Origin of the sequence: Chungangia koreensis, assembly GCF_042651785.1 — a bacterium.
GTDB lineage: Bacteria > Bacillota > Bacilli > Bacillales_A > Planococcaceae > Chungangia > Chungangia koreensis.
The window spans coordinates 1-57,671 of sequence record NZ_JBHSEC010000022.1 but is presented as its reverse complement, the minus strand read 5'-3'; the positions used below and the strand labels follow the sequence as shown (position 1 = coordinate 57,671).

The following is a 57,671-nucleotide window of genomic DNA, read 5'->3' as shown; positions in this document are numbered from 1 at the left end:
TTCCAGTTGCCGTACTCTCTGTAACTGTAGGTGCTAATGTACAAGCTGCAACGATTACCGTTCAACAGGGCGATACACTATGGAACCTGTCACGTGAAAATAACACAACCGTTGAGAATATCCAATCGCTGAATCAGCTTACTTCAGATTTAATTCATCCTGGGGATGTATTAACCGTTTCCGAAGAAAAAAACTATACTGTTAAACAAGGTGACACGTTATGGAACATTGCACGTGATCATGCCGTGACGGTTTCGCAAATAAAAGAATGGAATCAGTTACAGTCTGATCTCATTCATCCTAATTTAAATCTGGTAATCTTTGAAGGTACTCCTGGTGATAAAACTGTGCCTTCTGTTCCAGTTGCGTCAAAAGAAAGTGCAGTACCAGCTGCTAAAGCACCAACAGATAATACATCTGCTGTACCAGCTGTTTCAGAAACGAAAGAGAAAAAGAATTCTTCAGAGCAACAAGCAAAAACAACAAATGTTGCTGGCGCAAAAGAAATTACAGTAGAAGCTACAGCTTACACAGCTTCATGTGAAGGATGCTCAGGTATTACAGCAACGGGAATTAACCTAAAAGAAAACCCAAATGCAAGGGTGATCTCAGTTGACCCATCAGTTATACCTCTTGGCAGTAAAGTTCATGTAGAAGGCTACGGAGAAGCAATTGCCGGTGATACGGGTGGAGCTATTAAAGGAAATAGAATTGACGTATTTATTCCCAACAGACAAGATGCTATCAATTTTGGTAGAAAACAATTGAAGGTAACCATCTTGGACTGACACAAATCCAAGATTAGGAACCTAATAAAAACTAGCAGGGACAACCATTTGAGTTCTCCCTGCTTTCTTATTAGTTGATTTTTACATAGTCGCTGCTGACGAAGCAGCTTGATCTGCTTTTACGCAGTCAATGGCGACAACCAGGGCAATTACAATAGTCTCCATGGCATCGTCTAAGACCTGCACCTTGTAGCTATCGCCCCAAGTGAACCACTCTTTACTAACGCGACCGACGACTTCACCATCTTGCAGTAGGTTAAAATCCATATCCCACCAGTTGCCGTGAACTTCAATGCCTACCGCATCAATTGTGTATTTTGGTTTAAAGAAGGAAAACTCCTTCTTAATCGTCAAGACTTCCCGCCCATTGACTTCAACAAAAAAAGTAGGCAAAAAACTTAACACTTTTTTCGTAATCAGGGCGACCTCTTCTCTCGCTGTATTCATAATCGAAAACGTCTTAGGAATCTGCATGAAACTACCTTCTACGACATACACATCGTTTTCCTGCTGATCCTTAACTGTGAACTTACCACTTAGACTAAACACCTTTTGTTTGATATAAAGCTCTTTCATAACACTGCCTCCCTCTCTGCTATCCTTATTTAAATGTATACGATTGTGTATCATTATAAGTTTCAGAGAAAAGCTGTATGGAAGATTAACGTATTCCCGCAATAATTCTTATAATTACTTACTGAAAGATTTCTTTTATATATCCTCCACCAGTTCGTTAAGTTCTTCCCGAAGGACATGGACTACTCTCTTAAAGAGCAGTCGTCTCGTATGGTTTTGAGATTATAAAAGGCTATTGGATTAAACATAAACAATTAACTTATGAGAGCAACGATAGCTATGGCTATGATCCGGTAAGTAACAAGCACCTTATACTGCCTTATAAGCCGGAATCTGTACTGTCTGCAATCACTGGTGAATTGTATAATTCATCCTTCTCAGATTGGTTGAGCGCAGCAGTTTCCACTTTTTCTTTCAGATAATCTGCGAACTTATTAAGGGCATTCCGTACTGCCGGCCCACTGCCTGAATCTATTTCCTCCAGCGCCTTAAAAATTGCCTTCATGACTGAAAAATCATCTTTTCCATAATGGCTAATCTGTCTGAAGGAAGTATACAAAAGGTCCTCGAATGGACGTTGCGGTATGAGAACTTGAATCTTTCCATCGTTATCTGAAATAGTTTTAACCTTCCCATTTAAATGTGCAGCTGCAGACAGGCATACACTTAAGGACTTTATGCACTGGATGGCGGTATTAGGGTCATTGATCCCCGGGGATACCGCTCTTAATGCAACTTCAGCAATTTTTTGTAGACCAAATTCCACATCTTTATAGGTGGTCCTCTCTACTCCAATAATTACAGCATCCTCAATGCCTTCTGGAACTTTTTCCTGATTGACGATACAAAGCAGATTTTGCTTTTCTGTCACAAAATGTCCGATTGGCTTTAGGACCTCAATGGTACTGCCCTGTTCAGCAGCAAGCTGTATCAGCTTTTCTTCATTAATATCCTGAATATATCCAAACTGTTTGGCCTTTACAGTCTTTTCTTCAAATAAAATCGACGGCCGGACTTCCATCAGAGATACACTTTCATTTTCCTCAATCATTTCTTTTTCTTTCCTTATCAGACCCAGTACATCATCCGTAAGCCTCTCGATTAGCTTTCCGACCTGAATGGATGTGGCGACATGATAGATGAAGAAGGCGAAGAAGGCAAGACACACAAATGCAATCAAAACGCCAATTGTAGCCGATGCAACCGTATTTCCGAAAGATTCCCTTATAAATAGCAACGTGAAAATGCAATAAACGAATCCCCCAATGAAGACACCAAGCACCCTCATCGTCACCGGGTCCTGAATAAAATTCTGCAGGGTCCTTGGTGAAAATTGAGAGGAGTATGTAGTTAAAACAACCATTGTGGTAGAAAATGTAATGGTAGTCATGGTCAGTAACGAACCAGCAATTGTTCCAAGAATAGTTTTGCTTAAGTCCAGATCTACAAGAAATATCTCAGGGTAAAATGCGTTCAAAGAATAATCTACGTATACGACAGTGATGGCTAAAATTAACGCCACTGTTGTGTAGACTGCAGGAATGAACCATGTACCCTCCTTAATTTTCAAGAAGAATTGTTTAAACATACCCTCTCCCTTTCTTTATCACTTTATTATGCTTTTGCCCTAAAACTCCTTCAGCAAAACAAACCTTACTCTGAAAGAAATGAAATGCCTTAATTGCGGTTAAAAGAATGCACTAAAGGGGCTGACACCCAAAATCATTTTTCAATGACTTTTTTGGTGCAGCCCTTTAATCGTGAACTTATAACAGATGGATGCATATTGATAAAAACAAGGACATTTTCGTATGAAGAAAAAATTAAGAAAGGAACGTGATTACTTGAGTACATTTAATCCAGAAAAACTATCCGTAACATACACGGAAGGGATTACTTCATCCAGCCCCGTTATTCCACGGCGTTACACCCTTACTCACTCTGATTCTACAGGAGAACTATTTTTAAATGTAGGAATCAATTATGCTTGGGGAAAAATCAATGCCTTACGTGATGAAGTTTTAGGGGAATGGAAGGAGTGTGGAAACTCTCTCTGTTTTTGCATTTATCTCTATATAGACCAAGGTGATTTTACCCAAGCTGTATCAGCAAAACGCTATGAAATTTTTAGACGTGAATTGCCACTTGCTCTAACTGCAATAAGATACGGTGATCGAATTCTCTTCAATACCCTTCCTTATTTAGATCAAGCTCCGATTATTGTTAACTTTATGTCCTCTTACCCTCAGTTTGCAAGACAGGAAAATTGGGGAACTTTTCAAGGGTTCTGGACGGAAAACGGTTCAATTTAGAAATTCACATTAGGCGAATAATTTAACGTTAAAAAGTCTTTGAGATCTTCGATCCTGAGAAATATACATACCACATACAGAAAATATTAAAGTATGTGGCATGGTTCCTTGCGTTTTATTTATGCTAATTCACTCTACTTCGGATGCTTTCTCGCTATTTCAACGTCTTCGGTCACCTTCAACTCAGCCCCGTTAATATCTTCAATGATATTTTCTACTATACCAATGTCCTTTCCTGCATCGACCCTGATACCATTGGAGGCAAGTCGAATGACGTTATGCTCTAAGTTGATGCCTGAGGGAATTCCTTTACCCCGTCCTTCAGTACCTTGATCTTCGCTGAGCCGTATCGCCCAGAATCCATCTGTCCCACCAGTGATATGGTTACGATGCAGCTCCGTACCTGGCGCATTACGGACCTCAATGCCGGTCTTCGAATCTTCGTCGCCGGTAATCCTGTTGTCCTCGATGAGGGTGTCGGGAGTTCCCAGAATGACCAGGATTCCTTGACGGTTTCCAATCAGATTGTTCGAATGCACCCAGTTTCCATGACCCGAGGCATCATGCTTGTTCTTGGATCCGCCAGAATTGCCCAGCGCGATACCAGCCTTCTTTCCTCCGATGACCGTATTGTTTCGTATTTCGTTCAAATATTCTCCCTCGCCGTGCAAGTCAATTGCGTCGAGATGGCTGCCGACGATAGTATTTTCCGCCACGAGATTGTTGTGGGTGGGAAACTGCAGTAGAATGGCGTGCCGCAGATTTCTACCATCGAAAGTGTTGCCGATGACAATGTTATGTCGAGAATCGTTCGAAGCATCCGGATTGTGCTGGTCCGCTAAGCCCTCTATCGCGATGCCGTATCCCTGTCCACCAGGACCGACAGCCGTTGCCTCACTAACGTGGTTTCTAATGAGGGTCACTTCACGGCTGGCCTTGACGGAGATGCCGTGGCGCTCGAACCTACGGATACTCAGATTTTCTACAAGGACTTGAGAACTGGCTTTCCCTTTGTGTGCCCCGATGTAGATTCCGTACATCGGGCCGCCACCAGCTTCACCGATGTCGGGGTCGTCACCAAGTGGGCCATCATAACGGGAGGTAATGGTGAAATCAGCAACGATAATATCGTGTACACCAGAGCCACGGATTACCCGGCTGTTATCCTCTCGATCAAGTGAAGTCAGCAGCACGGTCCTCTCCTGACCCTCGCCTCGCAGGTCCACGCCGCTATGCAACACAATGTTCGCCGATTCGTCGTCTGGGTCAGTGGTCCGCAGGTCATACGTGCCTGCCGGCAGCAAAACCTCATCACCGGGCTCTGCCGCGTTCAGTGCCGCCCGGATGGCCACAGCATCGTCGTGTGAATCCGGATCCGGATCTGCCCCGAAATCCGTTACGTCCAAGGTCTTTCCAGTGGCCGGACCCGGCGTCGGCACCTCGATCGGTTCCCCTGACCGGTCTACCAAGCCAGGTACCTCCCAGTCCCGAGACTCGGATGGAGCTGGTTGCACGGTGTCCTCTTTCCCATTCGGTCCATCGGCTTCCTCCTCGATTGTATGATCCTTCTCAACCGGCTCCTTGGATTTCTCGTCGGTGCATATGATTAAGACGAGCAACAGGCCAAGGGCCACCAACCCTGAATACATCAGATTTCGTCGTTTCTTTCGAACAGATTCCTTCATCAGACTTCTCACGTCCTTCCTTGTCTTTGTCCCTCTAATCCTGAAAAGCTCGAGAAAAAGGTAAGCCCGCGGAGCTCGACAATTCATGCCGAAGCCCGCGGGCTCACTATATTCGGAATAATTGACGCCCACTACCGGAGCGCAAAGGTTATCCCTTAGGTAGGGGCTTACTTACTGGATTTCCCTTTGCCCTTACCTTTATTGTTGTCCTTACCTTTTTTGAAGTTCATTGAGACATCTTTTTCCAAAGGAGTGTCTGCAGAGGATCCACCGATATGAACGCGGTATTTTCCGTCAGCAGTTGCCCACTCGCCATCAGCCCAGTTCGCCAAGTTGTCCGGTTCTTCCGGAACGAAATAGGAGAACGGATGGTTAGAGTCGTCATGGTTAATACGAACAGTCACACGTTCACTCTCACCAGGTTCAAGGTCAACCTTCTCGAAGTTGACAAGACGTTTTGTAGGTTGTCCTGCCTCATCCGGAAGAGTTAGATAGACTTGTGCCGCTTCTTTACCGGCAACATCGCCAGTGTTAGTGATTGTGAAGGATACGTCAATTCCAGCTAACGCTCCTTTGCCTTCTTTTCCTGTATTGCGGACTTTCTTGACTTTAAGATCGTCATATTCGAAAGTCGTGTATGACAAGCCGTATCCGAATGGGAATAGTGGCTTCACTTTGTTTGCTTCGTACCAGCGGTAACCCATCTCAAGACCTTCTGTGTATTGAGCGATTAGCTGATCAGACTTACCATCACCGTAAGGGCCTGGGCCACCAATCTTACCAGTGTCTTGACGAGTTCCAGGGTATTGTTCTTCAGTCGCAAAAGCTGCTTCACGTTCAGTGGCACCGAACGTCGTAGGAAGCTTACCAGAAGGATTTACCTTACCATAGAGAATGTTAGCAACGGCATTGCCATCCTCCATACCTGGGTACCACGCTTGAAGTACTGCAGGTACCTTATCCAACCACGGCATAAGCACCGTACCGGAAGTCTTCAGTACTACAACAGTATTCTCCGGGTTGGCTTCCATAACTGCGTCGATTACCGGCTCCTGCTCAGCCACACCCGATTTGAGGTTCAAGGCTGGGAATCCGAGAGTATCACGGTCCACTGTCTCATGTGGGTTGTCGCCGACCATAAGAAGCACGACATCGGACTCAGCAGCTAACTTAGCAGCAGCTTCCGGGTCACTGCCATTGTTATACGTCACTTTAGTGTCGTAGCCCAACTCTTTGATAACCTTCTCTAAGCCTTCTTGTGGTGTAACCGTATATGGAGTGTTTACATAGTCATTATCGTCACGAACAGAACGTGGGGACATCCTTGCATCACCAGCGAATGTCTCAATGCCGATCAACGCGATCGACTTTGGCTCGCCATCTAGTGGCAGGAAGTCGTTGTCGTTCTTCAAGAGCACGGATCCTTCCTCGGCCATCTTCCGTGCGCTAGCACCGTTAAGCATTGGATCAACGATTTCAGGCATGAATTTATCGAAAGGCTCGTCCATGTGGCCGAACTCGATCATCTTGATGTAACGCGGACGAAGTAGATTGTCGATGTCGTCCTCTGTTACCAAACCTGCGTCAAGAACTTCTTGAATCTTCTCTTGAGTGTAGTACTGTGGTGTCCAGTCTAACTCGACATTCGTACCAGCTTTGATAGCTTTCACTGTGTCGTGAATCGCACGACGGTCGCTCATAACGTATCCGTCAAAGCCCCAGTTTCTCCTAAGGGCATCTTGAAGCAGTTCAGAACTATCACATGCATAAGTACCGTTAACATCCGGGAATGAACACATTACGGAAGCAGGATCTGCATCCCTAACGGTCATCTCGAATGGCAACATGTACAACTCGTTCATTGCCTTTGATGGTACTTGTACGCCCATCGTCCAACGCTCGGTTTCCTGTTCGTTGCCTGCCATGTGTTTAAGTTGTACTTGGACCCCTTGGTCCTGAATGCCCTTTGATTGTTCAGTTGCCAGAATACCTGTTAAATATGGATCCTCACTGAAATACTCATAATTCCGACCACCGTATGGGTGACGGATAAGGTTTAGACCTGGTCCAAGCAATACGTGATGCGCAAAAGCTCGTGTTTCCTCACCGAGGATACGACCAGCCTCATAGTTCAACTCGCGGTCGAATGTCGCAGCCAAAGCTGGGGTGGACGGCAATCCAGTCGCTACCGGGTCATTACCGCATGAACCGCCTTTAACGCCTGTACCACCGTTGGTCATCCGGATTGTAGGGATACCCAACTCTTCGATACCACGGATTTGTCGGCCAGTGTCTTGCCATTCACACCCAGGCAAGGTACCTTGTGGTGCGAATTCGCCGTTCATATATTTACTATTTTTTCCGCCTCTATTGATGACAACGGTCGCACCTTTGTCATTCTCATTGAAGCGCGAGATAGCGATTTGTTGGATTTTCTGTTCCATCGTCATCGCATCGAGAAGAAGCTCGGCACGCTCCTCAGCAGATAGCTTAGTGTTCATCCAGGGTTTAGCCCCTTCTGTTCCAACTGCCATCGCATTTGCTGGAATTAATGTAGACAGTAACATGATTGCTGTCATTAAGATTAGATTAATACGTTTCTTCAACTAATGGTCACTCCTTTTCTAACTTAATAATTATATTAGTATAGTGAAGTCACTCTACTAAGTGTCTTAGTATAAAGAAGAACTATTACAGTGGTATGACCACTTAATTACAGAAATATAACAGGAAATACGATATAAGTAGTGATTCCAAAGTCCTTATATCGAGCAATCCATTGGTATATCTGCGTTTTAGATGTTAACAAAAGTTTGAGAAACAAACATTTTTCTATAATTATTGGAAGGGAAAGAAAGAACTTCTATTCATTAAAAGGTATTTTTTTAATAATAATTAGTAATTTATTGAACTAAATAAAGAAAATAAAGAAGACTGATGGGAAGAATAATCTTTCCATCAGTCCGTTAGTTGATTTCGTTTTCCCTTTTTCTTTTTGATATATACTTTCGAAGTAGAAAACTTAAGTATTTGGATTAGTTGTTCAGACATATAAGTAGATGATTTTGTAAAATCATTTTCAACCCATTCAAGGATCAATCCTATAATTCCATGAATACGATACGTGCTAAAAAGTTGAACATCAATATAATCGTTATCCGTTACTATGAATTCAAAGTCTTCACGGAATAACTCATTTAATTTTCTTATCAGCTTTTCATGAAAATTGAAATTTGTATTAGGGTTCAACATTAGCTTATAGAATCTTTTGTTTTCCAAGAAATGATCAAATAGAATAATGGAACTTGACGAGATTTTATCGAAATCAATCATGGTTAGATTTCGATATGGTTTCCGGTAGGCTTCCATCATTTTTTCAAACATCTCTTCAATGATCTCTTCTAATAGATCTTTCTTCTGTTCATAATGTGCGTAAAAGGTTCCACGATTAAAATCCGCTGCTTTTACGATTTCTGTAATCGTAATTTCATCAAAGCCTTTCTCTTCCATTAACGATAATAGTACTTCCCTAAACTTCTCTTTCGTTCTCCTTACACGTTTGTCAGGGTGCTGTATAGACATAGTAAAGCTCCTTCTTACACTTTTTAACGAACAGATGCAGTCAAAATGTTGGGTAACATACATTTACTACATTATTGCATGTTGAAGCGCTTTCACTCACGCTTTATGCTTGTAGTATGAAAGTTATCTTGATTTCGAAATAACTTTCATTGTTTTAAAATTTACCTTTATTAATAAAGAAAAGGAGAGATTTTAAATGAATTTTGAAAACAAGGTAGTCATCGTTACAGGTGCGGCTGGCGGGATCGGGAAAGAAGTCGTAAGAAAATTAGCGAATGGAAATGCAAAAGTAGTGTTAGTTGACTTAAATGAGGATGCAATTAAATCCGTACAAAGTGAACTCGGCTTAACAGAAGCAAACAGCTTGGTCGTTAAAGCGGATGTGTCTAATGAAGAAAATGTTAAAAACTATGTAGACCAAACAATTTCTAAATTCGGCCGTATTGACGGTTTTGTAAATAACGCAGGTGTAGAAGGACCAGCTAAACCACTTGAAGAAATAACAGAAAAAGAATTTGATTTCGTTTATGGCATTAACGTAAAAGGCGTATTATTCGGCCTTAAATACGTACTGCCAGTAATGAAAGAACAAAAATCAGGATCAATTGTTAATACTTCATCTGTAGCAGGTTTAATCGGCTCGCCAAGCATGGTATTGTACAACTCTTCAAAACATGCAGTAATGGGCATTAACAAAGTTGCCGCTGCAGAAGCAGCAGCATATAACGTACGCGTAAACACTGTAAACCCGGGCGTCATCAATACACAAATGATGCGTAAAATTGAAGCCAACGTTGCCCCAGATGCTGCAGAAGCTGCAAGAACAGCATACAACGATGCAGTACCAATGAAACGCTATGGTGAACCAGAGGAAGTAGCAAACGTCATTGCCTTCTTACTTTCAGACGAAGCTTCCTACGTAAGTTCATCTTCCTATACTGTTGATGGTGGTTTATATAACGTGTAAGGTTTGATTGAAACTAATAGCTTTTTAACCAATATGCAAATAAGAACTCCCTTCCGTTATAGAGGAAGGGAGTTTTTGTTCAACATATGCAACATAGATGAATTAGTGTTTTTGGATAAATACTACTTTTAAATAGTTTCCTTCTTTATATTGTTTTATTGTTGCAAAGTCTGAAGGAAGTGAGAATTCCTCTTTAATACTATACTTTACGTTTGATTCCTTAAATGCCTGGTCAATAAATCCTTTAAATTTTTTCATATCGAAATTCGCACCATTTGTAGAAGCGACAATTATTCCCTCTTTTTCAGTGATAAGAATTGCTTCTTTTAATAAGTCTTTATAGTCTTTAGCAGCACTAAAGGTGCGTTTTTTTGATCTGGCAAAACTAGGGGGATCAAGAATGACCATATCAAACATTTTCTTTTTCCTTACAGCATATTTAAAATATTGAAATACATCCTCTACGATAATATCTTGTGTCTCAGTATCAATTCCATTGATACTAAACTGTTCCTTTGTCTTGTCAAGACTACGATTCGCGAGATCTACACTGGTTGTCTTAGTCGCTCCACCTAATGCAGCGAAAACCGAAAATACGCCAGTATATGAGAAAGTGTTTAATACTGTTTTACCTTTTGCATACTGATCCCGAATGGTTTTTCTCACATCGCGCTGGTCAAGAAATACGCCAACCATCGCTCCCTCATTTAAGTATACGGCTATGTTAACATCATTTTCTTTTACGATTAACGGGAACTGGCCTCTTTTTCCATCTACGAATCCATCTTCCTCGATATATTTTCCACCAGTATCATAGCGCTTTTTCTGGTAAATGCCTTCATACTCTACTAAATTTCTTAGAGAATCTATGACATAATCATAAAATGCAAAGATTCCTTCACTATACCAATTGATTAAATAATACCCATTAAAATAATCGATCGTTAATCCGCCAATTCCGTCTCCTTCAGCGTTAAAAACCCGAAAGGCAGTAGTTTGTGTACTATTAAATAAATCTTTTCTTTTTGCTAAAGCCTTTTTTATTTTTCCTTCGAAAAATGACTGATCGATCTTTTCCTTTTTGTTTTGAGTAAGAATCCAGCCATAGCCTTTATTTTGCTTCCCATAGTAACCTTTTCCGATAAATTGACTCTTTTCATCTACAAGCTGAACGATCATTCCTTCTTTTGTTAAGCTCTCAATGTTAAGAATTGCATCTTTAAGAATAAGTGGGAACCCGGCTTGATAGGATTTCACAAATTTCGACTTCACTTTTACTATACTTTCTGTCTGCATATACACCATCCATTTTAAAAAACATTTTTTATATGTTTCCAATTCAACAATATATAGTAGTTAACTTACTTCATCTTATATAATCATATCTTAGACAAGTCTACAATGAACGATACTCAATACCGTTTCAATTGGTGCAGTTTCTACTATCAATCAAACAGCGAACATTAAGAATTCTTTATATTAATACGAAATATTGATAATTTGATTAAGACAGAGTATTTAATACAAGGGCGAACACAAAATGGAGGATCCTATATACTTTAAATAGAGGAAGTTGCAGGCATTCCGTTCATCGGACGACACGTGGAGAAAAAGTGGTTCAATCGCAATTGGCTTAAACGGATTTTTCCGTTCGAGTTTGGCACCGGGGGAGTTGGCAAAATCTCAATCCTTGAGCATTACCAGTCGGTGAACTTCCCGCTCCCGCTTTTCAATCCTCATGGAAGAGGCATCATCCGGATCTTTTACAAGGAAAGTTGGGACAACACGCTCTAAATGCCCATCAATCCTGACTATTTCGACCGTCTGATAGCATTGGGCACACCACTCCTAACCTAAGTATAAAACATTCTTTCCTTATTCCGCTTTACCACTCAACATGACGAGCATTTCAACACCAGTCATTTTCGGTAGTTTTTTCAGAAAATCGTGCGCAGTACCATAGCTTTCGAATGCAAATGCTTCGAGTTCCTTTTGGACGTTAAATTTTTCATCTTGTTTCTCAACTAAATAAAGGCGAATAAGTGGTCTTTTCGAAACAGGGTTCACATTCTCTCCCATTACTAACACGCCGATATCACTTTTTTCCAGATTCATATATTTTTCAAGTACATCGGATTGTTCTAACTCTTTTGTCATTTCATTTATTTTAAACAATGCATTTTTGCTTCTGCTTCGTCCCATTGTACCGTGTACCCCGCTCCTTTTGCACAGAAAACGGACGATGATGTATACAATGGATCCGCATTTTTGTTATAACTTAATCTTTCAATCACTTCGACTTCATTGTGACATCTCTCGTACCCTGCGATGGATAACGTCATCGTCCCTCTTCCACCAGTGAAGGAAGCAAGTTGACTACTATAATCCATAAAGGTTGCAACTGGCGCTATACCTGTAATAAATACTTTCTCTCCTTCTGTTTGAGGCGTATCGAAAGTACCGTGGGCTTTTTGAATATCTGACAAGACATGCCCCATTTGATCGACATCTACTTTTATTTTAAATTGATAGATAGGTTCCAATAAAATATTGGTCGCTTTTTCGAGTCCTTGACGCAATGCACGGAAAGTAGCTTCACGAAAATCACCACCATGTGTATGTTTTTCATGAGCTCTACCAGTAATTAACGTAATATTGACATCCGTTAATGGTGAACCGGTTAATAAACCATGATGTTCTCGCTCGAATAAATGATGACGAATTAAATTTTGATTACCAACAGTTAAATCATCGGCATGGCAAGCACTTTTAAAGGTGATGCCCCTATTTCGCTCATTTGGCTCTATCTTTAAATGAACTTCCGCATAATGTTTTAACGGCTCAAAATGACCATAACCAATAACCGGAGATACAATTGTTTCTTTATAAAGAATTTCCGGTTCCTCAAATGTTACAGTTAAGCCAAAACGGTCTTCCACAACAATTTGCAACACTTCTAATTGTATTTTCCCCATTACATGAAGATGAATTTCTTGCAATGCTTCTTCCCATGTAACATTCAAAGAAGGATCTTCTGCGTCTAATATGTTGAAATAGTTAAGTGCCTCTTTTACATGGACCTTCTCTTCGAACGTCACTTTAGATTTCAATGTTGGTTGCATTTCATATGTTGCTTTTTCAATTAATTGACCAATACCATCGCCTACTTGCGCATTCGTTAATCCAGCGACGGCAAATAACTCTCCTGCACATACTTCTGTGACCGGCTTATATTGATTTCCGTTATATTTTCGAATTTGTGTTACTTTTTCTACCAAGTCTCCATATGGCAATTCATCACGCACTTTTAACTGCCCACTTAATGCTTTGATGAACGTCAATCTCGTCCCCTTTTCATCGTATCGAATTTTATAAACCCTTCCAGAAAATGGGGCGTCGTTTGTATAGTTCGTCTCCGTTAATTGCTCGAGCAGCTGTAAGAAGCTTTCAATTCCAATGTCTTGTAGGGCTGAACCACTTGTACATGGAAATAATTGATTTTCGTTAATTAATCTCCGCATAGTGGCTAACCAAGTCTTTTCCTCATACCCATGGTCAAGGTAGTCGTTTAATAACTCTTCATCTCGTTCTGCGATAAATTCCGCTACTTCCTCATAGTTGCCCTTTGTTAAATCAAGTACATCTTTTGTAAATTGTAACCGAATATCTTCGATAACCTGCTCAACATTTGCTCCGACTCGATCCGTTTTATTTATAAAGAAAAATGTAGGAATATGATGTTTTCTTAATAGTTCCCATACCGTTTCCGTATGCCCTTCTATTCCTTCTACCGCGCTAATAATGATAATGGCATAATCCATTGCTTGGACTCCACGTTCCATTTCAGGGGAAAAGTCGACGTGACCGGGTGTATCGATAATTGTGTAGTGAGAGTTTCCGAATGTAAACATTCCTTGATCAGCAAAGACTGTAATTCCACGTGCTCGCTCAATTCCGTGACTATCAAGGAAAGCATCTTGGTGATCGACTCGCCCTCGATGTTTGACACTATTTGTATGATATAAAAGCTGTTCAGAAAAGGTTGTTTTACCCGCATCTACATGCGCTAAGATCCCGATGGTTTTATTCAAGTTCTCACCCACTCTCTTTTAAGAAAAGCGCAAGCGACCTTGACTGGGGTGGCTTACGCTTTACACTGTTCAATATTATACACCTGAAATATTCATAGTTCACAAAGTTAGTTAAGTTCAATGAAGAATAACTCACATTTCAAACCTTTTAGTAAAAAGAAGTAGTTTATCAGCCTAACGTATTTTTTACTATATTAAATTCATTTTTCAAGCAGACTATCCCTTGACTGAAAAATCGATTTTGTTAGAACAAATTACCACTTCAACTTTCTGCTTTACCACTATTTGTGGTACGGTTCCCCCTTCATAATCCGAAAAGCCCGATACACCTGCTCCAGCAAAATCAGTTTCATCATCTGATGAGGAAACGTCATCTTCGAAAAGCTCAGCTTTTCATCCGAACGCTTCATGACATCCTCATACAATCCCAATGATCCGCCAATGACAAATACAATCTTACTTCGTCCATATGTCATTAACGATTCCATATCCGCTGCCAGCTGCTCCGATGTTTTCATCTTTCCTTCGATAGCCAACGCAATGACATATGCATCCGCTCCGACTTTCGACAGGATGCGTTCGCCTTCTTTCTTCTTCACGATTTCCATTTCTGCCTCGCTCAGCTGCTCCGGCGCTTTTTCATCGGGCACTTCGACCAAGTCAATCTTCGCATAGGCTCCCAGACGTTTTGCAAATTCCTCGATGCCCATTTTTAAATATTTCTCTTTCAGTTTTCCGACTGTAATAATTGTAATATTCACAGGTTGTCCACCTTTACAAACAAGTTATTAACAAGAGTTATGCACATATCCACAAAAGTTATCTACATCTTGTATGCGATTATTCGTTCGCCACAAGATATGTTGCAGCCTCTTCACAGTAATCACACTTTGTGGATAACTTTTTTTCCTCTTCAATTTCGTTCATCATCGGAAACGTTTTTTGCTCAGCTACAAAAATGTCTAACGCATGATTTATATGGGTTTCACAGCTTTTAATCTCCACTTTTATCACTCCTTTCAAACTATTCACTTATTCACAAAGTTATCAACACTCAACTTTACCTTTTCCACAGCTCATCATATCAAATGAAAAGCAGATAGGAAAGAAGGGCTTTTCTTTCTCTATCTGCTTGTGGATAAGTTTGTTATGAAATTGTAAGTTTTATTACAGAGCTTTGTCTGCAACTAACGTCATTGTGATTTCTTTTCGCTCTCCTTGACGATATATAACGATCGTCATTTCATCACCAATTTTCTTTTCACTATATAGGTGTTTACGCAATTCGAGTACATTATTGATTTTCTCTCCATCCATCTCGACAATTACATCATATCTCTCTAGACCTGCTTTAGCAGCCGGCGTATTCGGATAGACTTCATCAATGATTACTCCAGTTGTCACATCATCCGGCAATTTCAATGTTTCCTTCTGATGGTATTGTGGAACAGCTGTTAAGTCCAATAAAGTAATACCCATTTGTGGACGTTTGACTTCACCCGTTTGTTCTAAACTTTCAATGACTGGAATCGCTGTATTAATTGGAATAGCAAAGCCAATTCCCTCTACTGCCGATTCGGCAATTTTCATGGAGTTGATCCCTACAAGTTGGCCTGCAACATTGATTAAGGCTCCGCCGCTGTTACCAGGGTTGATCGCAGCATCTGTTTGAAGTACTTCAGATTGCCAATCTTCTGTTCCGTTTCCATCGATATCTACTGGTACTGTACGTTCCAATCCAGACACGACACCAGATGTAACGGATCCTGCAAAACTAAGGCCCAATGGGTTACCGATAGCTATTACCGGTTCTCCAACTTTCAATGCATCAGAATCGCCAAATTCTGCAATAGTCTCTACCTTTCCTGCACTAATCTCCACTACAGCTAAGTCTGTCCAAACATCGCTGCCGATTAACTTAGCTGGTTCCTTCGTGCCATCTGCAAGAGTGACCTCGAGTTGTTGTGCTCCTTCCACTACGTGGTGATTCGTCACAACATATGCTTTGTCACCCGCTTTTTTATAAATGACACCGGATCCAGTACCTGCTTCCATCGTACGTTCCGACTGAGACCAGAAATCCTTTGACGTCTGAATATTGGTAATCCCTACTACTGCATCAGCTACAACACCTACAGCCTTGGTAACATCGGTTGATATATCTAGCGATACTTGTTCACTTCTCGGTGCAGAATCATTTTCTTTGACAGAGGTTCCGGCCACTCCAGAGGATTGGTTATCCGCCAAAGGAGAAATGATGAACCAAACTAATAATGCGCCGATGATCGTTCCTGCTAAACCGCTAAAAAAATACCCAGCCTTGCTGCCTTTCCGATTAGACCGGTTTTCGTGATTTGGATTATTTGGCGTTTGATCGTAATATCCCATATTATATCAGCCTCGCTTTCATTTCTTACTTTACCCATAATGTTTAATCTTAAAAAAGATATCTTAAAGTAACTGACATATTTTTCGACGAATGACAGAAATGAAATGTTCCCAAAAAAGCAAAATAAATAACCTGCCAAATGGCAGGTTAAAAGTTCAATTATACCGTTACAAGTTCTGTCGGCTTTTGTGCATCCGTATCAAAGAGATGTACAAATTCTCCCGGCATGATCCCGCAGGACTGTAATGTCTGGCTGACACTAAGCCTTGCAAGGTCTTTCATATTATTGTCTTTACTTAAATGAGACAAGAAAATCCGTGTTTCTTTCTGTTCAACCACTTCGCTCATTGCTACTGCCGCATCCTCATTGGATACATGGCCGACGTCACTTAAGATACGCCGCTTGACCGACCATGGATACCGGCCCATTTGTAGCATACTCACATCATGGTTGCTCTCGAACACGAACGAATCGGCTCCTTTGATCCAGCCTTTCATACGGTCGCTCACATAGCCTGTATCAGTAATCAGGACAAGCTTTCTTCCATTCTCATGAAAGATATAAAACATCGGATCGACTGCATCGTGGGACACTGCAAAACTTTGCACGTCCATAGAGCCAAAGGATCTTACCGTCTCCATATCAAACTGAAAACGCTGATCTACTGGAATCTCACCAACATGTCCATCCATCGCTTCCCATGTTTTACGATTCGCATAGATAGGTACCCCATATTTTCTGGCAACAGCTCCGAGCCCTTTAATATGGTCACTATGTTCGTGAGTAATGAAAATCCCGTTCAGCTTCTTTAAATCTCTCCCGATCATGGTAAATTGCTGTTCCATTTTTCGGGCACTCAATCCTACGTCAACCAAAAATGCATGTTGGTCATTTTCTATATAAATGGCATTGCCGGTGCTTCCACTGGCCAATACGCTGAAACGCATGTTAAAAACTCCTTACTCTTCCCCGTCCTGTTGTTCATCTTCCTGTAATTCTATCACTTTTCCTTCAACAGCATTGATAAAGAAGTGATCAAATTGTCCATCAGCTAATTTTACTTGAATATGCCATGTCGGTGCAAATACCTGTGTCTCTGTCAATTGGACTAATGTCGAATAACCAAGATCGATCGATGAAATTTCAGAGTCTTGCTTCAGCATTTCACGAGTATACAAAGTATTTAATGCCGTTGTCGGTTGGACAATATTCTTCGTTGTATTAAATTCCTCGAAGTCCTCAAACATTCTTTGTTCATAACGAATGATCTCATTGGCCTGATTGAAGTGAACAGTCAGTAAAGATTGCGTGTAATAGATCGGTCTATCTTCCACTTTTTGAAGGAACATGGCTTCTCCTTGTTCTTCATCAACTTCCCACAGTACATATTGGTTACCCGAGAGGACGTACGAGTCTAAGAATTCCTTATAGCTTTCTTCTTCATTTTCCTCACTTAGTTTCAATGGTTTCTTTAATGTTGAAAGGATTCTTGTTCCATCCGTTACGACAGCCGTTTGGTTAGCAAGAGAATCGATTTCCTTTTTGGTGAACACCTTCAACTTTCCAGATACATAACCCAATTCCTCAACTTTTGGCGGCAGACTTTCAATGAAAATCCGATCTTGCTCCAGCTTCTCCTCAATATTCACATCTGGCGCAATCAATGTTTCCAAATCTTTTGCACCAGTCAAACGGTCAACATAAAGGGTGTAGAGAAACACATTCAAAATGGAAAATACGATGATGAAAATCGTTTTTGTCCTATTCCAATCCAAGTGGTCCACCCCCCAGCATATCCTGTGTGAGTCTTAGCCAATTTCCATTTAATGAATAGAAATATGAAGGCTCAGCAACAATCAATGGTTGGTCTTGGCTTTGAATCGTAGAAATATTATAACCAGCCTTAACTTCGTCTATTAAGTTGAAGTCAATTTCTCGAATGCTGGCGAGAACATCTGCAGCTGCTTTTCCTGATATCATCGGCACATTATTATTTTCCGCTGGGAACGGGTTACCTAAATCATAAAACGGACGATGATATCTGAAAATATCGTTTTCACCCCATGTTTCATGGATGGCAGTTGTCATCTTCGTATCGCTAAATGCAGGAAAGCCTGCAATGTGCAAACCGAATGATATTTCCTTGTTGATTGGATCAATATCGAAGAACCTATAGTCGTCTGTCCATCCACCATGTTCATTTACAAAGTCGATGCTGTTGAAAATGAGTTCAGATGGAATGGCAATCCCTTTACTTTCTTCTCCGGGATTTACATAGTTAATCCATTTATTCGTCGTGTCCACTGTCAATTTTGAAGAGTCATCCAGAAACTCTTGCGTAGATAATGCAACTGTATTGCTTCTCACTACATTCGGATCGGGGAACAAAGCCTTCTTGAATTGATCGAGATTTGTATCAGTCAATAAGTACGTGTATTCATACATGTCATCCGGAGCTTGAGATGATAAATATAGAGAAAGATGCCCTTCCCTTTGAACTTCAGTGTAGGTGTTATAATTCGCTGCATCTGTGAGGATTTGATCCGAAAGCCTGCTTCGGTCGATTCCACTGGCATAAGCAATATACTCCAAATTTTCTTGGTTATTGATAAACGAAATCTGGAGACGGTTTTCGTCATTCCCGTTCCATTTCACGATCATTTGTGTAAATGATTCTTCCGGAATATTTGAATCTTCAATGGTCAAAATCGTATCCAATACTTTAAAAGGAACCCCTGCTGGATAGAAGAATGTGAATTGATTAGGTTTTCTCAACGTTTCATTAATGCCCTCGACACTTATTTTCTGATTTAATGTCAATTCCTGAATAGACAACTGTTTCATCTTCTCAAAAATTCGATCTATCACTAAAGAATTTTCAGTGCCTCTCTTACCGTCTTCGAAATTGAACAGGAGTTTATAAGGTTTCACCACTTCTTCTACCCTTTTTTGAGCACCGATCGTTATGTCTACGGTTGGTTGCTTATCAATAGTTTCATAACCGGGCATGAAGTTCCAAATGGAGAAGGATAGGAGTACACTCAATAAGACAAGTAGGAGTAAAATCAAGGATTTGATTGACTCTAAATATTTCATTCCCACTCACCTTCCCCTTCCAATTGGATAGGCAATGTAAAGAATATCGTCGTTCCTTTGCCTTCCTCACTTTCGGCCCAAATCTCTCCGCCATGGGCTTCAATCATTTCCTTCGCAATGGCAAGGCCTAAACCTGTTCCTCCCATTGCTCTTGCTCTTGCACGATCCACCCGGTAAAAACGGTCAAAAATACGTTCTAAATTGTCTTGTGGAATACCCATTCCATCATCAGAAACCATTACTTTCAACATATCATCTTTCAGAATGACCCCAAATCGGACATTTCCTCCGTTTGGTGAATATTTCATGGCATTAGAAATGATGTTATCTATTACTTGGGTCATCTTATCTGTATCTATTTCGACAAACATGTCTGTATCCGGCATAAGACGCTGGAAATTGATATGTTCCGGTTTACTCATTTCAAAACGATCGATGATCTTATTGAAAAATTTGTTGAAGTCAACAATTTCATTATTAAGTTCATATTCACGTGCATCCATCCTGGATAATTGAAGCAAGTCATTTACAAGTCGAATCATTCGCTCTGTCTCAGTTTGTGTAACTTCCAGGAAATGTGGTGCAATCTCCTGGTCCTTCCAAGCCCCCTCCGCCAAAGCTTCCAGGTAACTTCTCATAGTTGTTAGAGGGGTCCTCAATTCATGGGAAACATTAGATACGAACTCCCGCCGTTCCATATCAATCTTTTCCTGTTCGGTAATGTCATGCAACACTGTAATAAGTCCATTTACAAATCCTGTCTCTTTTTGGATCACTGATAAGTTCGCCCGTAAAATATACGGCAGATCTCTTGTACTGAAATCTAAAATGATTGGATCTTGTGTTTGGACCAAATCTTCAAAAGTATATTCCGGATCGACACCTAATACGGAAGCAATCGGCCGATTCAACACCAAATCCCGAGGTGTTCGAAGCATTCTGACCGCCGGATCATTAATAAGTATGATTCTTCCTTTCCGATCAGTGGCAATTACCCCATCCGTCATATTGGTAAGGACAGATGAAAGCTTCCTCCGCTCCCCTTCCATTGTCGATTGGGACTCCTGCAGCCTGTTCGTCATATGGTTGAATGAAACTGCCAATTGACCAATTTCATCGTTTCCGTAAACATGTACTTTTCGGGAAAAATTCCCCTTCGCCATGGCTTGGGCCTGTTTTCTCATGTCGGAAATTGGACGAGTAATCGTTGTGGCAATCAGAATACCGAGGACAACGGTAATAGCGAGGGAAACAGCAATTCCTCCTGCGAGGATTTGGTTAATTTCACTTATTTGAGTGAAGACAGTCTCCATATTAGCTTCTAAATAAATCGCTCCGATTACTTCACCTTTCGGAGATACAATCGGAGTCGCCAGCACCCAAATCCGATTATTTGAATTCGGGTCCAGATAGATCCGTTCTGCTTGTATTTCCGTGGAAATAGCTGTTCTGGCCAAGCTTCCTGTCGGTGCTCTTTGGCCAACAATCAGCTGGTTGTCACTTTCAGACGTGGCTAAGATACGGAACCGATTATCAATAACCTGGATGTCATTAATATCATCAGAGAAACTGCTGGATAAAATGCCGCGTAAACTTGTCTCGGTTGGCGGGTCATCCGCACTCCGTTCCCTTAACATTTCCTCTCTGACACTAAATTCAACAAGTTTCACCCGATCTTTAATAGATTCCTTAAAGTTATAGCTCAATGTATCTTCAAGCTCTTGTGCAAAATACAGACCGATAATCTGTAGCGCAGTCAAAATCAGTAAAACATAAACTAAAACGATTTTTACATGTATGGATTTAAAAAACCCGACTTTCTGCATGTTTTACGACTCCTGTTCAGGATTCCGCAAGTAATAACCTACGCCTCTTCGTGTGACAATCCATGCTGGATGGCTTGGATTATCTTCAATTTTTTCGCGGAGTCTCCGGATTGTTACGTCGACAGTCCGGACATCGCCGAAGTAATCATATCCCCAAACCGTCTGCAGTAAATGTTCACGTGTCATCACTTGTCCAATATGCTTCGCCAAATAGTGGAGAAGCTCAAATTCCCGATGAGTCAATTCAATTGTTTCATCACGCTTCATGACAATATATGCATCAGGTTGAATGATTAAAGAACCGACTGTAATATCATTGGAATTGCTTTCATCATCTTCTGAAGGTGAAGCCTGGTGGCGTCTCATATTTGCTTTCACTCGTGCAACCAATTCTCGGGTACTGAATGGTTTCGTGACATAATCATCAGCTCCCAATTCAAGTCCCAGTACTTTGTCAATTTCCGAGTCTTTTGCTGTCAGCATAATAATGGGGAAATCATATTTTTTACGGACCTCTCTGCATACTTCCATCCCGTCACGATTTGGAAGCATAATATCCAACAGCATTAAGTCCGGTTTTGTTTCTTCAACTTTTTGAAGGGCTTGTTCCCCGTCATATGCACAAATGACATTATAGCCTTCTTTTTTTAAGTTGAATTGCAGGATATCTGCAATTGGCTTTTCATCATCTACGACTAAAATGGTTTTATTCATTGGGTTCACTCGTCCCTTCTTTTTGTTTATGAACCTTATTTCTTTACTCTACCATGGTTTCCGTAACTTCGCATCTTTCATAATTTGCTATTTAGTTTTCAAGTATTACCGTATTATTTCCTGGGCAATAATTCGACATTATTCCCTATATTTCCTGAGTATTTAGGAATAAAGTATCGAATGCTGCTTCAATCTATTTAAAAAGACGATCCGGAATGGATCGTCTTTCATGTTATCTTAAATAATCTAAAGGATTTACGAGATTACCATTCTTACGAACTTCAAAATGAAGGTGAATTCCGGTAGAACGTCCAGTTGACCCCATTTTTCCGATCTTTGTTCCTTGAGGTACAGTTTCTCCGACGGAAACGTCAATCGAAGATAAGTGAGCATAAGTCGTTTCCAATCCATTATTATGATTGATAACAACCTTATTGCCATATGTGCCATCCCTGCCAGAAAATGTTACGACTCCATTATCCGCTGATTTGATACTGTATCCGCTTGGGCGTGCGATATCAATCCCGCGATGGTACGAACCCCAGCGATAACCCATCTTACTTGAAATATAGCCGCCTTCTGCAGGCCATACAAAACTTCCTGAACCACGGGAAGGTACGACCTTTGTACCTTTGACAATAATTTGTTCAACTGGCTCAACGATGATTTTCTCATCCTGCACCGATTTCCCTGCTTGAACACCATTGCTTTCCCTTAAAAGGTAAGTAACTTCCTTCTTTCCATCTTTTCCTTCTTGCTTAACTTTGGTATCGCCTTTATACATAGAGTCATTTTCCTCGACGATGTTACCATGTTTCACTGCTAACGTCTCTCTCTGTTCCTTTAGCACTGAAACCTGGACCAGCGGTTTAAGCAACGTAACATTCAGTTCCATTCCTGGCTGAAGTAGTGTTTCTTCTGTCACGTCAGTATTTAGATTAAGAAGTTCACTTGTAGAAAGATCATGCGCTGCAGCAATCTTACTTAATACATCCCCGGATTGAACAACATACTTTTGTTCTGTAAGAGTTCCTTTAACCAAATACTGAACAGCTTCTTCAACAGATAACACATTTTCTGGAGCTATTTCTTTCGTGATTCCTGTAACATTTTCTATTAAATCTATTCCCACGATTCGTGTTTCACCTTCAGCTAAAGGTGGTAAAGAATCTACGGAGTTCTTTCGAGCTTCGTATTCGTTCAATTCTTCTTCAGATACATAGCGAAGCTTCAATTGGCGAAGTACTTCATCAAAAGCCGCCATGTCTTCGACGTATACTGCGGCCTCACCATTTACATTTAAGGCAAACGCTTTTGCTTGGACCGTCAAAACATCTTCAAGTTTTTTTAGTGTAGCTGAATCGTTTGTTTCAGATTGAAAAACTTGTTCAGGGACAAGTGATAAGCCAGATCCTACACTTAAAGCTAATTCATCATATTTGGAATCTGCTTTTTCAATTTTATCGTTAATGAGTTCATTAACAGATTCTGAATTTGCTACTGTTCCTATGTAAACACCATTGTTATATATGTGAAAGACCTTTTGAAGACCGTTGCTATTCGTCTCTTTTGCAAAACCGATGTTGAATGTAAGACTTGAGAGTAGCAAGCCTGTCACTGCGGCTTTTTTCATCATGTTTGAGTGGTGTATTGGAGTTTTACTTTGAATACCAGACAAAGTTCCAATTTTCTCTTTCAAATTCATGATCAAAGCTCCTTCCAGACTTTTATCCTTTGCACTACATTAGCAAAGGAGAATTTTTACGCTCCTCTAATGTACCATAAAGCTTTTTCTCCTTGGGCTATTGGTCAGGAAATGTAAAGAAACTGTAGTATTCATTCCATTATATACAATTAACTACCAAATACTATCTATTTGATAGGTCTATTATACTAAACATAGGGAAATATATCCATATAGATTGTCCGTATATCACTCTTTTTACATCTTTCGCTATTTTTCTTGTTACATTTGCAATATTTCTCAAGACGTTGTAATTTTCTTAAACAGTTTATGACAAGAGAATACGTGACTATTACTAATGGCAAATCATTAGATTCATCATTGTAAAAAAAGAAAAAAGAACCTGCTAAATGCAGGTTCTTTCGTATTTAAGAACGCCAAACACTCGTGATAATATTCGTTTGGTTCCGATCTGGACCCACAGAGAAAATAGAAATCGGCACACCAGTCAGCTGTGAAATACGCTCGAGATAATGCCGAGCATTTTCTGGAAGCTCATCTAACGATCTGCAGCTCGTGATGTCTTCATCCCAGCCTGGCAATTCTTCGTATACGGGTTCGCAATCAGCCAGTATTCGCAAGTTTGCCGGATATTCAGTAATGAGTTCGTCATTGTAACGATAAGCCGTGCAGATCTTAACCGTTTTCAACCCTGTCAAAACGTCAATGGAGTTCACTGTTAAATCGGTTAATCCACTTACCCGACGTGCATGTCTGACAACTACACTATCGAACCAGCCGATTCGTCTTGGGCGACCTGTAGTTGTACCATATTCCTTACCAACTTCACGAATTTGTTGGCCCACCTCATCAAACAATTCTGTAGGAAACGGACCATCGCCTACTCGAGATGTGTAAGCTTTACAGACTCCTACAACATGACTTATTTTTGTGGGACCAACACCCGCTCCGATCGTCACACCTCCCGCTACTGGATTGGAAGAAGTGACAAATGGATACGTTCCTTGGTCTATATCAAGCATGACTCCTTGAGCACCTTCAAACAAAACTCGTCTTCCTTCATCAAGGGCATCATTAAGTACTTTTGAAGTATCCGTCACATACTTTGCAATCTCCTGGCCATAGCCATAATACTCTTCTAAAATTGCATCAGCATATAGACCAGCTGTTTCATAAAATTTCTCAAATAACCTGTTTTTCTCATCTAAATTCCTACGCAGTTTTTCTTCAAATACTTCACGATCCAACAAATCGGCAATCCGGATTCCTACACGTGCAGCCTTGTCCATATAAGCCGGACCAATCCCTTTTAAAGTCGTACCAATTTTATTATTTCCCCGGCGTGCTTCTTCCACTTCATCTTGCTTAATATGATAAGGAAGAATGACATGTGCACGGTTAGAAATTCGGAGGTTGTCCGTTTCGACTCCACGTTCATGAAGACCTTTCAACTCTGAAACAAGCGCCTTCGGATCGACGACCATCCCATTACCAATGACTGAAATCTTATCTTTATAAAAAATGCCTGAAGGAATCAAATGAAGCTTATATGTTTCCCCACCAAAAATAATAGTATGTCCAGCGTTATTTCCGCCTTGATAACGAGCAATCACTTCCGAGTGTTCGGATAAGAAGTCCGTTATTTTTCCTTTACCTTCATCGCCCCATTGTGTTCCTACAACAACTACTGATGGCATCATTGCACCTCCGTAGACACGATCGTGTCCTTTTTCAAACAGTCTCATTGTAACAATTACCCTTAGTATCGTCAATTGATTCAAAGAAAAAACACGAACGAAAAAATGTATTAAAACATTTATCGTTCGTGTTTGTTTAGCTTGGAACGGGAATTCCCCGCTGACTCCAATCAATATTTACGAATTTATTAAACTCTTTGACAAATGCTAACGTTACAGTTCCTGTTGGACCATTCCGTTGCTTAGCTATGATGATTTCGATCATATTCTGATTTTCAGTTTCTTTGTCATAATAATCTTCCCGGTAAAGGAAGGCAACAATATCGGCATCTTGCTCGATACTTCCGGATTCCCGAATATCTGACATCATCGGCCGTTTATCCTGACGCTGTTCAACGCCACGGGAAAGCTGGGAAAGGGCAATAACCGGTACTTGCAGCTCACGTGCAAGGGCTTTTAATGACCTCGAAATTTCAGAAACTTCCTGCTGTCTATTGTCTTTTGAACTACCGCTACCTTGGATTAATTGAAGGTAGTCGATTAAAATCATGCCAAGTCCGTGTTCTTGCTTCAACCGCCGGCATTTCGCCCGGATTTCATTAATACGGATCCCTGGTGTATCGTCTATGAATATACCGGCGTTGGATAAGCTACCCATCGCCATTGTCAGCTTACGCCAGTCTTCTGCTTCAAGACTACCTGTCCGCAATACTTGAGCATCGATATTGCCTTCCGCACATAGCAAACGCATGACAAGCTGCTCAGCACCCATCTCCAAACTGAAAATGGCCACGTTTTCTTCCGTTTTGGTCGCTACATTTTGTGCAATGTTTAGAGCAAATGCCGTCTTCCCTACTGATGGACGAGCAGCTACAATAATCAGGTCATTGCGCTGAAAACCGGCAGTCATCTTATCCAAATCTTTAAATCCTGTTGGGACACCTGTCACTTCACCCTTGTTACTATGAAGCAATTCGATATTATCATAGGTTTCCACTAATACATCTTTAATATGTCTAAAGTCTCCCGAACCTTTACGGTTGGCAACTTCCATCATTTTGCGTTCCGCTTCTGATAAGAGGGCTTCTACTTCATCTTCCCTCGTATAGCCGTCTTCTACAATCGAAGTAGCCACACGGATCAGTCTACGAAGAAGGGCTTTCTCTTCAACGATTTTAGCGTAATGTGTAACATTGGCTGCCGTAGGGACGGCATTGGCCAGTTCAGTCAAATAAGAAATGCCGCCAACGTCCTCCAGCTCTTTTTTAGCCGAGAGCTCTTCAGTGACAGTGACGACGTCAATAGGACTTCCCAGTTCACTAAGCTGAACCATCGTCTGAAATATTTTTTGGTGTGCCTGACGATAAAAATCCTCGGGCTGTAATATTTCCGATGCTGTAATCAATGCTTGGGATTCTAAAAATACTGCACCAAGTACGGACTGTTCGGCTTCGTAGTTATGGGGAGGGACTCTATCAAGCATTGGATCGCTCATGTCTTCTCGCCTGCCCTTTAAGCTTCTTCTGAAACATGGACCTTCAATACAGCACTTACTTCAGAATGGAGTTTTACAGGTACATTCGTATAGCCCAATGCACGGATTGCATCCGGCAATTCCATCTTCCGTTTGTCTATTTTGATGCCATGAGCCTTTTGAAGCTCTTCTGAAATTTGTTTTGTTGTAATTGAACCGAATAATCTGCCGCCTTCTCCGGACTTGGCTTTCAATTCAACTGTGATTTTTTCAAGCTGCTCTTTTAGTTTTTTTGCATCTGAAAGCTCTTCTGCAGCCTCTTTCTGTTGTTTTTTCTTTTGTCCTTCAAGAGCACTGATATTTGCTGAAGTTGCTTCAACGGCAAGATTATTCTTTAGTAGAAAATTTTGTGCGTAACCTACCGCCACTTCTTTTATTTCGCCTTTTTTCCCTTTTCCTTTTACATCTTTTAAGAAAATGACTCTCATTGTTCAGTTCCTCCCTCAATTGTTTCTACGATCGCTTCTTTTAACTGTTCTACAGCCTCATCTACTGTTTCTAAAGGAAGCTGACATGCTGCATTTGTCAGATGTCCGCCTCCGCCAAGCTTTTCTGTAATGATTTGAACGTTAATATCTCCTAAAGAGCGTGCGCTGATCCCGACTGTTCCATCATCCCTAAGGCCAACTACAAATGATGCTGAAACGCCTTTCATAGTAAGAAGGATATCAGCAGTTTGTGCAATAAGAACCGGGTTGTAAATAGTATCATCGCTTCCCCTTGCAATTGCAATGCCTTCCCTGAAAAATTCGACGCTCTGTACTATTTTGGAACGCTCGATATAAGTATCGATGTCTTCTTTCAGCAAGCGCTGAACAAGGACTGTGTCTGCTCCATTTGTTCTTAAGTAAGAAGCAGCCTCGAAAGTGCGGGCACCTGTTCGTAAGGTAAAGCTCTTTGTATCAACGATAATTCCTGCAAGCATGGTCGTAGCCTCAAGCATGGTGATCTTTTCGCTTTTCGGCTGATATTCGAGTAATTCTGTGACAAGCTCAGAAGTTGAGGATGCATACGGCTCCATATAAACAAGCAGCGTATTATTAATGAATTCTTCTCCTCTTCGGTGGTGATCGATGACTACCACCTTTTCTGCTTTACCCAATAACCGCTCCTCAATCACGAGGCTCGGTTTGTGGGTATCCACAATTACTAATAGAGACTTCTCAGTCATGAGAGCCATAGCAGCATCGGGAGATATAAACCGGTCATATAAATCCGGTTTTTGTCTTACCTCATCCATCAGCCTTAGGACACTATTATCCAACTCATCGAAGTCAACGACAATGTAGCCATTGATCCCGTTTGTCTGTGCCATCCTTCTTACACCGATTGCTGCTCCTATGGCGTCCATATCCGGCCGCTTGTGTCCCATAACAAACACTGCGTCGCTTTCCTTAATAAGATCACGCAACGCATGGGAAATGACTCTTGCGCGGACACGTGTGCGTTTCTCAACCGGGTTCGTTTTACCACCGTAAAACTTCACCTTTCCATTCGGCTGTTTAATCGCCACTTGGTCGCCGCCCCTGCCAAGTACTAAATCCAAACCGGATTGGGCAAGTTCACCAAGCTCTATGAGTGATTCCGATTCTGCACCAATTCCGATACTAAGTGTAAGAAGCGTATTTTGCTTCGCCGTTACTTCCCGAATAGCGTCAAGAATGGAAAACTTGTTTTTTTCCAGTTCCTTTAGAATGGATTCATTCAAAATAGCAAGAAACCGATCGGATGAAATTCGTTTAACGTAGATGCCATATTGGGCTGCCCAATTGTTGATCAAAGAAGTTACTAGGCTGTTTAATGAACTCTTCGTTTGGTCATCCATTCCTTGTCCCAATTCATCGTAATTATCCAAAAGAAGAATACCGATGACAGTACGGTCAGCATAATACAGTTTTTCCATTTCAATCTGCTCGGTAATGTCGAAGAAATAGAGCAGCTTCTCTTCCATCTTTAAGAAGACTTTATACTTCCGTTCACCTAATGAGATTGTCATCTCATTTAAAGCTTCTGTTTTAATGAGGGTATGGAAATCATCCGAAAGGGAGAATAACTCCTCGCCAATCAGTGTGTCGTATTCAAGCGTCTGTGTCATATAAGGATTTGCCCACTCAATGGTGTAATCATCGTTCACAAGCAGAATCCCGATCGGCATTTCGAGTAATGCCTCTTCCCCCACTTTTTTCATGCGGTACGAAAGTGTTTCTATATATTTTTCCGTTTCTTCAAAAGATCGCTTTTCTAAAGCCCATGCTAAATAGAGGGCGGCTATCATGACAACGCCGAAAACAACGCCAATTGACCAAGACCACCAAATAATTAATATAGTCCCGGCCATCCCTAAAATGGAGAGAAGGATGAGCGGAATACGTATCGGTCTATTTTTTAAAGCCGCCATTCGCGTCGCTCCTTATTTTCTAGTTGAGTTGCTTACAAAATTTCTAATGTTAAAGCCTAAATCGAAAATCCCCAGCATGACAACGAATGTCTGAAGCGGGAATGCCAATATTGTCGATATGATCGTAACCCACTTTGGCCATTTCTGTTCATGGACCACGAAATGGATAAACGCAATCCCTTGAAGGAATAGCAGCATTCTTAAAATAATGTGAGCATTTATAATGACCATGAACAAGAAAGTCCCTGGTTCTGTATCGATAAAACTTGCAAGTAATACGAGTAAATAATACCACAAAACACTTTTTGGAAGTTTCATTTCCTTGAAACTCTCAAATTTTGGAACTTTTACCCCTAATCTTTTCAATATCGGTGTGTACAGAAGAATGTAGAGGAAAGCACTGAAGAATGCAGTTAGAATGACCATTGCTGGTACTGAAGCCTCAAATAAGGCCATCATATCCATCGCTGCTTGTTCCGTTTGTCGGTCCAACTGTCCAAACCGATCCATCATATCTAAAGAGCTTTGAATGGAACTTCTTACTGATGACATGACTTCTGCTACTATATTAACGTCAAATAACTTAACCAATGCTAAGTATTGAAGGACGGTTGTAATCAGCAGTGTCAATCCTGTTGACATCAGCATGTATAATTTACTTTTCTTCGTACGGATAGCCTCTCCCATCACTAACCCTGCAGGAGCCTGAATGAGGGCGAACGGCAATGCGGCAAGACCGCCGATTAAAAAAGATACCACAATACTGACCGCTGCAACGGATATAGAGGACGAACGATTATATTTCGCACTGTACCAAACAAGCGGCAGTGGAACAAATAGGGCTGTAATCAGGTTTAATAAGGGAACATAGATCGAAATCGCTAGTAATATTGTGAACAAAGCGATCATCATGGCCCCGTGTGTCAGTCTTCTTGTCAGGTCGTTATTCATTTAACCATCCTTCTGTTCGTTCAATATGTTCATCTATTTATTGTATCATGATTGGTAGAGGGTGACCAAAAAACGAACATGACTGTAAGGTAAGGATGACTTCAGATTTTCCTTATGTGTATGCGGTATTTATAGGTTTGGTGATAGTACATTTGGATTGTGTTCTTCTTTCTCCTATAAAGAAAACAAAAAGGACCGGTTTCCCGGTCCTTAGTTTAAATCTTATCTTTCATCTGCAGAGAATGGAAGAAGAGCCATGATACGTGCTCTCTTAATAGCTACAGTCAATTTACGTTGGTATTTTGCGCTTGTGCCAGTTACACGACGAGGCAAAATTTTACCGCGTTCAGAGACGAATTTCTTCAACAAATCTACATCTTTATAGTCGATGCGTGTGATGTTGTTAGAAGTGAAATAACAAACTTTACGGCGTTTGCGACCTCCACGACGTGGTGCCATATGTGTTCCCTCCTTCTTTTGTTAGCGATACGTGCAGGGATTAGAACGGCAGATCGTCATCCGATACTTCAATCGGACCACTGTTGCTCGCAAATGGATCCTCATCTACACGAGTATAATTCTGTTGGTTTGGCTGGTTCTGATAATAGGATTGGCCTTGTTCCCCACCATACGGCTGTTGTTGCGGGCGTTGTTGGGAAGAAGAGGAACTCTTCGGTTCAAGGAATTGAACACTGTCTGCCACGACTTCAGTCATGAAGACACGTTTGCCATCCTGTCCATCAAAGCTGCTCGTCTGAATACGGCCTTCAACACCTGCAAGACTTCCTTTACGAAGGAAGTTTGCTGTATTTTCCGCCTGTTTACGCCAAACAACACAGTTGATGAAGTCAGCTTCGCGCTCTCCTTGCTGATTTGAAAACGTGCGGTTCACAGCAAGTGTAAAGCGGGCTACCGCAATGCCATTCGGTGTATATTTCAGCTCTGGATCTTTTGTTAGACGGCCTACTAATACTACACGGTTAATCATCAGAAAACAGCCTCCCCTTTTTTACGTTTACGTTCATTTATCTGATTAAGCTTCTTCACGAATTGCAATATAGCGGATGATGTCTTCGCTGATGTTTGCAAGACGAGTGTACTCATCGATCGCTTGAGAACCGGCATTAACTTTCACGATTTGGTAATAACCTTCGCGGAAGTCTTCGATCTCGTAAGCAAGGCGTCGTTTGCCCCACTCTTTGGACTCGATGATTTCAGCACCGTTAGAAGTAAGAATTTCGTCAAAACGCTCAACAAGCGCTTTTTTCGCATCCTCTTCAATGTTCGGGCGAACAATGTACATTAATTCGTACTTTTTCATCTAATGTCACCTCCTCATGGACTGTGGCCCAGCTCTAAAAGCGGGCAAGGAGCAATTGTTTTGATTACTCACATCAATGTATTGTAACATACACTCTTTCAACTATCAACTTCTATTTAGGCAGCATATTCCATTATACTGATTACAAGGGGGAATACGATGGAAAACGAACGTACTCCAAGTGAAGTAATTGAATTGAATCTAACAAAAGTCGGTTGGATGAGCATGTTAATAACAGTCTTATCTACTATTATTCTATTGGGGTTTTATGCATTTTTGAATAATGGCTTCGAAGTCTCCTTTACACTATTGGGTTTCTTCCTTTTTATATTCGGTTATGTTCTACTGATTATTCTTCATGAGCTCTTTCATTTAGTAGGTTTCAGACTATTTGGAGCTGTTAAATGGAAGGAAATGGATGTAGGTGTGAATTTAAAATTGGGGATTGCTTACGCTACTACAAAAAAACCGATTCGGAACAAAGGAATGAAACTGGCTCTTCTTCTTCCTTTCTGGACTACTGGTGTTATTCCAGCAGTTATAGGTTTCACCTTAGGAAGTCCAGGGCTTATTTTTTTGTCGGCTTGGTTAATTGGCGGTGCATCTGGTGATTTTGCCATGTATAAGGCATTGAGAAAAGTTCCTAATGATGCATGGATCAAAGACGATCCGCAAAAACCGAAACTTTATGTCTACAAGTAAAAATGGCAAAAAAAAAGGGGCTGTGGCCCCTTTTTAAACATTGAATCGGAAATGCATGACGTCTCCGTCTTTGACGATATATTCTTTACCTTCAAGACGGACTTTCCCAGCCTCTTTTGCTGCAGTCATCGAGCCCGTTTCTATTAAATCGTTATATGATACAGTCTCCGCACGGATAAATCCTCTTTCAAAGTCGGAGTGGATTACTCCAGCACACTGTGGTGCCTTCATACCTTGACGGAATGTCCAAGCACGTACTTCTTGTACTCCCGCTGTGAAGTATGTAGCAAGCCCCAACAAGTCGTAAGCCGCCCGAATCAATTGATCTAATCCGGATTCTTTAATGCCAAGTTCTTCTAAGAACATTTTCTTTTCCTCATCGTCCAGCTCAGCCATTTCTTCTTCAACTTTTGCACAGACGATAATGACTTGAGCATTATCTTTTTCTGCATATTCACGTACGAGTTTTACATACTCATTATCTTCCGGATCTGAAATTTCTTCTTCAGATACATTAGCTACGTATAGCATCGGCTTTACTGTCAACAGATGAAGACCTTTAACGATTTTCATCTCATCATCAGTAAACTCAACAGAGCGTCCTGGTTCTTCATTTTCAAAGGCTTCTTTCAAACGAATCAATAGTGGCTCTTCGGCCATCGCCTCTTTATCCTTCTGTTTTGCCATCTTGGATACTCGTGCTAACCGTTTCTCTACACTTTCCAAGTCAGCCAAGATCAATTCTAAGTTAATGACCTCAATATCGGAAATCGGATCTACCTTCCCCGACACATGGGTAATATTTTCATCTGCAAAACAACGGACAACTTGGCAGATGGCATCTACTTCACGTATATGGGATAAGAATTTATTTCCTAAACCTTCCCCTTTACTTGCGCCTTTTACGATTCCAGCGATATCCGTAAATTCAAATGCTGTCGGCACTGTCTTTTTCGGTTCTACAAGTTCAGTGAGTTTTTGGAGCCTTGCATCTGGAACTTCAACAATTCCAACATTCGGATCTATCGTACAAAACGGATAGTTGGCTGATTCCGCCCCTGCCTTCGTAATCGCATTGAACAGTGTCGATTTTCCTACGTTCGGTAAACCAACGATGCCTGCTGTTAATGCCATATTTTCACGACCTTTCATCTATTTCAAGTTTCGCTTCTTCTATTGCAACTATTCAATTATAAGAAGGTTCTTCACAAAAGTCCATGTTATTCCTCTTCATGCCTCACCAGAACCTTTTTCATCTTCTTCTCAAATTCCCGACGTGGAATCATGACACTATGCTGACATCCTGTACATTTTATACGTATATCGGCACCCAATCGAATAATCTTCCATGCATTTGTTCCGCATGGATGTTGTTTTTTCATCTCTACCACATCGTTTAGTCCGAATGTTTTCTCTTCCATTTGTCATCCCGCCAATTCAAATGTTATAGATCTTCTGGGGATTTTGTAATCATCTCCGGTTGAGGAATATCTATTCCCTGCCCAAATAAATACGTTTTCAATTCGCCCCTAATTTTTCTTGCTACTTCATAATGTTTCATCGGTTTCGTTTCCGCCGTAATCCTTAATATCACATCTGTAGCTGTCATATTTTGAACTCCTAAAAGCATCGGTTCTTTCATAATATTTTCATCTTTGTTTTGAAGATTAGAAAGATAACTTTTAATATGCTTTTCCACTAACTCTAAATCTTTATCAATTGAGACTGTCACGTCTACAATTGCAATCGAGTTTCGGACAGAATAATTGATCACTTGGGCGATTGTTCCGTTCGGAAGAATTGAAACCTCTCCCGTGAAACTTTTAATCTTAGTCGTTTTTAAGCCGATTTCTTCAACGGTCCCTTCAAATGTCCCGATTTTCACGTAGTCTCCTACTGAAAATTGATCTTCAAAAATTATAAAGAATCCAGTGATTACATCTTTCACCAAGCTTTGTGCACCAAAACCGACTGCCAAACCTATTACACCCGCTCCTGCAATTATTCCTTTAACATCAATATCAAATTCGCTTAATACAGCTAGTATTGCAGAAAAATACACAACGTATGAAATTACATTTTGGATTAATTTTAATAATGTTTGCTTTCTTCTTTCCGAGTGCCTTAATGGTACTTTACTTTTTGCTGTAAAGATCTTTTTCATAATAAGTTTACCGATGTTCACAACAATTACTGCAAGGAATATAATCACTGCAATTCTAATCGATGTTTCCAGCAGCTTACTCCATGTCTCTTGACTCAGAAAAACCTTTTCGGCTTTTTGATAATTTTGTTCTACATTAGCCGGATCAATCAAAAACTCACCTCATTGTATATTCGCTTTCACTGTTGCGTATACTACTAAAAAAGAAAGAGAGATTCATACAATGTCACTTGCCCCGAAGGTTTCAATCGCACAATTCCATTATACCGATTTAGGAGCAGCTTGGCGTCTTAGCACTGTCCTGATGGAAACAATTCCGTTCGGGGTAGGACCTTTACTATTCTGTTGCATCGGTACAGACCGATCCACTGGTGATGCGTTAGGGCCTTTAACAGGCTCCTTATTAGAGGCTTTGCCATCCTTCCCCTATGAAGTGATTGGAACACTGGATAAGCCTCTTCACGCTTTAAATTTAAGGGAACGACTCGATGACCTATATGGACGATACGAGGAACCTTACATCGTGGCAATTGATGCATGCCTTGGACATGTTGATAATATAGGGAAAATCATTCTTCAGGATGGACCTCTCCTCCCTGGTAAAGCGGTCAAAAAGGAGTTGCCGCCTGTCGGTGATTTGGCCATTAAAGGTGTCGTCAATGTAGCTGGTTTCATGGAGTTTTCTGTTTTACAAAATACTCGACTGCATTTGACTTATGAAATGAGTAGACTTTTAGTGAGGGCAATCTCACTCGCTTGGCATCGCCACCATATCAAAATTGTAGAGAATCGTCACGATGACTGCAACGACTACGATACCAGGGATCAGATTAGCGACCCGGATCTTCGTGAGGCCAATCATATTTAAACCGATTGCTATAATCATCATTCCGCCTGTTCCAGTCATTTCCTTGATAAAGAAATTCAATGCAGCCTCCGGTATGAACTGACTGATTTGTGTGGAAAATAAAGTGATTAAACCTTGATAAATTGTAACTGGAATTGCAGAAAGTAATACACCAATGCCAAGTGTGGCGCTTAAAATGATTGATGTAAAACCGTCAATAATCCCTTTCGTTATTAACACTCCATGGTCATTACGAACTCCACTATCAATTGCGCCGATAATGGCCATTGAACCAATAACAAATATTAGTGTTGCCGTAACAAAACCTTGAGCGATTCCCCCGTCGCTCTTTTTTGTTTTAACCTTTGATTCAATCCATATTCCTAAATTATTCAACATACCTTCCAAATCAATCATTTCTCCAATAATCGCGCCTATTACGATACTAATAATTGCAATAAGGAATTGCTCACTTTGGAAACTCATTTGGATTCCCATTACAGTTACGGCAAGTCCAATTCCATACATGACCGTCTCTTTCATTCTTTCAGGTATATTCTTTAAAAATCTCCCCAGCAACGTTCCGAACACAATGAGCAAAGCATTCACAATTGTCCCTAAAAATATCATTATTTTTCCTCGTCTCTTGAAGTTCTTTGCATTTTTTAATATTTGAAAAGAGATGCCTATTCCCCCATAGGAGAACAGGCATCTAGGTTATCAATCTTCAAGTAGTTCCAAAATACGTTCCAAATCATCCTCGGAAAAGAATTCAATTTCAATTTTCCCTTTATCTTTCCCTTTTTTGATCGTGACGTTAGTTCCGAAATACTCTCTAAGTTGCTCTTCTTTATCAACTATAAAAATATCTTTTTTAGTTTCTTTTGGTGTTTCACGTGAAACATCTTCATTTAACTTTTGGATCAACGCTTCTAATTGCCGAACACTCATTTCTTCTTTCATGACCTTTTCAGTAACTTGCGGAATTAACTTTTTCCGTTTAAGTCCTAAGATGGCACGTCCATGCCCCATTGAGATCTTATTAGCAGAAATGAGGTTCCTCACTGTTTCCGGTAGTGACAGCAATCTTATATGGTTTGCAATATGAGGTCTACTCTTTCCTAAACGGAATGCCAGCTGTTCTTGTGTTAAATCCAAGTGTTCCATCAGGTTTTGATAAGCTTCCGCTTCTTCAATCGGAGTCAAGTCTTCCCTCTGCAAGTTTTCCAAGATAGCCAATTCCATCATTTGCTGGTCGGTCATTTCACGCACGACCGCAGGGATTTCAGGAAGATTTGCCAGTTTTGCAGCCCGATATCTTCGTTCTCCTACAACAATCTCAAAGCCTTTCTTTACTTTCCGTAAGATGATCGGCTGAAGAACACCGTGTTCTCTGATCGATTCACTTAATTCTAATATAGCGGCTTCATCAAAGATTTTACGCGGTTGATATGGATTTGCCTTAATATCTTTTAAGGAAATCATATCAACTTTCTCAGACGGTGTTAACGATTCCTCTGGGAATAACGCATTCAGTCCTTTGCCAAGACCTTTAGCCATTATGGACCACTTCCTTCGCAAGATCTAAATACACTTCTGCACCTCTGGATCTCGGATCATAAATAATGATCGGCTCACCATGACTTGGCGCCTCACTCAATCGTACATTTCTTGGAATAATAGTTGAATATACTTTGTCTTGGAAATATTTTTTTACTTCTTCTATAACTTGAATACCAAGATTTGTTCGTGCGTCAAACATTGTTAATAGTACTCCATCAATCATTAAATCATGGTTTAAATGTTTTTGAACAAGACGAATAGTACTCAACAATTGACTTAATCCTTCAAGTGCATAGTATTCACATTGAACTGGAATAAGGATTGAATCGGCTGCAGTTAATGCATTGATTGTTAACAGACCGAGGGATGGAGGACAATCAATGATTATGTAATCAAATTTTTGTTTAATGAGATCAATTGAACGTTTTAATCTTACTTCACGCGAAATAGTCGATACTAATTCAAGTTCCGCCCCTGCCAATGAAATAGTAGCTGGTACAACAAAAAGATTATCCACTTTTGTTTGGAGAATTGTTTTGTTAATATCAATATCATCAATCAGTACATCATAAATACAATCTTGTACGTCTCCTTTATTGATACCTACACCACTCGTCGCGTTGCCTTGGGGATCTATATCGATTAGCAGCACTTTTTTGCCTATGTAGGCAAGGCAAGCACTTAAATTTACTGATGATGTTGTTTTACCTACGCCGCCTTTTTGATTGGCGATCGCAATTACTCTTCCCACGCTTGCACCTGCTTTCCTTACTACTTTCCATTCCGTATATGAAGTGAAAAATCTTCATTCTTCTATTCTATCAAATAATACTTAAAAATAGGAGACTGTATTCTGCTTATATAGTGTTTTGATACAGAATTGAAATATTTCAGTTTTTCAAAACTAAAAAAGACCCCAACCCCTCGGCTGAAGTCATATGAATGGTAGTGAGATTATTTTTTCTTCTTTGGAATCTTTACGATGATTTGATAGAAATCTTCTCCATCTTCTTCTTCTGTTTTTAAATCGATTCCACTTTTAGTTACCATTGAAAGCGATTGTCGAATCGTATTTAGTGCAATCCGGACATCCTTGCTCACAGCTTTACGTTTCGGTTTATCTTTTTTTACTTCCTCTACCGTAGCTGCCACCGGATTCAATACTTCCATTACCCGTTCTTCAAGTTGTTTTACATTATATTGCTTTTCCAACATTTCATCGAAAACCATTAATTGTTGGTCTTCTTCTTTTAATGGAATTAAAGCTCTTGCATGTCTTTCAGAGATTTCTCTCTTTAAAATCGATTCCTGTATACGGTAAGGCAATTTTAGCAGTCTAAGTTTATTGGCAATTGTTGACTGCCCCTTCCCTAATCGCTGAGCTAATGCTTCCTGCGTCAACGAATGAAGTTGGAGAAGTTTTTCGTATGCCATCGCTTCTTCTATTGCTGTTAACTCTTCACGTTGCAAGTTTTCAATTAGTGCAACGGAAGCCGTTTCTTTATCGCTCATCTCACGAACGATAGCCGGAACTTCTGCCCATCCTAACTTTTTCATTGCCCGGAATCTTCGTTCACCGGCAATGATTTCAAAACCGGCTTCCTCAGTCGGTCTTACCACAATAGGTTGTATAATTCCGTGTGTGTTTATGGTTCTTGCCAGCTCTTCAATTTTCTCTTCATCGAAGATTGTACGTGGTTGATATTTATTTGGTGAAATATTTTCTATTGGTAATTTGACTACTTCCTCATGTTGACTTGAATCCTTCTGTTCGGTCGGCTCTATTTTTTCTCCGTTTCCGAAAAATCGAGAAAAAGGACTTTTCAACCTCGGCACCACCTTTTAATAGCTTCCTGCTTTATTATAATTCGATATGAAAGGCCGATTTCCTTTTTTATGAATGTTTCACGTGGAACATTTATCCTGTAATAGGAGTTTTGGTTGGTATACCTGGCTTTCTTGGATACTTTTTCGGCGTGTTCTTTACTTTATCGAAAACATAAATAGTTCTTTCACTTTCTTCGATCGGTAACAAGAAAGCATGCTCCTCTTTTGGGGTAGCCCCTAATAATTTTATTGCCCTTTGAGCATCATCCCATTCTTCTTGTCCAGATGCTGCTTTCATAGAAACAAATTGTCCACCTTTTTTGACGAATGGAATGCAAAGTTCAGCAAGTACTGAAAGTCTTGCCACTGCCCTTGCTGTAGTTAGGTCAAATTGTTCCCGATATGCTGGGTCTTGGCCTACATCTTCTGCTCGACCGTGTTTGAATGCTACACCATCAAGTTTCAACTCAGCACTCAAATGATTCAGGAATTTAATACGCTTATTTAAGGAATCAATAATCGTAACTTGCAGATTTGGATAGCAGATCTTTAAAGGTATACTTGGAAAACCTGCTCCCGCTCCGACATCACATATGCTTAAAGGTTTAGAGAGATCAACGAAAAATGATAGGGAAATGGAATCATAGAAATGTTTTAAATAGACAGAAGGCTGATCTGTAATAGCTGTAAGATTCATTTTTTCATTCCACTCAACTAAGAGAGAATAGTAATCACGGAATTGCTGAATCTGAGTATCATTCAGAATAATCCCTTTTTCCTTCAGCATTTGGAGAAATGTTTCTTCGTTCAAGCATATTCCCCTCCTTATGTAATAATGGGAGGCTTTTACAACCTCCCGTTTTGATGGAAAGTGAAGAAAAACTGATTAATGATAAAATTATAAAATTCGTTTTTATCAAAGAGAAAGGCTGATGTCAGAAGTTAGTGGACATCAGCCTTTGCCATTGCTGAAATCAGCTTGAAAGTTTTGCGATTTTACCTTGTTCAATATATACAAGCAAAATGGAGATATCTGCTGGGTTTACTCCTGAAATCCGTGAAGCTTGTGCAATCGAAAGCGGACGTACCGTTTTCAATTTTTGCTTCGCTTCTGTAGCAATACCAGAAATAGCATCATAGTCAATCAGATCTGGAATCTTTTTGTCTTCCATTTTCTTAAGTTTCTCCACTTGTTGAAGGGACTTATTAATATATCCTTCGTATTTCACGATAATTTCAATTTGTTCCTTCATTTCATCTGTTAATTGTACCTCAGATGGGGTTAAACGCTCAATATGCTCATAATTGACTTCCGTACGCTTCAACAAATCGACGGCATGTATGCCGTCTTTCAATTCACTGCCGCCGATCTCGCGAATCAATGCTTGTGTTGTTTCATTTGGCTTCAGTATTATTCCACGAAGACGGGTGATTTCATTCTCGATTTTCTCTTTCTTCTCCAAGAATTTTGCATAGCGTTCTTCATCCACAAGGCCGATTTTATAACCGATTTCCGTCAAACGCATATCTGCATTGTCATGACGAAGAAGTAAGCGATACTCCGCACGGGAAGTCAGAAGACGGTATGGCTCATTCGTACCCTTTGTCACAAGGTCATCAATCAGAACGCCAATGTAAGCATCAGAACGGCTTAAAATGACTTCCTCTTTACCTAATGAACGTGCGGCTGCGTTAATTCCTGCCATCAGACCTTGGCCAGCTGCTTCCTCATATCCGGATGTTCCGTTAATTTGTCCTGCAGTGTACAGGTTACGGATTTTCTTCGTTTCAAGTGTTGGCCATAACTGTGTCGGAACAATTGCATCGTATTCGATGGCATAACCGGCTCGCATCATCTCTGCGTTTTCAAGACCTGGTACGGATGCAATCATTCTCCGCTGTACATGCTCAGGTAAACTTGTGGAGAGACCTTGAACATATACTTCACTTGTATTCCTGCCTTCTGGCTCTAAGAAAATCTGGTGGCGTGGCTTGTCATTGAAACGGACTACTTTGTCTTCAATGGAAGGACAATAACGTGGTCCTGTTCCTTTAATCATGCCAGAATACATTGGAGAAAGATGCAGGTTTTCATTAATAATTTCATGAGTTTCCGCACTGGTATAAGTTAGCCAGCAAGGTAGCTGATCCATGATAAATTCAGTCGTTTCATAGCTGAACGCCCTTGGAACATCGTCCCCAGGCTGAATTTCAGTCTTACTGTAGTCAATCGATTTACTGTTGACGCGAGGCGGTGTACCGGTTTTAAAACGGACCATGTCAAAGCCCAATTCCTTAATATTATCCGCCAGTTTCAAAGATGGCTGTTGATTATTCGGACCACTGGAATATTTCAAGTCGCCAAGAATAATTTCACCACGCAAGAATGTACCTGTTGTCACGATTACCGTGTTTGAACGATAAACTGCTCCAACCTGAGTGATTACTCCCTTTACTTCTCCATCTTCAACAATCAGTTCTTCCACCATACCTTGATGAAGTGACAAATTCTCTTGTTCCTCCATCAATCGTTTCATTTCTTGCTGGTAAAGGACTTTGTCTGCTTGTGCACGAAGTGCACGTACTGCAGGGCCTTTACCTGTATTCAACATCCGCATTTGAATGTGTGTTCGGTCTATGACTTTCCCCATTACTCCGCCAAGGGCATCTATTTCTCGGACGACAATACCTTTTGCAGGACCGCCAATGGACGGGTTGCAATACATGAACGCAATCATGTCCAGATTGATTGTCAATACGAGCGTTTTAGCACCCATTGCCGCCGCCGCTAAACCGGCTTCAGCACCTGCATGCCCTGCACCGATGACGATTACATCATACGTTCCTGCCTCAAATTTTGGCATTAGTGTCTCATTCCTTTCTATTATTTTCCAAGACAGAACTGGGAGAACAACTGGTTAATCAAGCTTTCTTGGACAGTATCGCCTATGATTTCCCCTAAAATCTCCCAAGTTCTTGTCACATCTATTTGAACCATGTCAATCGGAACGCCTGATTCGGCAGCTTCGATTGCATCCTCGATTGAATTTTTTGCTTGATGAAGCAAAGCAATATGCCTTGCATTCGATACATACGTTAAGTCGGCAGATTCAATGGATCCTTCGAAGAATAATTCAGCGATGGCTTCTTCAAGAGAATCTACCCCTTCCTCTTTCAGTAAAGAAGTTGTAACAAGCTTCTTGCCCGCTGAAAGCTCCCTCACCCGCTCCATATTCAATTTATTTGGCAAATCTGTCTTATTGATTACCACAATGGTATCCATACCTTCAATCGCCTCAAAAAGGCGTTCATCTTCAGGCGACAGTTCTTCCGAATAATTGAGTAAGAGCAGAATAAGATCCGCTTCCTTTAACACTTGGCGAGAACGCTCAACCCCGATCCGTTCGACAATGTCTTCTGTTTCACGGATTCCTGCTGTATCCACTAATCGAAGAGGTACACCGCGTACATTGACATACTCTTCGATAATATCCCGGGTAGTTCCGGCGATATCTGTTACGATTGCCTTATTTTCATGGACAAGACTATTTAAAAGTGAGGACTTCCCGACATTTGGTCTTCCAATAATAACGGTAGATAGTCCTTCACGAAGAATCTTTCCTTGAGATGAGGTTTGTAGAAGCCGCTCGATTTCAGATTTCACCCATTGCCCTTTTTCAATAATCGTACTTTGGGTCATCTCTTCCACATCATCATATTCCGGATAGTCTATGTTCACTTCGACTTGAGCTAAAGTTTCTAACAGAGCTTGTCTTAAGCTGCTGATCAGCTTTGAAAGCTTCCCTTCCATCTGCCCTAATGCCACATTCATGGCACGGTCACTTTTAGCTCTTATCAAATCCATTACCGCTTCCGCCTGTGATAAGTCAATTCTGCCATTTAGGAAAGCCCGTTTCGTAAATTCACCTGGCTCCGCAAGTCTTGCTCCATTCGTCAAAACAAGCTGTAACACACGATTAACCGAAACGATGCCACCGTGACAATTGATCTCGACTACATCTTCCCTGGTGAACGTCTTAGGCCCTCTCATAAGAGAAACCATCACTTCCTCCACTACTTCACCAGTTTTTGTTTCTACTAAGTGTCCATAGTGAATTGTGTGTGATGGTTGCTCCACCAATTTTTTATTCGACGGAGATTTGAAAATCCGATCTGCAATCTGCACTGCTTCATCCCCGCTCAGGCGGACAATAGCAATGGCTCCTTCACCCATCGGTGTGGATATCGCTGAAATTGTATCGAAATCCATGGACGTTCACCTGCTTTCAAAGTTATACACATGTGGATAACAAAATTCGAGACGGTTCTAACGTACAATAATAACATAAAATGACTTATTTCTAAAGAGGGGTAACTTATTCCTATAGGAAAAGAAAAACGGCCAAAATTTGTGGCCGTTTAAGAATTAATACTTTTGTTTTGTCAACAAAAAATGAACCGACCTTAAATTAAGGCCGGTTCATTTTATAATACGTTTTATTTAATTGGTTCGATAACAAGATGACGATGGGGTTCAGTGCCTTCTGAATACGTTTCGATATCTAAACGGTTCGATAAAGTATGATGGATCACTTTCCGTTCATAGGATGGCATCGGTTCAAATTCTACTTTCTTTCCAGAGCGGACTGCCTTATCGGCCATTCTCTCAGCTAATTGTTCCAATGCTTCCTGGCGTCTTTCCCGGTAATTTTCAACATCCAGCTCGATTAATAGAAATTGGCCAGCATGCTTATTTGCTACCAATTGAGCTAATTGTTGCAGCGAATTCAATGTATGCCCCCTCTTCCCTATTAAGAGAGCAGCTTTTTCGCTTTCCATAGAAATCGTGACATACTTGCCATTCACTTCATGGCTAATGGACAAATCTTCAATGTTCATCGCCTTTGCTACATTAGACAAATACAATTTTGTTTCTTCAATTGCGGTTTCTGGAGAAACTTTCTCGTGCTGGATTTCCTCAGCGGACGTTTTTTCTTCAGGAAGAGTTTCAGAAATGTTTTCGTTCGGCTGCAAAGCTGGTTCTACTTCAACAGCTTCTTCCTTTAAAGTCGTTATATTAGTTGAAGTTGGTTCGTCCAACTCAATAACTGTCACTTCAACTTCAGCAGGTTTTGAACCAAATCCTAAAAACCCTTTTTTGCCTTCACTGATGATGTCAACCTTCACTTGATTCCTGTCCACCCCAAGGCGGGACAAGGCACTTTTAACCGCTTCTTCGACGGTTGTCCCGGTCTGCGTCATCCGTTTCATTTTTTCTTCCCTCCTGATTTAACAGGTTCTACTTTTTTCTTCTTTTCCCAAGGTTTGTAGATGAAAAGGTTTTGAATGATTGAAATGATGTTTCCGACTACCCAGTATAGTGATAATGCCGCTGGAAGGAATGATCCGAAAATGATGATTGTAAATGGCATGAAATACATCATCACTTTCATTTGCGGGTTATCAATTGCTGGACCTGTACGCAATACGATGAACTGCATGAGACCTGCCAAAATGGCCAATGAAACGCTTGGTTCTGCAAGTGGGAACCAAAGGAATCCGCCAAGATTGATTTCCGGTGTGTTATTCATCCGGCTAATCGCATGGTAGAAACCGATCAATATCGGCATTTGGATTAGTACCGGTAAACAGCCTGCAGCCGGATTTACTTTATTGTCCTTAAGCAGATTTTGCATTTCTTCTTGGTATTTCTTTTGTGTCACAGCGTCTTTCGATTTGTACTTCTCTTGAAGTTTCTTCATCTCCGGCTGAATTTCCTGCATCTTCTTGGAACTCTTCGTCTGATTAATCATCAATGGAAGAAGTGCTAACCGGATAATGATGGTAACTAAGATAATCCCGATGCCATAAGTACCGGCTAAATCTTTAAAAAGCTCGATTAAAGAAACAAGAGGCCAAACGATGTACTCATTCCAGAAGCCTTGTGAATCTTTATAAATAGGCTCATTGAATTCTGTACATCCTGCCATAAAAACGGCTAATGCTAAAAGCATCGATATAAGCAAGATTTTTTTCTTCAACTTTTTTCCCCCAACATTTGCTGCTAATTATTTTAGTCCATCTTATCATGTTCGCCTATTCCGTTGGAAACGAAAATCGATTTCTATCTATAAATTCGTTTCTCTGTCATATTCTATTTGGTTTTCTTAAGAACTTTTGCGATTTTGAGTACATGCATCAGGCTTTTTTTAGTTTCATGAAAATCTAGTGCGGCCGCCGGTTGTCTGGCGATGATGACATAGTCCATATTTGGACGTAATTGTTCATTCAGTTCAAGAAATGATTGGCGGATGTACCGTTTGATCTGGTTTCGAACAACAGCTTTTCCTATCTTTTTACTGACAGATAAGCCGATCCGAAATTCCATCTGCCCCTCTTTCTCGAGATAATAAACGACGAATTGCCGATTAGCGAATGACTTTCCTTTTTTAAACACCTTTTGAAACTCTTCGTTCTTCTTAATGCGTTGGCGTTTATTCATTTAATACACCTGCTTCGTATCGTTTTCTACCTATAAAAAGATTGTTAAGCAGCGGAATTGGTCCAACTGCTTAACAATCTACTAATTAGTTCCTAAAAGAAAAAAAGACCACTGAGGGTGTCAGTGGACTTAAGCTGATAATACTTTTCTTCCTTTACGACGGCGGGCTGCAAGAACTCGGCGGCCATTTTTCGTGCTCATACGTGCGCGGAAGCCATGTACTTTACTATGTTTACGTTTATTAGGTTGGTACGTACGTTTCATTTATAAGACACCTCCTGAGTGTAAATCGAGTGTTTCGTAAGACAGTCTTGCATATTATATATAGTTTTGCCCTTAAATGTCAACTCCATTTATTACCGCTCATCCAAGATCAACTACGTATTCAACTAAATTTAGGATGCAAAGTTATCCACACTTTCACATTTGTTTTACTTATAATACTGTGAATGAACAAAATCCGATTTTTTATTATCCACAACATTTATCGACAAGATTTTCACAAACAGACAGCCTGTGGATATCTGTGATGTGCGCAATTTGGCGGTTTGTGGATAAGTACGTCAAACTGTTGTAATTTCTATCTTTTTTTGTTACGATATTTGTGTTTTACTCTTCTCAGAAAAATACGAGTCATTTTTTATCCACAGCTGTTAATAATCTGTGGATAAAATTTTCCACGCATCTTCAAAAGAGTTATCCACAATATGTGAATTTGTGCATTTCATGTGCAACCTACTATACATATTAACCATAACTAAGTTCTATTCATTCATTTTTTTAGAAAAGGAGGCGTAAAGTTGGACCAATATGAGGAACTATGGGGTCAAGTACTTTCCATGGTCGAACAAAAAATATCTAAACCAAGTTTCGATACATGGTTGAAGTCGACTAAAATGATCGATTTTAAACAGAATGTAGTGACTATTACAGCTCCCAACTCTTTTACGAGGGACTGGCTCGATAATCACTATGTACCTCTCATTACCGATATCATGAACGAACTCTTAGGAGAGGAACAGGAAATCCGTTTTGTTGTACCGAAAAACGTTGAGCAAGAAGATGATTTTCCTGTAGTGAAACCAACAGTAAGAAATAGAAATGATGTAATGAACGACAATATGCCAGGCATGCTGAATCCGAAGTATACATTTGATACGTTCGTGATTGGCTCAGGTAACCGCTTCGCACACGCTGCTTCGCTTGCAGTTGCAGAAGCCCCTGCCAAAGCTTACAACCCTTTATTCATATACGGAGGTGTAGGTTTAGGGAAAACCCATTTAATGCATGCCATCGGTCATTATGTATTAGAGCAGAATCCTTCTGCTAAAGTTGTTTATTTATCATCCGAAAAATTCACGAATGAATTCATCAACTCGATCCGAGACAATAAAGCCGTCGAATTTCGCAATAAATACCGAAATGTGGACGTGCTCTTGATAGATGATATTCAATTCCTCGCAGGAAAAGAATCAACTCAAGAGGAATTTTTCCACACATTCAATACACTTCATGAAGAGCTAAAACAAATCATCATCTCTAGCGACCGTCCTCCAAAGGAAATCCCGACACTGGAAGACAGGCTGCGTTCACGTTTCGAATGGGGTTTAATCACGGATATTTCACCGCCAGACTTGGAAACAAGGATTGCCATCTTGAAGAAAAAAGCGAAGGCAGATGGATTAATTGATATTCCGGATGAAGTCATGAACTACATCGCGAACCAAATCGATTCAAATATCCGGGAACTTGAAGGAGCATTAATTCGGGTAGTAGCTTATTCATCTCTCGTCAACCAAGACATTTCGTCTGATTTGGCTGCGGAAGCGTTGAAGGATATTATGCCGAATGCCAGACCGCGTGCACTTACCATTTTGGATATTCAAAAAGCCGTCGGTGAGCATTTCCATGTCCGTTTGGAAGATTTCACTGCAAAAAAACGCACAAGATCTGTTGCTTTTCCACGGCAAATAGCCATGTATCTATCGAGGGAAATGACAGATTTCTCTTTACCTAAAATTGGGGACGAGTTTGGAGGAAGAGATCATTCCACAGTCATCCATGCTCACGAAAAAATAGTAAAAATGTTGAAAGAAGATCAATCTCTTCAGCAAGATATTAAGGATATAAGGAATCTATTAAGCAAACTATGATATTGTGGATAAGGTAGAATAATCGATTCATAGTCATGCACAGTTTATAAACATGTGGATAACTTGGCCAGTATAGGAAAAGTGGACTTATCCACAAATCCACAGCCCTTATTACTATTACTATTATTCTTTTTAAAACTAATAATTATATTAAGCGAGGTAGAATGATGAAATTTGACATAGTTCGAGACCGGTTATTAGACGGGTTGAATGACGTAATGAAAGCAGTCAGTTCAAAAGCGGCCATTCCGATTCTGACGGGGATCAAAATTGATGTGACAGAAGAAGGGCTCCGTCTCACAGGAAGCGATTCGGATATAACGATTCAATCGTTCATACCTGCAGAAGAAGACGGAGAACAAATCATTCGAGTAATTGAACCAGGTTCAATCGTCCTACAAGCTAAATTTTTCAATGAAATCATCCGAAAACTACCAACAAATGATGTAGTAATCGAAGTGACAGGTCATTTGCAAACACATATCCGTTCCGGCAAATCTGAATTCCACTTGATCGGCTCCGATGCGGATGAATATCCGCTGCTACCACAAGTCGAAGAAGACCGGAAATTTTCAATTCCAGGAGACCTGTTAAAATCTATTATCAGGGAAACTGTTTTTGCCGTATCATCTTCAGAAAGCCGTCCAGTACTAACAGGTGTTAATTGGCAAGTGGCTGAAGGGGAACTTATTTGTACAGCGACTGATAGCCATCGTTTAGCGAGAAGAAAGACATCCCTTGAAAATTTGGCTGGTGAGTATACTGCAGTTATTCCAGGTAAGAGCCTTCAAGAATTGAGCAAAATTTTGGTTGATGGTTCAACACCTGTGGATATCGTATTAGCAAATCAACAAGTGTTATTCAAATCAGGAAACGTCTTGTTCTTTTCCCGTTTACTCGAGGGTAATTATCCAGACACATCCCGTCTGATCCCTTCGGAATACAAAACGAATGTCACAGTGAACGGAAAAACTTTGTTACAAGCAATCGATCGTGCTTCGTTGCTTGCGCGTGAAGACCGTTATAATATCGTTAAGTTTTCTACAGATGAAGGCAAAGTGGTCGAAATCTCTTCGAATTCTCCTGAAATAGGAAAAGTAGAAGAGCAAATCGAAGCAATCGAAGTCGATGGGGAAGAACTGAAAATTTCCTTTAGCGCAAAATACATGATGGATGCCCTAAAAGCGATAGACGGCCAGGATGTTGTCATTCAATTCACAGGTTCCATGCGCCCATTTATCCTAAAATCTGCTCATGATGATGCAATCATCCAGCTCATCCTGCCGGTTCGGACATATTAAGACAAATACTCTAAATACGAACTTTCAGATAAGAATTCGCCTTTAAGCGGGTTCTTATCTTTTTTGTACCAAAATGTATAAAGAAAAAGAGAGTAAAAGCAGCAGAGGACTTATCTTTTTTTACTTACTTGCGAAAGTAAGGTAAAATGAAAGGATAGATTATGTAGAGAAGGATTGAAACAGTCATGAATGAACTTTCAATCACAAGTGAATTCGTTACACTTGGACAATTACTAAAAATGACCGACGCTATTGATTCCGGCGGCATGGCCAAATGGTTTTTGCACGAACACGATGTATTCGTAAATGGAGAAATCGAGCGCCGAAGAGGGAAAAAAATCAAAGACGGAGATCTCGTTAATATACCAGGAGTTGGACGGTACAAGATTATTGCGGCCGGAGAATCGAATGATCGTTGAGAAATTAGAGTTGACCAATTACCGTAACTACGAGCATCTCCAATTGGATTTTTCACCATCAATCAATGTATTTATCGGTGAAAATGCCCAAGGAAAGACAAATGTGATGGAATCTCTCTACGTCTTGTCCATGGCAAAATCACATCGTACTTCGAACGATAAAGAATTGATACGTTGGGAACAAGATTATGGTAAAATAAGAGGAGAAGTCCAAAAGAAATATGGACGTATCCCACTTGAGCTGACAATCTCCAAAAAGGGAAAAAAGGCGAAAGTGAACCATCTTGAACAGAACCGTTTAAGTCAATACATCGGGCAATTGAATGTCGTCATGTTTGCCCCTGAAGATCTGAATCTGGTCAAAGGGAGTCCTCAAATAAGACGACGTTTTTTAGATATGGAAATTGGACAGATTTCGCCTGTATATTTACACGATTTGTTGAATTTCCAAAAGATCCTAAAACATCGTAATCACATATTGAAGGCAAATGCCGGTAAGCAATCACTTAATGATGTTATGTTTGATGTTTATACAGAACAATACATTCAATTATCCATCCAAATCATTCGTAAGAGATTTCAGTTTATGGATATGTTGCAGAAATGGGCAGAACCTATCCACTTTGGAATCTCAAGAGGTTTGGAAAAGCTGGAAATCCGCTATAACCCATTGAACGGTTTGGACCCCGACTGGTCCGAAGAAGAGATGGCTGCATTTTTAGAAAAGCGGTTAAACGAGAATCGGAAACGTGAATTGGAAAGAGGTCTGACATTAGTGGGTCCCCATCGGGATGACCTTCATTTTTTTGTGAATGGCTATGATGTTCAGACTTATGGGTCGCAAGGACAGCAGAGGACGACAGCCTTATCGCTGAAGCTTGCCGAAATTGAACTGGTCAAACAGGAAATCGGTGAGGCTCCGATTCTACTTTTAGACGATGTTCTTTCCGAATTGGATGATTATCGGCAGTCCCATTTACTTAACACAATTCAAGGTGCCGTCCAGACGTTTGTGACAACGACAAACATCGAAGGAATCGATCATGAAACAATCCGGAAAGCGGATATGTATCGTGTAGACAAGGGCACCGTTCACCATATGACCGAGTAGACTCCGTTTAGGTTAGTAGAATACGAATGCATGAAAGAGCAGGTGGAGTAAGCCATGGAAGAAAAAGAGTTGCAAAATCCTCATTATGACGCCGAGCAGATCCAGGTATTGGAAGGGCTTGAAGCAGTCCGTAAACGTCCCGGCATGTATATTGGTAGCACAAGTTCAAAAGGGCTTCACCATTTAGTTTGGGAAATCGTAGATAATAGTATTGACGAAGCACTTGCAGGTTACTGTGACCATATTAAAGTGACAATCGAGAAGGATAACTGGATTCGAGTTGAAGATAACGGACGCGGTATTCCGGTCGATGTTGTCGAAAAGACCGGTCGTCCAGCAGTCGAAACAATCATGACTGTACTTCACGCCGGCGGTAAATTCGGCGGAGGAGGCTATAAAGTATCCGGTGGTCTTCACGGTGTAGGTGCCTCTGTCGTCAACGCGTTGTCTTTAAAAACAGAAGTATATGTTAAACGCGATGGAAAAATTCATTTCATCAGTTTTGAACGCGGTGTACCGCAAGAAGATTTGAAAGTAATCGGTGAAACAGATGAAACAGGCACAAAAACCCGATTTAAAGCAGATCCTGAAATCTTCACTGAAACGACAGTTTATGAATACGACATTTTAGCGAACCGAATTCGAGAGCTTGCTTATTTGAACCGTGGTCTTCAAATTACCATTGCAGATGAACGTGAAGAAGAATTGCGTACTAATACATACCACTATGAGGGTGGTATTAAATCCTATGTTGAACATTTAAATAAATCCAAAGAACCGATCCATGAAGAGCCGATCTTCATAGAAGGCGAAAAAGATGGAATTTCTATCGAAATAGCCTTGCAGTATAATGCCGGTTACAGTTCAAATATTTTTTCTTTTGCCAATAACATTAATACGTACGAAGGCGGAACACATGAGTCCGGTTTCAAAACTGCCTTAACGCGTATTATCAACGATTATGGGAAGAAGAACAATTTGATCAAGGATGCGGATGGAAACTTATCAGGTGATGACGTACGGGAAGGTTTGACCGCGATTGTTTCGATTAAACACCCGAATCCTCAATTTGAGGGTCAAACAAAAACGAAATTAGGGAACTCGGAAGTGAGTACGATCACGAATAACCTATTTTCGGAAGGATTCGAACGATTCCTATTGGAAAATCCATCTGTTGCAAGAAAAGTGGTTGAAAAAGGCCAAATGGCTGCTCGTGCACGCGTTGCGGCTAAAAAGGCGAGAGAATTCACACGACGTAAATCAGCACTCGAAGTCTCTGCACTTCCTGGTAAATTAGCAGACTGTTCTTCCAGAATTCCGGCTGAATCCGAATTGTATATCGTTGAGGGTGACTCTGCAGGAGGTTCAGCTAAGACTGGTCGGGATCGTCACTTCCAAGCAATTCTTCCACTTCGCGGGAAAATCTTGAACGTGGAAAAGGCGCACTTGAACCGGATCCTTTCCAATGCGGAAATCCGTGCAATGATTACAGCTCTTGGAACAGGTATTGGAGAGGAATTCAACTTAGAAAAAGCAAGGTACCACAAAATCATCATCATGACCGATGCCGATGTGGATGGTGCCCATATCCGGACACTATTGCTTACATTCTTCTTCCGCTTCATGCGTCCGCTGATCGAGGCGGGTTATGTGTATGCTGCCCAGCCACCTCTTTACCAGGTAAAACAAGGGAAGCACGTGGAATATTGTTATAGTGATGCAGAACTCCAAGAAATTTTGACAAGGCTGCCAAGCGTTCCAAAGCCGAACATCCAACGTTATAAAGGTCTTGGTGAAATGAATGCAACCCAGCTTTGGGATACAACAATGGACCCTGAACACCGCACACTTCTTCAAGTGGAATTGGATGATGCAATTGAAGCAGACGAAGTCTTCCAACGTCTCATGGGCGATGAAGTAGAGCCTCGCAGACAGTTTATCGAAGAAAATGCAGTATATGTTAAGAATTTGGATATATAAGCGGTTTAGAAGGGGGTCTACAACATGGCAGAGAGGCCAAGTAGTGGGGTAAAAGGCATTAATATCAGCACCGAAATGAAAACATCGTTCTTAGATTATGCGATGAGTGTTATTGTTTCGCGTGCCCTCCCCGATGTCCGCGATGGATTGAAGCCAGTTCACAGGCGGATTCTCTATGCGATGCAAGATTTGGGGAACACGGCAGACAAGCCTTATAAAAAATCAGCCCGTATCGTTGGGGATGTCATCGGTAAGTATCACCCTCATGGTGATAGTGCGGTGTATGAAGCAATGGTACGTATGGCGCAGGACTTCAACTATCGATACATGCTCGTTGATGGACACGGAAACTTCGGTTCGGTAGACGGCGACTCAGCTGCGGCGATGCGTTATACAGAATCACGTATGTCCCGGATTGCGATGGAATTGCTACGGGATATCAATAAAGACACAATTGACTACAAAGATAACTATGATGGACAAGAGAAGGAACCGGTCGTTCTTCCAAGCCGATTCCCGAACCTTTTAGTGAACGGGACATCCGGCATTGCGGTAGGTATGGCAACAAACATCCCACCCCATCATTTAGGTGAGACCATTGACGGCGTACTGGCAGTAGCAGAAAACCCGGCTATTACGACGGAAGAGCTAATGGAAATCATTCCAGGCCCAGACTTTCCAACCGGCGGTATTATCTTAGGCCGGAGCGGGATCCGCCGTGCATACGAAACAGGTAAAGGGTCCATAGTCATCCGTGCAAAAGTTGAAATTGAACAAAAATCAAATGGACGAGAAGTCATCTTAGTTCATGAGATCCCTTACCAAGTCAACAAAGCAAGATTGATCGAGAAAATTGCTGAGCTTGTCAGGGACAAACGATTAGACGGTATTTCCGACTTACGAGACGAATCCGACCGTACTGGAATGCGAATTGTCATTGAGGTCCGTAAAGATGCCAATGCCAATGTCGTTTTAAATAATTTATATAAACATACGGCTCTTCAATCCAGCTTTGGTATTAATATGCTTGCCCTTGTCGATGGCCAGCCGCGAGTCCTGAGCTTGAGAGAAGCATTGTATTACTATTTGGAACATCAAAAGGTCGTCATCCGCAGACGTACCCAATACGAACTAAACAAAGCGGAAGACCGTGCGCACATTTTAGAAGGTCTAAGAATTGCTCTGGATCATATCGATGAAATTATCACATTGATCCGTAGTTCGAAAACCGGAGATGAAGCGAAAGCCGGTTTGATGGACAAGTTCAAGTTATCTGAACGTCAGGCTCAAGCAATTTTGGATATGCGACTACAACGTTTGACTGGTTTGGAACGAGAAAAGATCGAGGATGAATACGTTGAACTAACGAAGCTCATCAATGAATTGCGTGCCATCTTGGCTGATGAAGAAAAACTATTGAACATCATTCGAGAAGAATTGCAAGAAATCAAAGAACGGTTCAGCGATAATCGACGTACGGAAATCGGCGTCGGCGGTATGGAAATGATTGAGGACGAAGATTTGATTCCTCGGGAAAACTCTGTATTGACCCTAACTCATAACGGCTATATTAAACGTGCACCAGCTAACACATACCGGAGCCAAAAACGCGGTGGACGCGGTGTAACAGGGATGGGAACGAACCAAGATGACTTCGTAGAGCATCTTTTGAACAGTTCTACCCATGACACGATTCTTTTCTTCACAAGCAAAGGGAAAGTGTACAGGGCAAAAGGTTATGAAATCCCTGAATTCGGCCGTACGGCAAAAGGTCTGCCAATCGTCAACCTTTTAGGCATTGAGAAGAATGAAAAAGTAACCGCGATGATTAAAGTCGAGTCGTATGAAGAGGATTCTTACTTCATCTTTACGACTAAATTCGGAGTTACTAAACGTACGTCACTATCCAACTTCGCCAACATCCGTGCAAATGGGTTAATCGCCATCTCCCTCCATGATGATGATGAACTTATTTCTGTCCAACTGACTGATGGTCACAAGCAAATCATTATCGGAACAAGAAACGGCATGCTCGTCCGATTCGAGGAAACTGATATCCGTTCGATGGGACGTACAGCTGCCGGTGTCAGAGGGATCCGATTACGCAATGGTGATGAAGTAGTCGGTATGGAAATCTTGGAGGAAGGTTCAGAAGTTCTGGTTGTAACAGAAAAAGGTTACGGAAAACGGACACCTGAAGCTGAATACCGTTTACAATCCCGTGGTGGTATCGGAATTAAAACCTGCTCCATAACCGATAAAAATGGCCCGCTTGTTGCCGTGAAGGTTGTAGATGGATCAGAAGACCTTATGCTAATTACAGTCCATGGAATTTTGATCCGTATGGACGTAAATGATATTTCCGTAACAGGAAGAAGCACGCAAGGCGTTAAACTGATTCGCCTTGGTGAAAATGAAACGGTTGCAACGGTTGCAAAAGTGGAAAAAGATCCTGAAGCGGAAACAGTTGAAGTAGTAGAAGTAGTAGAAGGGGAAGAACTGGAAGAGTCTTCTGACATTGAAGTCGAAGAGTCCTCAGACATTACAGACCCTGTTGAAGATGAATCTGAAGAATAAGTAAAAAACCGGTGTCGGAACTTAATCCGATACCGGTTTTGTTTTGGAAAAGAGTTTATTGCCGGACGAATAGAAGAGCAAACTACTTAAGATGATGAAGCCAATGATGATAAATAACCAGTGGCCGCCCGTCTCCATTAGAAGCCATCCTCCGAAGACCGGACCCGAAAAGTTGCCGATTGACCGGAATTGGGCTGCACCGAAGTATGTTCCCCTACGGCCTTCCGGTGCAATCATGTCGATGAATACACTCGTCGATGGAAAAACAAAAATCTCCCCAATCGTCACAATTATCATTGAAATAATAAACCATATAGGTGTAGTGGCAAAGCCAAAGCCAGCAAAACCGACTGCAAACAGTGTACAACCGACCATAATGGTATTCATAACCGGCCATTTCTCAGAAAATACACTTAGCGGGTATTGAAGTAGGATCACCATAATGGCATTTAGCGAAATAAGGCGTGAGAATAATACAACTCCCTCTTGGAATGAAGTTTGTAAATATTGTGGTAAAGTGGAATCGACTTGTGAATAGCCGAAATTAACGAGAATTCCTCCAATAACAAACAGTAGTAGAATACGGTCTCGTAATACAACAGTAAGGGTTTCGGAAAGACTTAGTTTTTTCTCTGGTGTAATCTGGGCAGTAGAGAATTTATTCAGCATGATTAATAAAGCGATCCCATAAAGGAAATACATAATACCAGTAATGAGGAATGGTAGACTTGAAGAAAAGCCTGCGATATAAACTCCCAATAAAGGTCCCACTGCTGCCCCCACATTAATGGCAGTATAACGTAAAGAAAATACCCGCTTTCTGAGTCGACTTTCAGTTAGATCTCCCATCATGGCTTGGGAAGAAGGTTCAAAGAATGAGCGGCACAAGCCATTCAAGACATTTAAAATCATAAATAAGACGATATGATCCGCTAATGCGAATCCACAATAGACAAGTGACCAAAGAGCAATGGCACTTAACATGACCTTTTTACGACCGATCCGGTCGGACAAATATCCTCCCATAAAACCTCCAAGCGTACTGCTTAAAGGGCTAAGGCCGATGGTTATTCCGATAAGCACAGGATTTACCTGTTGACTGCTGGATAAATACAGAGCTAAGAATGGCAAGGCCATAGAACTTGCAGCTCGGGTAAAGATTGTTCCGGTCAACAACGTCCAAACAACCGGGTGAAAATTAAGAGAAGCTTTCATCTATTCAACACGTCCTTCTTTGACTTATCATACGCCTCTCTTAAATTGTTGGGAATATTGAAAATCAAAAGAATAGATTTCCAAAAAATGATAAAAGATTTTGAAGATTATAAACCAAAACTCGTTATATCTGATACAATAGTTCTACAAACAAGAGTAAGGCGGGTAGGAGAATGGATGTAACTTATATGACTTTTTCAGAGTTGCGAATCGGCCAAGTGTTAGCAGAGGATGTGAAGGCCAATACTCGATTTCCAATCATCAAAAAAAACACTCCATTAACTAATGAGCATTTTCAAGTCCTTAAAGCTTTCAATATATTAAAAGTACCGATTCTGCGGAATAATCCCTTTATGAGGGAAGAAGTTGAAGAAGAACAAAAGGATCAATCAGCAAAAGACTTTGTTGAATCGGCAACAATGGGTTCGCGTAACTTTCTAACAAACTATAAAGAGGCAGTAGATGCCTATAAGAAAGAATTTATAGGGTGGCAGGCAGGTAAGAAAGTAGATGCTGCAAAACTTCGATCTTTAATTCTCCCGCTTGTTGACCATGCGCTGGAAGAAAGGGAGATTCTCCCGCTTCTCAATGAATATTCCGAACCGAAGGATTATCTATATCATCATTCAGTTGCTGTAGGAATTATTTCCGGAGCTATTGCCGATAAAATGAAATTTACTAAGGGCCAGGTATTACAAATGGCAACAGCTGGTCTAATGGCTGATAGCGGAATGTCCAAAATCGATGTGAAGATAAGAGAAAAAACTGCTTTCCTCACTGACAGTGAATTCAATGAGATTCGAAAACATACGATATACAGCTACCAAATGGTCAAAGACATACCTATCTTAAAACAGGAAATGAAGATGGCCATCTTCCAGCATCATGAACGACTTGACGGGAGCGGTTATCCAAAAGGAGAGAAACTCGAACAAATCTCCATTCTTTCTCAAATCATTGCAGTTGCAGATGTTTTTCATGCAATGACATCGGAGCGGATCTATAGATCAAAGGAATCTCCGTATAAAGTAATTGAGAAAATTAAGGAAGAGGAATTCGGAAAGTTCAATATTCAAGTTGTCAGTGCACTCATAGACCTTTTGACAAACATCCCGATGGGTACTACTGTTAGATTATCTAACGGTGAAATTGGCGAAGTTGTATTTACTAAACGTGAAGAAAAGACGAGACCCATCGTTAAATTAGCAAAGAACAATGAGATGCTGGATCTTTCAGCTAAACGACAATTGTGGATTGAACGTGTGATTGGTAAGGTCCAATAATGGAACCACTTATAGAACCGCGCATATGATGATATGCGCGGTTTTTTACATGATGGATGAAAAAAGGAAAATGATTGTTGACATGTGATATAAAAGTTGTTATTATAAGTAAGCTACTTCAACAGAGAACAAGACAAATTAAATATCTTTTAAAAAAGTATTTGACATTGTTTTTGAGAAATGTTAAAGTATAAAAGTTGCTGTTACGGCAGTGACTTAAATATGAACCTTGAAAACTGAACAGCAAAACGTCTAACAAACACTTGTTTTGATCCGACCTCCGTCGGACAGAATAGACAACAAATTTGGACATCATAATTGATGCCAGCAAAACTTATGAGCTTAACTCATACTCTTTATGGAGAGTTTGATCCTGGCTCAGGACGAACGCTGG

The 57,671-nt window shown here is 40.8% G+C and carries 53 protein-coding genes (1 of these 53 running past the window's edge); 13 read left to right on the top strand and 40 right to left on the bottom strand.

Annotated elements, in window-relative coordinates:
* Positions 1 to 788 carry the 3' portion of a LysM peptidoglycan-binding and 3D domain-containing protein gene (locus ACFOZY_RS14975; protein WP_378156928.1) on the top strand. The gene continues 25 nt to the left of window position 1, outside the view, so 788 of the gene's 813 nt are visible here — the last part of the coding sequence; the start codon falls outside the window, past its left edge; it ends in the stop codon at positions 786 to 788.
* Positions 789 to 869: 81 nt separating this feature from the next.
* Here ACFOZY_RS14975 and ACFOZY_RS14970 read toward each other — a convergent pair whose 3' ends face one another.
* Both ACFOZY_RS14970 and ACFOZY_RS14965 read right to left on the bottom strand, forming a co-directional pair.
* Entirely contained in the window at positions 870 to 1,364 is a 495-nt protein-coding gene (locus ACFOZY_RS14970) for an LURP-one-related/scramblase family protein (protein WP_378156926.1), read from the bottom strand.
* A gap of 319 nt (positions 1,365 to 1,683) precedes the next feature.
* Positions 1,684 to 2,934, bottom strand: coding sequence for a DUF2254 domain-containing protein (locus ACFOZY_RS14965; protein WP_378156924.1), 1,251 nt, complete (start codon positions 2,932 to 2,934; stop codon positions 1,684 to 1,686).
* Between the two features lie 241 nt (positions 2,935 to 3,175).
* Between ACFOZY_RS14965 and ACFOZY_RS14960 the strand changes: the two genes are divergently transcribed.
* Positions 3,176 to 3,676, top strand: a complete 501-nt coding sequence (locus ACFOZY_RS14960) for a staygreen family protein (protein ID WP_378156922.1) — start codon at positions 3,176 to 3,178, stop codon at positions 3,674 to 3,676.
* A 134-nt stretch (positions 3,677 to 3,810) separates the two neighbouring features.
* Here ACFOZY_RS14960 and ACFOZY_RS14955 read toward each other — a convergent pair whose 3' ends face one another.
* The 3 genes from ACFOZY_RS14955 to ACFOZY_RS14945 all read right to left on the bottom strand — a co-directional run bounded on the left by ACFOZY_RS14955 (position 3,811) and on the right by ACFOZY_RS14945 (position 8,943).
* Positions 3,811 to 5,361, bottom strand: a complete 1,551-nt coding sequence (locus ACFOZY_RS14955) for a right-handed parallel beta-helix repeat-containing protein (RefSeq protein ID WP_378156920.1) — start codon at positions 5,359 to 5,361, stop codon at positions 3,811 to 3,813.
* A 167-nt stretch (positions 5,362 to 5,528) separates the two neighbouring features.
* Complete coding sequence (locus ACFOZY_RS14950; RefSeq protein ID WP_378156918.1) at positions 5,529 to 7,967, bottom strand: beta-glucosidase; 2,439 nt, start codon at positions 7,965 to 7,967, stop codon at positions 5,529 to 5,531.
* A 352-nt stretch (positions 7,968 to 8,319) separates the two neighbouring features.
* Entirely contained in the window at positions 8,320 to 8,943 is a 624-nt protein-coding gene (locus ACFOZY_RS14945) for a TetR/AcrR family transcriptional regulator (RefSeq protein WP_378156916.1), read from the bottom strand.
* A 196-nt stretch (positions 8,944 to 9,139) separates the two neighbouring features.
* Between ACFOZY_RS14945 and ACFOZY_RS14940 the strand changes: the two genes are divergently transcribed.
* Positions 9,140 to 9,910 carry an SDR family NAD(P)-dependent oxidoreductase gene (locus ACFOZY_RS14940; RefSeq protein WP_378156914.1) on the top strand — a complete coding sequence of 257 codons (771 nt, stop codon included), beginning with the start codon at positions 9,140 to 9,142 and terminating at the stop codon, positions 9,908 to 9,910.
* A 102-nt stretch (positions 9,911 to 10,012) separates the two neighbouring features.
* Here ACFOZY_RS14940 and ACFOZY_RS14935 read toward each other — a convergent pair whose 3' ends face one another.
* A complete protein-coding gene (locus tag ACFOZY_RS14935; protein ID WP_378156912.1) occupies positions 10,013 to 11,248 on the bottom strand; it encodes a class I SAM-dependent rRNA methyltransferase in 1,236 nt (411 codons plus the stop codon).
* 264 nt (positions 11,249 to 11,512) lie between these two features.
* Here ACFOZY_RS14935 and ACFOZY_RS14930 point away from each other — a divergent pair, with 264 nt between their 5' ends.
* A complete protein-coding gene (locus tag ACFOZY_RS14930) occupies positions 11,513 to 11,704 on the top strand; it encodes a hypothetical protein (RefSeq protein WP_378156910.1) in 192 nt (63 codons plus the stop codon).
* A gap of 81 nt (positions 11,705 to 11,785) precedes the next feature.
* Here ACFOZY_RS14930 and ACFOZY_RS14925 read toward each other — a convergent pair whose 3' ends face one another.
* From ACFOZY_RS14925 to rpsF, 19 genes are all read right to left on the bottom strand, one after another.
* Positions 11,786 to 12,067, bottom strand: coding sequence for a hypothetical protein (locus tag ACFOZY_RS14925; RefSeq protein WP_378156908.1), 282 nt, complete (start codon positions 12,065 to 12,067; stop codon positions 11,786 to 11,788).
* Positions 12,068 to 12,072: 5 nt separating this feature from the next.
* Positions 12,073 to 14,001 carry a GTP-binding protein gene (locus ACFOZY_RS14920; protein ID WP_378156906.1) on the bottom strand — a complete coding sequence of 643 codons (1,929 nt, stop codon included), beginning with the start codon at positions 13,999 to 14,001 and terminating at the stop codon, positions 12,073 to 12,075.
* A gap of 281 nt (positions 14,002 to 14,282) precedes the next feature.
* Positions 14,283 to 14,762, bottom strand: a complete 480-nt coding sequence (gene rlmH / locus ACFOZY_RS14915; protein WP_378156904.1) for a 23S rRNA (pseudouridine(1915)-N(3))-methyltransferase RlmH — start codon at positions 14,760 to 14,762, stop codon at positions 14,283 to 14,285.
* Between the two features lie 79 nt (positions 14,763 to 14,841).
* On the bottom strand, positions 14,842 to 15,006 hold the full coding sequence (locus tag ACFOZY_RS14910; RefSeq protein WP_378156902.1) for a CxxH/CxxC protein: 165 nt from the start codon (positions 15,004 to 15,006) through the stop codon (positions 14,842 to 14,844).
* Positions 15,007 to 15,168: 162 nt separating this feature from the next.
* Positions 15,169 to 16,389, bottom strand: coding sequence for a S1C family serine protease (locus ACFOZY_RS14905; RefSeq protein ID WP_378156900.1), 1,221 nt, complete (start codon positions 16,387 to 16,389; stop codon positions 15,169 to 15,171).
* A 160-nt stretch (positions 16,390 to 16,549) separates the two neighbouring features.
* Positions 16,550 to 17,338, bottom strand: a complete 789-nt coding sequence (locus ACFOZY_RS14900; RefSeq protein ID WP_378156898.1) for an MBL fold metallo-hydrolase — start codon at positions 17,336 to 17,338, stop codon at positions 16,550 to 16,552.
* A gap of 12 nt (positions 17,339 to 17,350) precedes the next feature.
* The gene (locus tag ACFOZY_RS14895) at positions 17,351 to 18,166 is read right to left on the bottom strand and encodes a two-component system regulatory protein YycI (protein ID WP_378156896.1); all 816 of its coding nucleotides are present in this window, start codon (positions 18,164 to 18,166) and stop codon (positions 17,351 to 17,353) included.
* Positions 18,153 to 19,487 (bottom strand): YycH family regulatory protein, encoded by a 1,335-nt coding sequence (locus ACFOZY_RS14890; protein ID WP_378156894.1) that lies wholly within the window; start codon positions 19,485 to 19,487, stop codon positions 18,153 to 18,155. Before ACFOZY_RS14890 ends, ACFOZY_RS14895 begins: the two co-directional genes overlap by 14 nt.
* A complete protein-coding gene (gene walK, locus ACFOZY_RS14885) occupies positions 19,484 to 21,313 on the bottom strand; it encodes a cell wall metabolism sensor histidine kinase WalK (protein ID WP_378156892.1) in 1,830 nt (609 codons plus the stop codon). The genes ACFOZY_RS14890 and walK overlap by 4 nt, the downstream gene beginning before the upstream one ends.
* Before the next feature lie 3 nt (positions 21,314 to 21,316).
* The gene (gene yycF / locus ACFOZY_RS14880) at positions 21,317 to 22,027 is read right to left on the bottom strand and encodes a response regulator YycF (protein ID WP_378156889.1); all 711 of its coding nucleotides are present in this window, start codon (positions 22,025 to 22,027) and stop codon (positions 21,317 to 21,319) included.
* Between the two features lie 232 nt (positions 22,028 to 22,259).
* Positions 22,260 to 23,732 carry a peptidoglycan DD-metalloendopeptidase family protein gene (locus tag ACFOZY_RS14875; protein ID WP_378156887.1) on the bottom strand — a complete coding sequence of 491 codons (1,473 nt, stop codon included), beginning with the start codon at positions 23,730 to 23,732 and terminating at the stop codon, positions 22,260 to 22,262.
* A 407-nt stretch (positions 23,733 to 24,139) separates the two neighbouring features.
* Positions 24,140 to 25,429 (bottom strand): adenylosuccinate synthase, encoded by a 1,290-nt coding sequence (locus ACFOZY_RS14870; RefSeq protein WP_378157377.1) that lies wholly within the window; start codon positions 25,427 to 25,429, stop codon positions 24,140 to 24,142.
* 136 nt (positions 25,430 to 25,565) lie between these two features.
* Positions 25,566 to 26,924 carry a replicative DNA helicase gene (gene dnaB, locus ACFOZY_RS14865; protein WP_378156885.1) on the bottom strand — a complete coding sequence of 453 codons (1,359 nt, stop codon included), beginning with the start codon at positions 26,922 to 26,924 and terminating at the stop codon, positions 25,566 to 25,568.
* 17 nt (positions 26,925 to 26,941) lie between these two features.
* On the bottom strand, positions 26,942 to 27,391 hold the full coding sequence (gene rplI, locus ACFOZY_RS14860) for a 50S ribosomal protein L9 (RefSeq protein ID WP_378156883.1): 450 nt from the start codon (positions 27,389 to 27,391) through the stop codon (positions 26,942 to 26,944).
* Positions 27,388 to 29,361, bottom strand: a complete 1,974-nt coding sequence (locus tag ACFOZY_RS14855; RefSeq protein ID WP_378156881.1) for a DHH family phosphoesterase — start codon at positions 29,359 to 29,361, stop codon at positions 27,388 to 27,390. Before ACFOZY_RS14855 ends, rplI begins: the two co-directional genes overlap by 4 nt.
* Before the next feature lie 12 nt (positions 29,362 to 29,373).
* On the bottom strand, positions 29,374 to 30,312 hold the full coding sequence (locus ACFOZY_RS14850) for a YybS family protein (RefSeq protein WP_378156879.1): 939 nt from the start codon (positions 30,310 to 30,312) through the stop codon (positions 29,374 to 29,376).
* A gap of 222 nt (positions 30,313 to 30,534) precedes the next feature.
* Positions 30,535 to 30,771 carry a 30S ribosomal protein S18 gene (rpsR, locus tag ACFOZY_RS14845; protein ID WP_378156877.1) on the bottom strand — a complete coding sequence of 79 codons (237 nt, stop codon included), beginning with the start codon at positions 30,769 to 30,771 and terminating at the stop codon, positions 30,535 to 30,537.
* A 40-nt stretch (positions 30,772 to 30,811) separates the two neighbouring features.
* Positions 30,812 to 31,300, bottom strand: coding sequence for a single-stranded DNA-binding protein (gene ssb / locus ACFOZY_RS14840; RefSeq protein WP_378156875.1), 489 nt, complete (start codon positions 31,298 to 31,300; stop codon positions 30,812 to 30,814).
* 45 nt (positions 31,301 to 31,345) lie between these two features.
* Positions 31,346 to 31,633: a 30S ribosomal protein S6 gene (gene rpsF, locus ACFOZY_RS14835; RefSeq protein WP_378156873.1), complete on the bottom strand. Its 288-nt coding sequence runs from the start codon at positions 31,631 to 31,633 to the stop codon at positions 31,346 to 31,348.
* Between the two features lie 159 nt (positions 31,634 to 31,792).
* On the opposite strand from rpsF, the gene ACFOZY_RS14830 reads away from it, so the two are divergent.
* Positions 31,793 to 32,335: a DUF3267 domain-containing protein gene (locus ACFOZY_RS14830; RefSeq protein ID WP_378156871.1), complete on the top strand. Its 543-nt coding sequence runs from the start codon at positions 31,793 to 31,795 to the stop codon at positions 32,333 to 32,335.
* A 33-nt stretch (positions 32,336 to 32,368) separates the two neighbouring features.
* On the opposite strand, the gene ychF is transcribed toward ACFOZY_RS14830, so the two are convergent.
* From ychF to ACFOZY_RS14815, 3 genes are all read right to left on the bottom strand, one after another.
* Entirely contained in the window at positions 32,369 to 33,469 is a 1,101-nt protein-coding gene (ychF, locus tag ACFOZY_RS14825; RefSeq protein ID WP_378157375.1) for a redox-regulated ATPase YchF, read from the bottom strand.
* An 86-nt stretch (positions 33,470 to 33,555) separates the two neighbouring features.
* Positions 33,556 to 33,756, bottom strand: coding sequence for a DUF951 domain-containing protein (locus ACFOZY_RS14820; protein WP_378156869.1), 201 nt, complete (start codon positions 33,754 to 33,756; stop codon positions 33,556 to 33,558).
* Between the two features lie 23 nt (positions 33,757 to 33,779).
* Positions 33,780 to 34,652, bottom strand: a complete 873-nt coding sequence (locus tag ACFOZY_RS14815; protein WP_378156867.1) for a mechanosensitive ion channel family protein — start codon at positions 34,650 to 34,652, stop codon at positions 33,780 to 33,782.
* Between the two features lie 70 nt (positions 34,653 to 34,722).
* Here ACFOZY_RS14815 and yyaC point away from each other — a divergent pair, with 70 nt between their 5' ends.
* A complete protein-coding gene (gene yyaC / locus ACFOZY_RS14810; protein WP_378156865.1) occupies positions 34,723 to 35,367 on the top strand; it encodes a spore protease YyaC in 645 nt (214 codons plus the stop codon).
* Here the strand turns inward: yyaC and ACFOZY_RS14805 are convergent.
* From ACFOZY_RS14805 to rpmH, 11 genes are all read right to left on the bottom strand, one after another.
* Positions 35,248 to 35,976, bottom strand: a complete 729-nt coding sequence (locus ACFOZY_RS14805; protein WP_378156863.1) for a DUF554 domain-containing protein — start codon at positions 35,974 to 35,976, stop codon at positions 35,248 to 35,250. The genes yyaC and ACFOZY_RS14805 overlap by 120 nt on opposite strands.
* A gap of 90 nt (positions 35,977 to 36,066) precedes the next feature.
* The gene (locus ACFOZY_RS14800) at positions 36,067 to 36,906 is read right to left on the bottom strand and encodes a ParB/RepB/Spo0J family partition protein (protein ID WP_378156861.1); all 840 of its coding nucleotides are present in this window, start codon (positions 36,904 to 36,906) and stop codon (positions 36,067 to 36,069) included.
* On the bottom strand, positions 36,899 to 37,660 hold the full coding sequence (locus ACFOZY_RS14795) for a ParA family protein (protein ID WP_378156859.1): 762 nt from the start codon (positions 37,658 to 37,660) through the stop codon (positions 36,899 to 36,901). Before ACFOZY_RS14795 ends, ACFOZY_RS14800 begins: the two co-directional genes overlap by 8 nt.
* Positions 37,661 to 37,863: 203 nt before the next feature.
* A complete protein-coding gene (noc, locus tag ACFOZY_RS14790; protein ID WP_378156856.1) occupies positions 37,864 to 38,736 on the bottom strand; it encodes a nucleoid occlusion protein in 873 nt (290 codons plus the stop codon).
* 91 nt (positions 38,737 to 38,827) lie between these two features.
* Positions 38,828 to 39,523, bottom strand: a complete 696-nt coding sequence (rsmG, locus tag ACFOZY_RS14785; RefSeq protein WP_378157373.1) for a 16S rRNA (guanine(527)-N(7))-methyltransferase RsmG — start codon at positions 39,521 to 39,523, stop codon at positions 38,828 to 38,830.
* Between the two features lie 187 nt (positions 39,524 to 39,710).
* Entirely contained in the window at positions 39,711 to 41,600 is a 1,890-nt protein-coding gene (gene mnmG / locus ACFOZY_RS14780; RefSeq protein WP_378156853.1) for a tRNA uridine-5-carboxymethylaminomethyl(34) synthesis enzyme MnmG, read from the bottom strand.
* A gap of 20 nt (positions 41,601 to 41,620) precedes the next feature.
* On the bottom strand, positions 41,621 to 43,006 hold the full coding sequence (gene mnmE / locus ACFOZY_RS14775) for a tRNA uridine-5-carboxymethylaminomethyl(34) synthesis GTPase MnmE (protein ID WP_378156851.1): 1,386 nt from the start codon (positions 43,004 to 43,006) through the stop codon (positions 41,621 to 41,623).
* 227 nt (positions 43,007 to 43,233) lie between these two features.
* Entirely contained in the window at positions 43,234 to 44,007 is a 774-nt protein-coding gene (gene jag, locus ACFOZY_RS14770) for an RNA-binding cell elongation regulator Jag/EloR (RefSeq protein ID WP_378156849.1), read from the bottom strand.
* A complete protein-coding gene (gene yidC, locus ACFOZY_RS14765) occupies positions 44,004 to 44,777 on the bottom strand; it encodes a membrane protein insertase YidC (protein WP_378156847.1) in 774 nt (257 codons plus the stop codon). The genes jag and yidC overlap by 4 nt, the downstream gene beginning before the upstream one ends.
* A gap of 113 nt (positions 44,778 to 44,890) precedes the next feature.
* Positions 44,891 to 45,238, bottom strand: a complete 348-nt coding sequence (gene rnpA / locus ACFOZY_RS14760) for a ribonuclease P protein component (protein WP_378156845.1) — start codon at positions 45,236 to 45,238, stop codon at positions 44,891 to 44,893.
* A gap of 129 nt (positions 45,239 to 45,367) precedes the next feature.
* Entirely contained in the window at positions 45,368 to 45,502 is a 135-nt protein-coding gene (gene rpmH / locus ACFOZY_RS14755) for a 50S ribosomal protein L34 (protein ID WP_066109727.1), read from the bottom strand.
* 536 nt (positions 45,503 to 46,038) lie between these two features.
* Between rpmH and dnaA the strand changes: the two genes are divergently transcribed.
* The 6 genes from dnaA to gyrA all read left to right on the top strand — a co-directional run bounded on the left by dnaA (position 46,039) and on the right by gyrA (position 54,779).
* Positions 46,039 to 47,391 carry a chromosomal replication initiator protein DnaA gene (dnaA, locus tag ACFOZY_RS14750; RefSeq protein ID WP_378156842.1) on the top strand — a complete coding sequence of 451 codons (1,353 nt, stop codon included), beginning with the start codon at positions 46,039 to 46,041 and terminating at the stop codon, positions 47,389 to 47,391.
* A 164-nt stretch (positions 47,392 to 47,555) separates the two neighbouring features.
* A complete protein-coding gene (dnaN, locus tag ACFOZY_RS14745) occupies positions 47,556 to 48,692 on the top strand; it encodes a DNA polymerase III subunit beta (protein WP_378156840.1) in 1,137 nt (378 codons plus the stop codon).
* 185 nt (positions 48,693 to 48,877) lie between these two features.
* On the top strand, positions 48,878 to 49,111 hold the full coding sequence (gene yaaA, locus ACFOZY_RS14740) for a S4 domain-containing protein YaaA (protein WP_378156838.1): 234 nt from the start codon (positions 48,878 to 48,880) through the stop codon (positions 49,109 to 49,111).
* Complete coding sequence (recF, locus tag ACFOZY_RS14735) at positions 49,101 to 50,222, top strand: DNA replication/repair protein RecF (RefSeq protein WP_378156836.1); 1,122 nt, start codon at positions 49,101 to 49,103, stop codon at positions 50,220 to 50,222. Before yaaA ends, recF begins: the two co-directional genes overlap by 11 nt.
* Before the next feature lie 54 nt (positions 50,223 to 50,276).
* A complete protein-coding gene (gene gyrB, locus ACFOZY_RS14730) occupies positions 50,277 to 52,202 on the top strand; it encodes a DNA topoisomerase (ATP-hydrolyzing) subunit B (RefSeq protein WP_378156834.1) in 1,926 nt (641 codons plus the stop codon).
* Between the two features lie 24 nt (positions 52,203 to 52,226).
* Complete coding sequence (gene gyrA, locus ACFOZY_RS14725) at positions 52,227 to 54,779, top strand: DNA gyrase subunit A (protein WP_378156832.1); 2,553 nt, start codon at positions 52,227 to 52,229, stop codon at positions 54,777 to 54,779.
* A 21-nt stretch (positions 54,780 to 54,800) separates the two neighbouring features.
* On the opposite strand, the gene ACFOZY_RS14720 is transcribed toward gyrA, so the two are convergent.
* Positions 54,801 to 55,994 (bottom strand): MDR family MFS transporter, encoded by a 1,194-nt coding sequence (locus tag ACFOZY_RS14720; RefSeq protein ID WP_378156830.1) that lies wholly within the window; start codon positions 55,992 to 55,994, stop codon positions 54,801 to 54,803.
* 173 nt (positions 55,995 to 56,167) lie between these two features.
* On the opposite strand from ACFOZY_RS14720, the gene ACFOZY_RS14715 reads away from it, so the two are divergent.
* Positions 56,168 to 57,277: an HD-GYP domain-containing protein gene (locus tag ACFOZY_RS14715; protein WP_378156828.1), complete on the top strand. Its 1,110-nt coding sequence runs from the start codon at positions 56,168 to 56,170 to the stop codon at positions 57,275 to 57,277.
* Positions 57,278 to 57,671 lie beyond the last annotated feature (394 nt).

What these genes read in the sequence shown, in the direction of transcription:
- ACFOZY_RS14830 (WP_378156871.1), top strand. Translation starts at nt 31,793, where the DNA reads ATGGAAAACGAACGTACTCCAAGTGAAGTAATTGAATTGAATCTAACA.
- ACFOZY_RS14855 (WP_378156881.1), bottom strand. Translation starts at nt 29,361, where the DNA reads ATGGCGGCTTTAAAAAATAGACCGATACGTATTCCGCTCATCCTTCTC.
- jag (WP_378156849.1), bottom strand. Translation starts at nt 44,007, where the DNA reads ATGAAACGGATGACGCAGACCGGGACAACCGTCGAAGAAGCGGTTAAA.
- dnaN (WP_378156840.1), top strand. Translation starts at nt 47,556, where the DNA reads ATGATGAAATTTGACATAGTTCGAGACCGGTTATTAGACGGGTTGAAT.
- rpmH (WP_066109727.1), bottom strand. Translation starts at nt 45,502, where the DNA reads ATGAAACGTACGTACCAACCTAATAAACGTAAACATAGTAAAGTACAT.
- ychF (WP_378157375.1), bottom strand. Translation starts at nt 33,469, where the DNA reads ATGGCATTAACAGCAGGCATCGTTGGTTTACCGAACGTAGGAAAATCG.
- ACFOZY_RS14940 (WP_378156914.1), top strand. Translation starts at nt 9,140, where the DNA reads ATGAATTTTGAAAACAAGGTAGTCATCGTTACAGGTGCGGCTGGCGGG.
- ACFOZY_RS14945 (WP_378156916.1), bottom strand. Translation starts at nt 8,943, where the DNA reads ATGTCTATACAGCACCCTGACAAACGTGTAAGGAGAACGAAAGAGAAG.
- ACFOZY_RS14955 (WP_378156920.1), bottom strand. Translation starts at nt 5,361, where the DNA reads ATGAAGGAATCTGTTCGAAAGAAACGACGAAATCTGATGTATTCAGGG.
- ACFOZY_RS14890 (WP_378156894.1), bottom strand. Translation starts at nt 19,487, where the DNA reads ATGAAATATTTAGAGTCAATCAAATCCTTGATTTTACTCCTACTTGTC.
- ACFOZY_RS14925 (WP_378156908.1), bottom strand. Translation starts at nt 12,067, where the DNA reads ATGACAAAAGAGTTAGAACAATCCGATGTACTTGAAAAATATATGAAT.
- yycF (WP_378156889.1), bottom strand. Translation starts at nt 22,027, where the DNA reads ATGAATAAAACCATTTTAGTCGTAGATGATGAAAAGCCAATTGCAGAT.
- ACFOZY_RS14850 (WP_378156879.1), bottom strand. Translation starts at nt 30,312, where the DNA reads ATGAATAACGACCTGACAAGAAGACTGACACACGGGGCCATGATGATC.
- ACFOZY_RS14820 (WP_378156869.1), bottom strand. Translation starts at nt 33,756, where the DNA reads ATGGAAGAGAAAACATTCGGACTAAACGATGTGGTAGAGATGAAAAAA.
- gyrB (WP_378156834.1), top strand. Translation starts at nt 50,277, where the DNA reads ATGGAAGAAAAAGAGTTGCAAAATCCTCATTATGACGCCGAGCAGATC.
- ACFOZY_RS14870 (WP_378157377.1), bottom strand. Translation starts at nt 25,429, where the DNA reads ATGCCATCAGTAGTTGTTGTAGGAACACAATGGGGCGATGAAGGTAAA.
- ssb (WP_378156875.1), bottom strand. Translation starts at nt 31,300, where the DNA reads ATGATTAACCGTGTAGTATTAGTAGGCCGTCTAACAAAAGATCCAGAG.
- recF (WP_378156836.1), top strand. Translation starts at nt 49,101, where the DNA reads ATGATCGTTGAGAAATTAGAGTTGACCAATTACCGTAACTACGAGCAT.
- ACFOZY_RS14875 (WP_378156887.1), bottom strand. Translation starts at nt 23,732, where the DNA reads ATGAATTTGAAAGAGAAAATTGGAACTTTGTCTGGTATTCAAAGTAAA.
- ACFOZY_RS14800 (WP_378156861.1), bottom strand. Translation starts at nt 36,906, where the DNA reads ATGGCTAAAGGTCTTGGCAAAGGACTGAATGCGTTATTCCCAGAGGAA.
- ACFOZY_RS14715 (WP_378156828.1), top strand. Translation starts at nt 56,168, where the DNA reads ATGGATGTAACTTATATGACTTTTTCAGAGTTGCGAATCGGCCAAGTG.
- ACFOZY_RS14960 (WP_378156922.1), top strand. Translation starts at nt 3,176, where the DNA reads ATGAAGAAAAAATTAAGAAAGGAACGTGATTACTTGAGTACATTTAAT.
- rpsF (WP_378156873.1), bottom strand. Translation starts at nt 31,633, where the DNA reads ATGAAAAAGTACGAATTAATGTACATTGTTCGCCCGAACATTGAAGAG.
- mnmG (WP_378156853.1), bottom strand. Translation starts at nt 41,600, where the DNA reads ATGCCAAAATTTGAGGCAGGAACGTATGATGTAATCGTCATCGGTGCA.
- rsmG (WP_378157373.1), bottom strand. Translation starts at nt 39,523, where the DNA reads ATGCTGAAGGAAAAAGGGATTATTCTGAATGATACTCAGATTCAGCAA.
- ACFOZY_RS14905 (WP_378156900.1), bottom strand. Translation starts at nt 16,389, where the DNA reads ATGGGATATTACGATCAAACGCCAAATAATCCAAATCACGAAAACCGG.
- dnaB (WP_378156885.1), bottom strand. Translation starts at nt 26,924, where the DNA reads ATGAGCGATCCAATGCTTGATAGAGTCCCTCCCCATAACTACGAAGCC.
- ACFOZY_RS14805 (WP_378156863.1), bottom strand. Translation starts at nt 35,976, where the DNA reads ATGATATTTTTAGGGACAATTGTGAATGCTTTGCTCATTGTGTTCGGA.
- rplI (WP_378156883.1), bottom strand. Translation starts at nt 27,391, where the DNA reads ATGAGAGTCATTTTCTTAAAAGATGTAAAAGGAAAAGGGAAAAAAGGC.
- ACFOZY_RS14970 (WP_378156926.1), bottom strand. Translation starts at nt 1,364, where the DNA reads ATGAAAGAGCTTTATATCAAACAAAAGGTGTTTAGTCTAAGTGGTAAG.
- gyrA (WP_378156832.1), top strand. Translation starts at nt 52,227, where the DNA reads ATGGCAGAGAGGCCAAGTAGTGGGGTAAAAGGCATTAATATCAGCACC.
- yaaA (WP_378156838.1), top strand. Translation starts at nt 48,878, where the DNA reads ATGAATGAACTTTCAATCACAAGTGAATTCGTTACACTTGGACAATTA.
- walK (WP_378156892.1), bottom strand. Translation starts at nt 21,313, where the DNA reads ATGCAGAAAGTCGGGTTTTTTAAATCCATACATGTAAAAATCGTTTTA.
- rpsR (WP_378156877.1), bottom strand. Translation starts at nt 30,771, where the DNA reads ATGGCACCACGTCGTGGAGGTCGCAAACGCCGTAAAGTTTGTTATTTC.
- mnmE (WP_378156851.1), bottom strand. Translation starts at nt 43,006, where the DNA reads ATGGATTTCGATACAATTTCAGCGATATCCACACCGATGGGTGAAGGA.
- yyaC (WP_378156865.1), top strand. Translation starts at nt 34,723, where the DNA reads ATGTCACTTGCCCCGAAGGTTTCAATCGCACAATTCCATTATACCGAT.
- ACFOZY_RS14900 (WP_378156898.1), bottom strand. Translation starts at nt 17,338, where the DNA reads ATGCGTTTCAGCGTATTGGCCAGTGGAAGCACCGGCAATGCCATTTAT.
- ACFOZY_RS14720 (WP_378156830.1), bottom strand. Translation starts at nt 55,994, where the DNA reads ATGAAAGCTTCTCTTAATTTTCACCCGGTTGTTTGGACGTTGTTGACC.
- rnpA (WP_378156845.1), bottom strand. Translation starts at nt 45,238, where the DNA reads ATGAATAAACGCCAACGCATTAAGAAGAACGAAGAGTTTCAAAAGGTG.